Raw genomic sequence first — 44,497 nt, 5'->3', positions numbered from 1 at the left:
TGCCGCCGGCTTCCTTCAGATTCCACCTCACGATGAACACCCTTGCCTTAAGCTAACAGTTCCTACTGCCAAGCCTGTAGTGGACTTTCACCACCAAGTTATAGCCCATGCCGGGCGCACAACTAAAAACACTCGGAAATCGCAACTTCCGAGTGTTTTTTCTTTATAGCAGTAAATACGCGATCGGGGTTACGATTAGTAAGGTTAAGATCACACGTTGAATCCAAATGACAATCAATTGCGGAATTGTGAGCGGGATTTCCGTCGACACGATACACGGAACGAGTGCCGAAAAGAAGATAATCGATGATACCGACACAACCGCGATTACAAACTTAACGACTAACGCAGATTCGACGACCAACAATGCTGGCAGGAACATTTCAGCAATGCCTAACGCGGATGCTTTTGCAACTAGCATCGGCTCAGGAAGTTGCAACATCCATGTGAATGGATAGAAAATGTACCCGATCCAATCGAATACGGGTGTAAATTCAGCCAACACAAGCCCCAACAAACCAATTGATAAGATTGACGGCAAAATTGCCATTGCCATCATCAAGCCATCACGTACGTTCGTCACAATGTTTTGCGCAAACGTAGGTGCTTTGGAAACCGTGTCCATCGCTTCATTCCATGCAGTCGCAATCCGTCTCCCTTCCGGCTTCACTTCCGGTTGAGGAGTCGCCCCTTCGTAATATTCGTCTTTGAATGAACGTAACGGCCAAATGTGAACCGTGATCGCTGTAACAAGGAACGTCACGAGTAACGTCACCCAGAAGTACAAATTCCACATACTCATCAAATCCAAAGTCTTCGCTACGACGACCATGAATGTTGCCGAAACCGTCGAAAATCCAGTCGCAATAATTGCGGCTTCTTTCGCCGTGTACTTCCCTTCTTTGTACACCCGGTTTGTAATTAACAACCCAAGTGAGTAAGAACCGACAAACGAAGCAACCGCGTCAATCGCTGAACGTCCAGGCGTTCGCCATACCGGTCGCATGATGGGTTGCAAGAGCACACCGATGAATTCTAACAAGCCATAACTGACGAGCAACGCTAAAAATATCGCTCCAATTGGCACCAATAATCCGACTGGAATAACCAATTTATTTAGCAAAAATGGTCCCATACTCGGTTCAAAAAGCCATGCCGGTCCTACATTGAAGACGAGCATAATGCCAACTCCGAGTCCAACCACTTTAAATACCGAAAATACCCTATTCACCGTCGATTTTTTCCAAGCACCTGAGACGAATGGATACACCGCCCCCGCCAAGATGACAAGCAACGCATAATACGGCAACGCTCCCCCTGCGTGCGTCTGAATGAACGTAACGATATGATCGAGCATAATTGAACTTTTTTCACCGATTGTGACTGGCACGAAAAACATGAAGGCACCGATTGCACTGAACACGAAAAACTTCCACATACCTGGATTTGAACGCACTTTCACCTTTTCTCCCACTTGCTCCATACATTTCACCCCTTCTGAATGTTCCGTTAATTATCCTTTCAAAAATACCGTGAATGAAACGCAAGCTTCATTCACGGCCATTCATCACCCTACAACACGAACGCCTTTTTTCCATACTTTATCGACATGGTTGACGCCAAACAAGTATTGCAGTTCTTGATAATTGCCGATGTCCCACATGACGACATCCCCTTGCTTTCCTACTTCAAGAGATCCGACCTTCGCTTCCATCCCAATTGCGCATGCAGCATTCATTGTCGCTGCAACGAGTGCTTCCGCCGGTGTCAGACGCATGGAAATGCACGCCAAATTCATAACGAGTGGCATCGAGGTTGTTGGCGAAGATCCCGGATTACAATCTGTTGAAATTGCAACTGCGACCCCTTCATCGACCATTTTGCGTCCTTGCGCCGCTTGCTCACGTAGGAACAGTGCTGTTGCTGGTAATAAACAAGCGATGACACCTGCTTCTGCCATCTGTTGAATTCCCTCGTCAGATGCTTTTAATAAATGCTCCGCTGAAATGGCACCGACTTTTGCGGCCAACTCTGCCCCTCCATATGATTCGATTTCATCCGCATGAATTTTCGGGATCAACCCAAGCTTTTTCCCTGCTTCCAAAATCCGTTCAGATTGTTCAGGAGTGAAGACACCTACTTCGCAGAACACATCATTGAACACCGCAAGCTTCTCTTCCGCAACAATCGGCAGCATGTCATTGATGATGCTATCAATATATTCATCTTCCTTGCCCTTATATTCTAACGGAACGGCATGCGCCGCCATGAATGTCGAGACGAGGTCGATTGGATGCGTTTCATTCAATCGCTTCGCCGCCCGCAACTGTTTCAACTCCGTCTCCCAATTAAGACCGTACCCACTTTTCCCTTCAACAGTCGTCACACCATGTATGAGAAATGAATTGAGTCTCCGCGTCGACTGCTCGACCAACTCGTCTTCTGTCGCTTCTCGTGTCATCCGGCTCGTCGCATGGATGCCGCCACCCGCATTCATAATTTCCATATACGTAGCGCCTTCTAGCCGCATTTCGAATTCTCGTTCACGGCTCCCCCCATACACGACGTGCGTATGCGGATCGACAAGCCCTGGCGTTACTAACCTTCCTGAAGCGTCAATCACTTCCGCGTCAGCAGCACGGTCGCCAAATTGCTTCTGTAATTCCTCCGTCGTTCCGATCGCTTGAATGACTCCATCTTCTATCCATATACTGCCGTCTTCAATAATGCCTAGTTCAGACATCTTCTCACGTTTGCGCGGTGCATTTTCACCTGCAATCGTCGCTAATTGTGCTGCATGTTGAATCCAAACCGGTTTCAAGACCGTTCACCTTCCATCATCGGGATATTGACCCCTTTTTCTTTTGCTGTCTGAATCGCCAAGTCATAGCCTGCATCGACATGTCGTGCAATGCCCATGCCCGGATCTGTCGTCAATACACGTTCCAACCGCGCTTCCGCTTCTTTCGTTCCGTCAGCCACGATAACCATTCCCGCGTGTTGCGAATAGCCCATACCGACACCGCCACCATGATGGACAGACACCCATGTCGCCCCACCGACTGCATTGATCATCGCGTTTAAAATCGGCCAATCCGACACAACATCCGACCCATCTTTCATCGCTTCTGTCTCACGATTTGGCGACGCCACCGATCCTGAATCGAGGTGATCCCGTCCGATGACGATCGGCGCGCTTAATTCCCCACTTGCGACCATGTCGTTAATGATTTTCCCAAAACGGGCACGTTCTCCATACCCAAGCCAGCAAATTCGTGACGGCAATCCTTGGAACTGAATTTTTTCCTGCGCCATCCTGATCCAATTGCATAGATGCGTATTGTAACTAAATTCACGTAAAATCACTTCGTCCGTCTTTCGGATATCTTCCGGATCACCCGAAAGCGCTACCCAGCGGAACGGCCCTTTCCCTTCACAAAACTGTGGTCGAATATACGCAGGCACAAATCCAGGGAAATCAAATGCCCGCTCGACCCCTTCATCTTTCGCGACTTGGCGAATGTTATTCCCATAATCGAATGTGACTGCACCTTTATCCATCATGTCGATCATCGCCGAAACATGTGTCGCCATCGAAGCTCTCGACCGCTTTACGTACTCTTCCGGATTGGAATCGCGAAGCGCGGCTGCCTGTTCAAGCGTCATCCCTGAAGGTATATAGCCGTTCAACGGGTCGTGCGCTGATGTCTGATCCGTCAAGACATCTGGATTGAAGCCGCGTGCAATCATGGCAGGCAAAATATCCGCCGCATTTCCAAGTAACCCGATCGACAAAGCCTTCCCTTCCGCTTTCGCTTCTTCTGCTAAACGGATCGCTTCATCCAATGAATCCGTTTTAACATCTGTATACCGCGTCTCAATCCGGCGATTAATACGCGTTTCATCGACTTCGATGCCAATACAAACGCCTCCCGCCATCGTTACGGCCAATGGTTGCGCACCACCCATGCCGCCTAAACCAGCCGTTAACGTAATCGTTCCTTTTAAGGAGCCGCCGAAATGTTGCTTACCGAGTTCCGCAAACGTCTCGTATGTCCCTTGAACAATCCCTTGCGAACCGATATATATCCAGCTACCTGCCGTCATCTGCCCGTACATCATCAAACCCTTCTTATCGAGCTCATGAAATGTATCCCAGTTTGCATACGCAGGGACAATATTCGAGTTAGCAATCAACACTCGCGGTGCATCCGTATGCGATTTGAAGATTGCAACCGGTTTTCCTGATTGGATCAATAGCGTTTCATCATTTTCCAACGCTTTCAATGACCGAACAATCGCATCGAAACTTTCCCAGTTACGAGCCGCCTTGCCGATTCCCCCATACACAACCAATTTGTCCGGGTGCTCCGCCACATCCGGATGTAAATTGTTCATCAACATCCGAAGTGCCGCCTCTTGCTGCCACCCTTTCGTATGTAACTCCGTACCTCGATACTGAACAACCTTCTCCACTGTATCCGCTTTCATTTTCAACCAACCTCCCTTTCGTTACTATCATTCTATAAGGAAAGTTCAGTTAATAGTTTATAGATTGTTTGCTTTTTTATACTTTTTTAGCTGATTGCATAAGCGGATATAATCAAAGTTGTATTCTATAATAATATGTTTGCGTAAACAATAAGATGGTTGGGGAAAAAAAGATAGTGCATATAGTCTTCGGAAAAATCAGTATTTTTAACTCATAGTTTTTTTAAAAAAGTAAGTATATTATTTTAGAAAAGGAGGTAATTTTAATAAAAAAAATATTTTCATTTGCATTAACTATCATTCTATTGTTTGGGTTCAGTATTCAATCAGATGCTGAATCATTAAGAAGCCTTCCTGAATGTAAACCGTTCAATGACACATTATCTATTACTTCACCATTGAATGAACCAGACGATATGAATGCTTTGTGTGGAGGCATGAAAATACTTGGACCAGTCCAAATTAGAAGCACAGGAAGAACAGCCCACCAAATAAAAGCTGAATATGGTTTCTCGTCGAAACATGATTTATATCAAATAACAAAAACAAAGCAAGTTGTGATTGTCGAAAAAGCAACACTTCGAATTTCAGAGTACACCCACTATTACATTACAACGAACTAATGGAGGAGGATGTTTTTGGATCCATTTTTATTAGGTATTTCGGTAACTTCTGAAGCAAAATCTTTTCATAGTAATTGGGGACAAGAATTCAAATTGTTTTCCAGTACAGATATTGATACGATTTTAGGAATAACTAACTCATTTCATTTTAATAGAGGAGATTTTAATTTTTTTAGCCAACATGGGGAGGCAGCTTATGCCTATTGGAGCCGGTTTGTTCGACTATCAGACAATCAAACATCGGCTTGTGCATATGATCACGATGAAGCAGTATTACAATTGTTTAAGAACCTAGAAGTTCTGCTCGGAAATCCAAAAGACTTTAGAAATCGTCTCGATATCATTATGAAGGAATACGATTGTACTTGTCTGATCGAGCTTATTTTTCCAGAAGGGTTAAGTGGGGCGTTATATAAAATTCCTCATAGTCATATAGAATGGCTTGCAAAACTGGAAGTACCTTTTCAATTTCGAATGATTCGTGCAGATATGATGCAGGAGCTATTAGATAGGTGTTGACAAAGAAAGAATCTAGCTTCTTTGACATGTATTCAATTCGTTAATATGCATAATCTCATAATGACCAGGATAGTATTTTAGGATTGGATGTATTTTCAAAGCCAAATACTAAATCCTGGTCAGTACCCTATGCAAATACAACAATAAGTGTAAATCCATCTTTTTTCATCCTCGTAACTCAGCCCACTCTAAACTGATAAGGCGTCCGACCCGTCTCCTCTTTAAACCGCTTACTGAAATAGGTCGCGTGTGTGAATCCGGTCGATTGCGAAACATCTGCGATTGCCAAGTCTGTCTCTCTCAACAATCGTTTGGCCTCAGAGATGCGAATCTCCAATAACGAATTGCTGAAGGACTTCCCTGCTTCACTCGCATACTTTCGGCTTAATGTGCTTTTATGGATATTCAATTCCTCTGCACATGCCGCCAAGCTCCACGTCGCATCCCAGTAATTCGCTTGCATGCGCTCTTGCACTTTATCGACCAAGCTCCCCTCCCGTCGCATCACCCCTTCAGACGTTTGCAGTAAATCGGCAATGAACGCAAGGAACGATTGGATAATTTGGTACATGACTGGCTCTCGAATGACCGTTTCGAATACTGTTCTATAGGCTTGCTCGACAGTTTGTGATTTCACGGAATGTGCGGTCATATACCTCCGCACTTGTGCAAGAATACTCGTCAGTCGGACGCGGACCATTTCGGGATCAGGAAATGGAGCTTCCACCGTTAAAAAGTCTTGTTCCATCCATTCCCGTATGGCTATCATTTGCCGTTTTTCAAGCATCTCCACCCATTTCCGTTGCTCGAGCGGTGACAGAAAAGGATCCATCTCCCGCCAATGAAGCTCTTCTTGTTCCAAAGACAATACATCATAACCGTCATAGAAAATACGTTCATGGAGACGACGCATTCTTTTATACAGTGAACGATACGTTGTACGGCTTTCATCTGTATGTAAATAGATGGTCAGTATTGCATCCGATTGCAGCTTCCATTGCGAATAAAAGATCGTATACGCTTCTTGAAGGGTGTTGAGATCTATTAACCGATGGATGACGAGCACAAAATCAGAAAACGGGAAGATGTCATATGTAGTCGGGAAATCATGCATCTCGAGTTCGCGGACGAGATGGTCGACCTCTTCAATATGTGATGGCGCGATTAAACTCAACAGCACTGGGGTTTGCACCTCGGTTTCGCCGATGAGCAGGTGTTCATACGTTATGACATCGGTGCGTTGTTGGACGGGTCGGTTACGTTGCGCTAATTCGTTCCGCCAACGGAAGCGAATTTGTTGAATGTGTCGGATGAGCCTGTCCGGTTGAAATGGGCGGAATAGGACATCTTCCGCCTTTAAGGATAGGGCTTTGTAGACAGTCTGGAATGTCCGTTCAGATGAAATGCCGAGCCAGACGGCATGTGGCGGGACTTCGAAATCTGCGTCGAGCAATGTCATGTCGATAATATAAAGGTAAGCGTCTGTGGTCGGGTTGTGAACGTCGGCAATTTCCACCTGCACGTCGGTCCATTGTGAAGTGAGGAGCCATTTTAATCCTTGTGCTTCGAGCGGGTCTTTCATGAGCAACACGATGTTCATACGATCACCTTTCTATAAATCGATTGTTGGAATAATCATAATCTAGCGATATACTGTTGGCAAGGAGTCTCCTTTAGAAAGGGATGGTATTGTGAGTGAAACGATTTGGACGGGGAGAATTGATGATACGGAGGACTTTACGGCTTTCCGTTATCATCAAGTAGTGGAAGAACTTGACGTTCGCGAAGCAGTGGATGTTTGTGCGGTTGTCGGATTTGAATGTGAGGAAGGAGTCCGGCGCAATAAGGGGCGGCTCGGTGCAGCGCAAGCTCCTAATGCCATACGGAGTGAACTTGCGAAGTTGCCATGGCGTTTCCAAGAGCATAAACGGTTTGTCGATGTCGGCAATATTACGTGTCGCGGTGAGGAAATGGAAGCTGCACAGCAACAATTAGGTGACATTGTGAAGACATTGCTTGCGAATGGGTCGACGCCGATCATTATCGGTGGCGGTCATGAAACACTTTACGGCCATTATGTAGGGGTACGTGAATTTCTCGGAAAAGGCGCTTCTCTTGGCATTGTCAATATCGACGCCCATTTCGATTTGCGTCCGTACGATGAACAGACTTCCTCCGGCACGATGTTTAGACAAATTTTAGAACACGATGCACATGTAGCTTATTTTGTGGCGGGGATCCAAAGATACGGTAATACTGAGGAGCTATTTAACCGAGCTGATGCTCTTGGTGTCACATACGTTCATGAAGATGAAATGATGCCAGGACAACTGGGGCAGTTAATGAATGCACTGGATGCGTTCATGGACAAGCATGATGCCGTTCTGCTTACGCTATGCACGGATGTCTTGAATGCAGCATATGCCCCTGGTGTCAGTGCTCCGTCCCCATTTGGATTGGAACCAACGACCGTCCGCGAAATCATCCGGAAAGTTGTGGGGCACGAGAAGACGTGCTCATTTGATATTTGTGAAGTGAATCCTTCATTGGATGAAAACAACCGGACGGTTAAGCTCGGTGCGCATTTTGTGAATGAAGCGGTTGCGGGGTTTATGAGAAAGCAGTAGCGAGAAATACAATACGCCCACCGAAAAATTGAATCAAAAAAGGCCTCTTAGATTAAGCGTTCTAAGAAGGCCTTTTTTATCATGTCAATTGTTCACTGAACACCGCCAAGTCTTCAAAACTCGTAATGTCTCTTTGCAATAACGGAACATATAGAATTTCTTGCTCGTTAAACGACTGCTCGATCATCTCCAAATATTTTTGTTCATGCGCTTTCCGTTCATTCCAAAATGCACCTTCAACGTGTTCAGGGAGGACTTTATTGACGACGATTGATTTCACTTCGAGCGAATGCCGGTGTAACAAGTCGATCGCTTTTTCTGTTTCCAAAATTGGTAGACGCTCGGGGTTTAAAACGAACAGGAACCCTGTTGTCTGGCAATCCATTAATAGTTCCCGTACACGGATAAACCGCTGTTGCCTCTCCGCTAATACATCGTAAATAGGATCTTCCATAGGTTCCCCATCATTGAGCAGGCGTGAATAGTTTTCATTTGTCTTCTTTCGCTTTTCCAATAAACCGTGAATCCACACACCCATTAGTTCAGGCAGCGACAACAAGCGAATTGTATGACCAGTTGGCGCTGTATCGAACACGATTTTGTCAAACGACTTTCGTTCTTCCAAAATGATTGTAATTAATTTATCGAACAAAGCCGCTTCGTCCGCTCCCGGAGAAGCTTTCGCTGTATCCAATTGACGATGCACTTCCTCCATCAAGCTTGAATGGACGACACCTTTAATATTGTCTTTCACGCCTGCGATGTATCGTTCCGTTTCAAGCTGTGGATCAATTTCCAGCGCGACAAGCCGCTCCGCCACCTCCACTGGCTTTCCGCCGATCGTTCGTCCGAAAAGATCTCCGACATTGTGAGCCGGATCCGTTGAAACTAACAGTGTGCGGTGTCCTGCTGTGGATAGGCGGTGTGCGATGGCCGCAGCCGTTGTCGATTTGCCCACTCCACCTTTCCCACCGACAAAAATGATATGTTTCGTTAATACATCCATCATTTCCCCTCATTTCAGCAACAGCGGATGCCATGCATCGGAGATTTCTCCATGCCCATGCGCAAGTGCCATTCATGAAATTTTTCAATCATATACGGATACAGTTCCAATGTGTAATAATACGCCGGATTCGGAATGCCAATCATTTCGGAATACAGGAGGAGGAAAAACAGGTCTTCCTCATCCCGCAATTCTGCGGCAATCTCCCGGCGATGCGGCAAACTAATGACTTCTTCGTAGTACAACATCAATCTTTTCAGGGAATCAATCATGGAAACACCTCAATTACTCTTCGTCCACTGAAATCTTTTGATTGCTCGACAAAGCGGAAATCGCCGTCAAAATGATCCAAATTGCAAAGACGAAGATGATGGCACCGAAAATGAATAGAAGCCAATTGGAATTGGACCCGAACCAAGACCACTCAAAGAGGACTTGCTTGAACATAGCGAGTAACGTCATGAATAACAGGAAAATCATCGGAATAATCGCCACTAAATAATTTCTGCCCAATCGTTTCAGCCAAACCGCTATGAGCAGTAAACTGATTCCCGCTAAAAGCTGATTTGCCGTACCGAACAATGGCCAGAGCAAATAGCCTCCAGAACCAAATCCATTTGGACCTTGTGGAAGAAGGACAAGCGCAGCACTGGATAGGACCGCAACTGATGTCGCAACATGCTTCTTCGCAAGTTTCGGCATTTTGTATTCCATCCCTAGTTCCGCAATGATATAGCGCATTAGACGGACTGATGTATCCAATGTCGTCGCTGCAAAGCTGATGACGATGATCGACACGATTGTTGTCGCGATGTCTGCAGGAATGTGTAAGCTCGTCGCTAATTTACTCGCACCTTGTACGAATACTGTCAAACCAGAGCCATTCGCTGCCCCGAAGCTGCTGTACGTTGCAAGGAATGCATCTTTATTCGGGAAGAATGTGATGACTGCGACGATGGAAACGAGTGCTAAAATCCCTTCTCCGACTGCACCAAGATAGCCAACGAATCGTGCGTCCGTTTCTTTATTCAACTGCTTGGATGAAGTACCGGAAGACACAAGGCCATGGAAGCCTGAAATGGCACCGCACGCGATGGTAATGAATAATAACGGGAACCACGAAACATCTGAAGTCGCATTTGTCATTGGAGCAGTAATCGTTGGATTCGCGAACAACAAGCCTAAGTAGAGAATACCCAATCCGACGACGAGCTGATGGGAGTTGATAAAATCACGTGGTTGCAACAAGCGCCAAACAGGCAATGTAGAAGCAAAGTAGACATACACCATCAAGATGATAATCCAGATAAAGAACGCTGATGAAACGGCACCAAGACCGAACAGGCCAGCCCCTTCCGCCCCACCCATGTACTTCACAAGGTCAATTTGCAAGAAGCTCACTTTGCTCGAAACAACAGCCGCAATATACATGACTGCCAAAGCAACTAACGAAGGAACGAGCATCTTCTTCTGGCGTTTGTATACAGCCGTCCCGATCCAAATGGCTAGTGGAATTTGAATGAAAACCGGAAAAACGCTTGCCGGGAATTTAATGAACAAGTTGGAAATGACCCAAGCAAACACCGCATTCACCATTAACACTAAAATAAGGATAATGAACAAGAACAAAATCTTTGCCCGCTGGCCGATCAATTTGTTCGCAAGCGTGCCTACCGATTGACCTTTATTTCTCACTGATAATACGAGTGTTCCAAAGTCGTGGACACCTGCAGCAAAAACGGTACCTAGAACAACCCACAATAAAGCGGGCAGCCATCCCCAATAGACCGCAATGGCCGGCCCTAAAATCGGTGCCGCCCCTGCAACAGACGTGAAATGATGCCCCCACAGGACAAATTTGTTCGTCGGCACAAAGTCAACGCCATCTTTGTACCGATGCGCCGGCGTCACATAATTCGGGTCAAGCCTAAAAATCTTTTCAGCGACAAATTTGGAATAAAAACGGTACCCTAATGCAAAAACAACCATCCCCGCCAATGCAACAATAATTGCACTCACTTTCCCTTTCCTCCATTCCCTCTCAATTTGCACTTCATTCGGAAAAGCCCAAACGAAGGTTTTTCCCGCTTCTGTACTATTACAATCTATTAAGCGGGACAACTACTTATGCCTTGAATTGGAGATTGTGGCGGGAATTAATTGCTAGTTGGAGAGATGGGTCTATGGGCGAGGTGGGGAAAGGTTTAGTAGGAAAATGGTTTACTACACAATGGCGAAATTTTTCAATCAGACATCTGGATCTATTATTTCAAATTCTAAGGAAGCAGCCTTCATATGAAATTCTGTTAGCGGATAATTAAGTAAAATATTAACTTCGAAAAAGGATGCGTCCCCGGATACTTCATCATACAGCCACTTTGCTCCTTTTATATTTTCATCTACTGAGAGCTCTTTTACATTTGTAAAAGTCAACTTTACTTTAATAGATTTTCCATTCTTATAGTGCTCCAAAATCATATAACACTTCTGTTCTTCAGGTTTACACTCAAAACTAATTACTTCTGCGTCATGTAAAGCTTCTTCATGTAAATGAACAACGCTTGTAGAGAGTTCATTTTTTATCGACTCATACCTCTCAATCGAGGCATGTTTTACACACTCCGCCTTTGTATTAAAAGATTCACGCCACTGATTAATTATTTTTAAATTTTCACTTGAAGGATAATCAGTAACTATAGTCTTATCATGGATTAATTTATATAAGGACGTAGGAAGGTACTTCAACAAATCTTCTTTCATAACCTCTAAATGCAGTATCCTGTTATCTATATAGTCCTTTTTGTCCTCTTTTAAGGAATCCATAAACACATTCCACTCTTCCCTCGAAGGCGGAAATGTTATAAATGCAGCTACTTGCATTTCCTCATAAAATTCTTTGGTATAAAATTTCATTTTTTCATCTCCCTTCGACCTAATCATTATTACTTTTATAGAAGTTAATTCATTTATGACCAATTGAATAAAGTACTACAATTAAATACTGCAAAACAATTAGGCTGCGCATTAAGACAATTACTGCACAGCCTGTGAGAGAAACAGATTTAAAGTTGTAACTGATTATGTTAAGCGAGATTACTATAAACAACACGCTGAATAGTTAACATGTTCATTGCTAATAGACTGAATAAATTACTTAGCTTCTTGCTACTTTCGATTACAATATTAGCAGTTGACCTCTACAATCAAACCCAGTTCTTTTAATCGTCCCTTCCATTAAACAACGCGGTGCTTCGGATTTTTCCCTTCCAACACATCCGTAATCGCTTGCATACTGACACGCATCATCTCCATTCTCGTTCTTACAGATGCACTGCCGATATGCGGAACTGCCGTAACGTTCGGCAACGACAATAATGGATGGTTGCTTGGCACCGGCTCTGTTGCATAAACATCTAGCCCAGCTGCCCAAATGGTCCCCTTTTTCAGCGCATCGTACAAAGCATCTTCATCCACAATGCCACCTCGTGAAGCACTAATGAAAGTGGCGGTCGGCTTCATCAATGCCAATTCTCGCGCTCCAATCATGCCAGCCGTCTCGTCCGTGTACGGCGCTAACATGACGACGTGGTCTGACTCAGCTAGCAATTCGTCCAATTCTTTGCGCAGCGCTCCAAGCATTTCTTCCGCCTCGGCATTTCGGCTACGGTTGCAATACAGCACTTCCATGCCAAATCCTTTCGCACGTCGCGCAACCGCTTCCCCGATCCTTCCCATGCCAATAATACCAATTGTTGTTCCCCACACATCCTGTCCTGTAAAACCGAGCGGTGACCAAGATGTCCATTCTCCATCCCGCAAAGCTCGTTCAGCAGACGTCATCCGGCGAGCTGCCGCCATTACCAAAGCGAACGTCAAATCCGCCGTCGTCTCCGTTAGCACGTCCGGCGTGTTCGTCACGACGATACCCCTTTGCTTTGCCGCTTCCGTGTCGATATTATTAAAACCCACTGCCAAGTTGGATATGACTTTCAAGTTTTTCGCTACGCCCATCAATTCTGCATCAATCGAATCAGAAATCATTGTCAACAAAGCATCCGCTCGTTCGCTTTCTTGTAATAAAACATCTCGTGGTACCGCGACTTCTTCTGATTCCCACATACGTACCGTAAATTTCTCTAGTAACGGTTGTAGCACTTCGTCTGGCAACTTTCTGGTAATATACACACTCAGCTTCATTATTGCTCCCCCCAACGGATTTTCCCTCAGTTTATCATGCGGTGAGTGGAAGATGAAGACTTATCAGGTAAATCAGAAGAATAATAGAGGGGGTTATCAGTCGAGTTCACAACGTATTCGATTGAATACAGAAAGTTATCAATTGAATAGCCGAAGTTATCGATCATATAATGAAAGTTATCACCATTTCATGACCTTCGAACTATGATGTACAAGCTGCACAGACCCTTTATTTGTCAAAGGCTTTCTGCGAGAGCTGCTTATTGCCTGGCCTTCCAATACTCCGCGGAACGCGTCATCGAATATCAATTTTTTATCCCATCGCGCCACATGCACTTGACCAATTAGTATTTTCTTCTCCGAGCAATTCCCCTATCAATCACTTTCCATCTTCTATCAATCACTTTCACATTTCTAATGAACATTTCATAACTTACTACCTACCGCCACACCAACAAAAAAAGCGCTTCGCCGACTTTTTCCAAGCCGCAAAGCACTTCCTTCATCCACCAATATAACTCATATTAATCTTCTTCCGATTTTTCACGGTCTGTTCTGTCCGTTCGTCAGAATACCGATCCGCCCGACGTTCCCAAACGCCAATCAGCTGATCCATCACTTCTTCATCCGACAAACCACTTCGAATTAATGCCCGCACATCAAATCCATCCGAAGCGAATAAACATGTGTACAATTTTCCTTCAGACGATAGTCTCGCGCGCGTACACGTTGAACAAAACGACTCCGACACCGACGTAATGAAACCAACTTCCGCCCCATTGTCGACATAGCGATATCGCTTCGCCACTTCACCAAAATACGCTTCTTCTGCAGGCTCCATCTCATATTTCGCAGCAAGCCGCTCATAGATCTCCTTCTTCGTGACAACACTGTCAAAACTCCAGCCATTGTCATTACCGACATCCATGAACTCAATATAGCGGAGCGTAATACCACGCTCTTTAAAATAAGCAGCCATCGGAAGAATTTCGCTTTCATTGACACCTTTTTTCACAACCATATTCACTTTCATTGTGAAACCGATGTCCTTTGCACGATCGATATTACGTAGAATAAGGTCCGGTTTAATCCCACGGCCGTTCATTTCACCAAAAATATCCGGATCCAACGCATCGAGACTCATATTCAAGCGCCGCAAACCTACGTCGTACAACGCTTGCGCCTGTTGCCCCAACAACACGCCATTTGTCGTCAACCCAATATCTTCAATCCCGTCAATCTTCGTCAGCTTCGCAATTAACGTTGCAATATCCCGCCGCATAAGCGGTTCCCCACCCGTCAAACGAAGCTTCTTCACGCCAAGCAAAGCAAAAATGCGTGCCAACCGCTCGATTTCCTCAAAGGAAAGCAGCTCACTTTTCGGCAAAAACACATAATCATCACCAAACACTTCTTTCGGCATGCAGTAAGAGCACCGGAAATTACAGCGGTCCGTCACCGAGATGCGCAAGTCACGGATCGGTCGACCTAATTTATCGACAATCGTTTGCATAACCGTCCACTCCCTTCAAACGATCTGGCGTATTCACATTCATGAACTCCGAAGCATTTTCCGTCAAACATGCTCCTTGAACCCAACGCACGCCAACTTTTTCTTGCACGGTCATCACCCGTCGCTGCCCTTCCAGCAACGCACTTTTTAACACTGATTGCGCATCTCGATCCCACACCGATACGAGTGGATGATGCTTCCCTTCTGAAATGACTGCTGTGACACCGGACACATGACATGCAACTAACCGGCCAATCGTTTCAGCACTCAACAACGGCATATCGCACGGCAGCACAATGTATCGTTCCGCCTCGATAGCTTCCATTCCAGATAAAATCCCAGCAACCGGCCCTTGCCCCGCAAACGCATCCACATCTGTAATTACAGAAAGCCCACTTGGAAATGCATCCACTAATTCCGACCGCGTCACGATCACTATCTCGTCACATAACGGGCTCAATGCACGCAGGGACAACTCATAAAACGAAGCGCCATTCCATTTTGCAAAAGCTTTCGGCGACCCAAACCGTCTTGATAAACCACCCGCCAGGAGGATACCGACCGTTTTCATCAGCCACCACTCACCGGCGGAATAAACGCGCACACATCACCTGAATGGATGACATCCTCTTTCAACGCATACTCTTCATTCACCGCCACTTGAATCGTGTCTGCACCAAATCCAGGATACGTCGCCTCCGCCCAGTCCAACAGTTCACTGACTGTCATTGAATCGCGATGGAGTGTCTCCTGTCCTTTACCGGTCAATTCCCGCAGTCTCGCGAAATAATGCACTTGAATCATGCTTGCTCCACCCCCTTTTCCGGATACTTCTTTTGTGCCCCAATCCATTCTTCTCCGTCTTCCCAAATTTCCTTTTTCCAAATCGGAACAATTTCTTTAATCCGGTCAATCGCATATTCATTCGCTTCATATGCCGCCTTACGGTGAGGGGACGAGACCGCGATGACGACCGCGATATCTGAAATTTGCAGTTCACCGATCCGATGAGCAATGGCCACGCGAATGCCCGGCCATTTCACTTCCATCTCCGCCCCGATTTGTGCAAGCTTCTTTTCCGCCATTGGTATATACGCTTCATACGAAAGGTACAACGTTTTTACGCCATGCGTCCACTCTCTCACGTTACCTGTGAAGATTGTGACGGCACCTGCTGAAGGATGCAATACATAATCAGAATACTTCTGGATATCAATCGGTGTTTCGACAATTTCAAACGGTTTCATCGCCATTCCCCTTTCCGATCCACTCTATGAACCAGTCATCGATTTGTTCAACGTGCTCACGTGAATGAATATGTATGCAATCAACGTTCATTGGTGCATAGCCGATGACAAGTTGCCGACCTTGCACAAGCCGCAACGTTTCCCATTCCGCTTCATCACGTACAAAGACGACTTTTTCACCCACTTCCGCTTTATACCCTTCAATCAATAACACGTCGGGCGTTCCGTAACGAGCCAACTGCTTTAATTGCACAAAATCCGGCTCTTCATTCCAAACAAACTGCACGGCCCCGCCGCCCGCAACGAGCGTAGCGTCAGCACCATTCGCCATAAATTGCATCGTGTCCGTTTTTCGATCCGGCATATCGGGTTTTCCACCATGTCCGTGATGCTTCAAAACAGCAACTGTAAACCCTTTTTCCTTCAATATACGGACCCATCGACTCATAAGCGTCGTCTTCCCGCTGTTTTTGTAGCCGACGACATGGAGCGTTTTCATAACGTCCACTCACGAACGCCTTGTTCACTGCCAAGTAGGAGAATATCGACGACATCTCCGGCTTCATAACCACGCGTTCCGCTCGGCAATACAATGAGGCAATTCCCTCGCGCAATCGAAGAAACGGCGTTTGATTTATTGAAACCCGCAGGTACTGCCACAACCCCATCCGGCGTGTATGCCCAACTCGCACGAATGAACCGCGTAAACGGATTCGGTTTCGTGAAATCTTCGCCTAATGTCGCGGTCATCCTCGGCATATAAGGGGCTGTATCACCCATCATCTGAAGAATAGCAGGTCTCGTAAACAGCTCGAACCCCGTAAAGCACGCAGACGGATTGCCTGAAAGTCCGAACAGCAATTTCCCGTCCAACACCGCGACAGTCGTTACACTCCCTGGACGCATCGCGACTTTATTGAATAACACTTTCGCTCCGAGCCGCTCATAAATGGCAGGCAAGTAGTCGTAATCCCCGACAGATACCCCGCCTGTCGTAATGAGGAAATCCGTCTCTTCCAGCGCCTTCTTCACGACTGTTGTGCAATGATCGAGCTCATCCGCCGCCATCCCGTAAGAACGGTACGCGATGCCCATCCGATCGAGCTGAGCACGAATCATCGGGCCATTGGAATTGCGGATTTTCCCCGGTACAAGTGCATCCGACACATCTAATAATTCCGTTCCTGTCGATAAAATACCAGCAATCGGTCGTCGCGCCACTTTCACTTGTGCATAGCCGAAAGTGGCAAGCAAAGCAATTGTTCCTGGATGAATAAGCGTTCCTGCTTCAATCAGTTGTTCACCTTTCTTACAGTCTTCACCTTGATAGGAGATGTTTTCACCTGGTTCAAACGGCTTCCGCAACGTGAATCCAGTAGCTGTTTCCACCGTCTGCTCCAACATGACAACAGCGTCCGCGTTTTCTGGCATTTGCGCACCTGTCATAATCCGATATGCTTCCTTTTCACCGATCGGCCGCTCTCCAACAAAACCGGCACCAATTTCACCGACAACGTTGAAAGCGATTCTAGAATCGCCCGTCGCTCCAGCAGAATCAATCGCACGAATTGCAAATCCATCATAAGGCGATCGATCAAAAGGCGGTACATCATGTTTGGCGATAATGGGTTCAGCTAAAACGCGGCCATACGCATCTTCCAAATCAATTACTTCCGTACCAATAGACACCACTTCATTCATGACACGCTTCACAGCTTCTGCAACACGTATCGGCTTTCTCATTTCCACCATACGATTCGTCCCCCTTCTCTGCTATACTACGAATAGATTCAATGTATAAGATTATGTATGATTTTATTTACAACCCTCACGAAAGGAATGAACAACATGTCCGAACTCACACATTTCAACGAACAAGGTCGGGCCAAAATGGTCGACGTATCCGACAAAGCAGTCACAACACGAACAGCCATCGCCACTTCTTCCATCCGTGTAAATGCAGCAATCCATGTGCAAATAACAGATGGGACGAATAAAAAAGGAGATGTCTTTGCCGTCGCACAAGTTGCCGCGATCATGGCAGCTAAAAACACGGCATCACTCATTCCGATGTGCCACCCAATCCCATTAACGGGTGTAAATGTTCACTTCGACTGGCACATCAACGAAGCCGACAACCTTTACGAAATCCACATTCAAGCAGAAGTGAAGACGAAAGGTGTCACCGGTGTCGAGATGGAAGCCCTCACCGCCGCATCCGCAGCCGCATTGACCATATACGACATGTGCAAAGCAGCCGGAAAAGAAATGGTCATCGGGCCCACGATGTTAATGAAAAAAACCGGCGGCAAAAATGGCGACTTTGAGCGAACGACTGAATAATTTATCGGGTTCAAGCTGGAAAATAATTATTTCTATCATCGAAGCTTGGTCACTCACAATTCGAGAGTTGTCGCCTACCATGGAATCAAAGCCAAAAGCCCTTTACGGAGTCTTTTACGTGCAACCTACCGAGCATTTTCGACGGGCAAGTCTTTATCTCAAATGCTTTGTCAACTCGTGAACGATATGGTGCAATTCAGGGAGGATCAACTTATCCATCGCCAATTCTACCGCTTTGGAAGAACCCGGCAACGCAAATAACACCTTTTCCTCTATTGCACCCGCGGTCGCACGGCTTAACAGCGCTTTGGATCCGACATCTTCCGTATAACTTAAAAATCGGAACAATTCTCCGAATCCATCAATTATTTTGGAGAATAAAGGTGTCACCGCTTCAATCGTAATATCACGCTTGCCGATTCCAGATCCGCCTGTAATGATAATTACTTCAATTGTAGCATTTTTCGACCATTTTTTCACGATGTCTGTAATCTCTTCCTTTTCATCAACACAAATCTTGTAATCTTCAATCTGATGTCCAGCCGCCTCCGCCTTTTGAATAATCGTTCCACCACTTTTATCTGTTTCCTTCGTCCGCGTATCACTAACTGTCAACACAGCGATGCCAATCGAGCTTTTCTTATCCATTTCATGCAGATGTGACAATGATTTCACTCCTTTATCCAAACAATTGATGGTACAGCTTTCTTCCTTCATTTCGATCTCTTAATCCGTGAATTAATAAACGGCCGTTTTCAAATAACACACATCGATACCCTTCTGCGTGGAATTCAATGAAATACTTCGTTGTTCTATAGGTAGAACCAAGCCGTTTTGCCACACGTTCTCCATCTTGAATGGACAATCGTCGATTGCTAGCAGGAATGACTTGGACCGTCTCTCTTCCGCAAAGCACCGCATAGTTTGTCCCTTCCGTTTGATGAATCGATGGATAAGTTGGTGCCGCGCCACACGTTTCGCACTGCTCATTTTGCAACCGAGCGATGCCTGCTTCCACTTGTGTATTATGCCAAACATCAAAATGGAGAAGCTTTGTCATCATCGCATCTTCATTGCCCGTCAACCATTTCAACGCTTCTGCAGTCTGTCTTGCCGCCACTGTTTGTACAGCTGGCGCAATGATACCCGCCGTATCACACGTTTCATTCACAGCCGGAAGAACTGGAAGTAAACAACGAAAACAAGCAGTCTTACCAGGAATAAACGGAAAAACCGTCCCCGAACTGCCGACGCATGCCCCATAAATCCAAGGAATTCCACGCTTCCAAGCGACATCATTCATGAGCAGACGCGTTTCAAAATTGTCCGTCGCATCCATAATAATAGCTGCATCCTTGACGTGTTCTTCAAGAAGCGATCCATCAACGTGATCTAACACAGGACGAATCTCGCAATCTTGGCGGATCTCCTTCAGTTTTCTTGCTGCAGCAACTACTTTAGGCACTCCGTCCAACGCATCCTGTTCTGTAAACAGTTGCTGTCGTTGCAAATTGGACATCTCTACATAGTCACGATCTGCAATGGTCAGCTTTCCAATTCCAGCACGTACAAGCATTTCTGCAATCGGTGAACCTAATGCGCCACAGCCGATGACAACAACATGCGCTCGTTTTAACCGTTGTTGCCCCTCCTGCCCAATCGGTTTGAACAACGTCTGACGTGAATATCGATTTTCCATGTCCCCTTCACCCCCATATTCTCACTATTATCCAGCAATCGCACAGCTTTGTTAATTGAATCATTCCCCGAATAAACCCTTAGTTTGTCAAAGGCATTTAGCGCGAGAGGAAACTCCAGCTACAATAAATTCCCCGCGCTACTAAGATCAGCACATATCCAGCCAATCGCGGCATAAATCAATGGAACTCCGCATTAACTCGCCAATCGAGGCATACTTGACTAAAACGGCGCATATTCCAACGAAACGCGGCATAATTCTCAAAATCGCCGCATAATCCAGGCCGCCCTCTATAAGTAAAACCCTTAGTTTGTCGAAGGCATTTAGCGCGACAGAGGAAACTCCACCAACAATAATTCCCCGCGCTACTAAGATCAGCAGCACATATCTAGCCAATCGCGGTATAAATCAATGGAACTCCGCATTAACTCGCCAATCGAGGCATACTTGACTAAAACGGCGCATATTCCACCAAAACGCCGCATACTTCTCAAAATCGCCGCATAATCTAGCTAAACGCCGCATATCCAGGCCGCCCTCTATAAGTAAACCCTTAGCTTGTCAAAGGCATTTAGCGCGAGAGGAAAGTCCAGCTACAATAAATTCCCGCGCTACTACTATCAGCACATATCCAGCTAATCGCGGCATAAATCAATGGAACTCCGCATTAACTCGCCAATCGCGGCATACTTGACTAAAACGGCGCATATTCCACCGAAACGCCGCATACTTTTCAAAATCGCCGCATAACTAATCAGCCAACACTATGTAAAATCCCTTCACCATTCAAAAAGTCAAAAACTTCTTGCGCAAGGCATATTCAACTAGCTCTGGCCGACTTTTCAACTGAAGCTTTTCCATCAATTTCGCCTTATGCGCTTCCACTGTTTTCACGGATACATACAACATTTCAGCGATTTCTTTATTGCCATAGCCTTTGGCGACGAGCGGCAAAATTTCAATTTCCCGTTTCGACAAAATCTTATACGGATCCGTTTCTCCATCCTGCTCTCGATTGTCAAGTCGTGTAACGAACGAATTAGCCATTGATTGCTGGATGTATTGTCCACCTTGATATACCGTACGAATTGCATGAAGCAACTCTTCGTCAGGCGCATTCTTCAACACGTAGCCCGACGCCCCGTTCTTCATGACGTGATGCAAGTATTCTTCATCGTCATACATCGTCAATATGACGATTTTTGTTTCAGGAAAATTTTCTTTTATTTTCCCCGTGGCAATTAACCCACTTTCCCCGGGCGGCATGCTCAAATCCATCAACAAGATGTCCGGCTGGTGTTTTGCCACTACATCATACGCTTCCAAGCCATCCGCCGCTGTCGCTACAACTTCCATATCTTTTTGGAAATTAAGGATATGCATGAAGCCACTGCGCACGACCGCATGATCATCTGCAATGACGATTTTCATGTTTCATCTCCCCCTTTTAAAGGCACTTTCAGCAAGACGACAGTACCTTTCCCTACTTCTGACCGGATCTTGAATTCCCCATTCACAAGATCCGCCCTTTCTTGCATGCTATAAATGCCAAGGCCCGTACCTTTCGGAGACATCTCTTGCATCCGGAACCCCTTCCCTTCATCCGCGACGAATAAATGAAGGTAACCTGCTTCCTCATGCAAACGAACGACAACTTCATCCACTTCCGCATACTTCAATGCATTAAAGACAGCCTCCTGGCAAACGCGGTAAACAACCGTTTCAATTTCATTTTCATAACGCTTCGTCTCTAAAGTCGCTTGAAAATTCACGTGAAGTCCATAATTCTTCTCAATCCACTTGAAATGCGTTCGGAACGCGGCCTCTAATCCTAAATCATCCAAAGTTGCCGGCCTTAACTCGACAGACAAATGACGGATATCGTCCAACAAACGCATTAGCGACCCTTCCGTCTGTTTCACTTTCTGCAACACATCTTCTTCGATTGTCATATATTTCAACACACGCAAGTCGACTAACGAACTGAGCATCTCCTGCGCTACGCCGTCATGTAGCTCACGCGACAACCGTTTCCGCTCATCTTCCTGCGCTTTAATGACCCGCTTCATCATCATTTTTCGGTTTAATTCGTCTTGTGTTCGATACTGATCCGTCAAATCACGCAACATGAACACCCGTACTCCAGTCGCTTCATCGATCGTCTGAATACTCGCCGAATAAGGGATGACACCCCTTCCCTTTGTCTCAAAATACACTTGGAACGAGCCAATATCCTGATGTGGTTCGGACATATAACACGCATGGCAAGTCTGCACTTCATCCGCACTCATATACCCTTTACACGTCCGACAAATCGCCTTCGTGCTCCCCGCCACCATTTGCTCATATACATCTTTCTCCAAAATCTTTTCTGCTGCCGCATTCATCGACAACACCTTCCCCTGCCGATCAAAAAAGAAAATCGCCTCATCCGACTTCCCATACAGCTGCAAAAGCAAATTGGCCAACTGCTCATTCGACGCATCCATCATTCAAAAACCCCTTTGATTTTGGCACTCATTCTTAACGCACCCGAAAAATCGTCCTTCTATACAGAATATACCGCCTATAAATATTATTCAATGGCTTGAGTTGGAATCGTAACTACTAACGATGTAGTCGTTGCTGTAACAACGTGAGAAGTTCGAGATTCTCCGTTATCACCGTTTTGAACGAGTTTACCACCGATACTCAAGCCGTTATCACCGTTTCCAAACACTTTACCACCGATTCTCGAGCCGTTACCACCGTTTCTAAGCACTTTACCACCGATTCTCGAGCCGTTACCACCGTTTCCAAGCACTTTACCACCGATTCTCAAGCCGTTATCACCGTTTCCAAGCACTTTACCACCGTCTCCACGAGTTAACCTCTGTTTTGAAACGTCACTCTCTCCTTCCCTATCAAATATCCTCTTATTCCCCTAAGAAATTTCGTAACAATACAAAAACTGTTATACTGAATAGAAAATAGAGATTTTTGTAGAAATGAGGAATGTTCCGTGTCACTCCAATTTATTAACGCGGAAAAAAGAATTCATGATGCAATCATTTTCCCTGCATTTGATTTATCAGTCGTACCTGGGAAAACGGTGGCGATTTATTCAAGTGTAAATGTGCGTGAGCAACTGATGAACCTTTTACTTGATAAAACAAGATTATCTACAGGGGAAATCCGTGTCGATGAGCAGACAATCTCCAACCATAAACGACGAATTGGTTACTTCTTTTTACATGCCGGACTTTATGAACGATTATCAATAGAAGAAATGATACGATTTACTAAGCGTATATATGAGACTTCAATATGTATTGACGATGTAATTGAATTGACGCATTTGGAAACGAAGCGGAACATAAAAATTAAGCACTTATCCCATTCAGAGAGAAAGCGTGTCCAACTCGCCTGTCTTCTCATCCAAGATCCATCTATTTATGTGCTGGAAGAGCCTGACCAAAATCTTGATTTGGAATCAAAACGGATCTTATTATCAACGATTGAACGGCTCAAACAACAAAACTTAACAACTTTCATCATTACAGGAAATATGGAGAGCGCCGTGACGATGGCGGATGAAATTTTCCGATTAGACGAAAATGGGCTTCATGCCATTCCTACGAAACTTGCTATAAATGATGAGGTATCCTTGGATCGTGAAGAAACAATACAGGAATCAATCATTCCAGTTCGTCTCGAAAAAATTCCGACGAAGGTGAATGACAAAATCGTTCTATTTGATCCACCGGAAATTGATTATATTGAAAGTAATGATGGACAATCCTTCTTACATATTAAGGGAGAATCGTTTCCTTCCGTGTCGACATTAAACGATTTGGAGACAAGATTGTTGCCATTTGGTTTCTTTCGATGCCATCGATCCTATATCGTAAACTTACAAAAAGTACGTGAAGTCATTACGTGGACTAGAAATAGCTATAGTCTTGTGCTAGATGATAAAGACAAATCGACAATTCCTCTATCAAAAACCAAGATGATTGAGCTAAAAGAGATGCTTGGACTCTAAACCTGTTGGAAATTGTATTATTTCCTCGGAAATAATACGACAATTCCCACGCATTAAACCCAAATTTTTCATCGCTAAACAGAGCATTGAAGAGACCACTTTCAAGGGTTCTGTTTAGTGCTTTACTAGTTGCCAAAGTAAATGCTTTATTGCTTATTTGGTTAAGTACCGTAATCCAATCCTACAAATACGGTACCCATTCATCACATGACGTAACCTATCATCGTTCCCAGCTTTTCAAGCAAAGGATAAGCTATGTGATATGAAACAACCATTTACAGTCACAACTCAACTGTGGAAATAGAGTTTTTCACTCTAAATGTGGCTAGACATATAAAAATCCTATTCTATTATCCGTTCATTCAACTCTTTTTATGCTCCATTCAACTTCACGTGTGCTCTTTTCACCTGAATTCAAATGCACTTCCTCTTGTCTTTGCTTATGCTAAGAGTACGAAATGAATTGCGTAAGCGATTCACTTAGGAGGATGAAAATGGACAACATAATTGAAGTAAGCGGTTTAGCGAAAGTATTTGGTAATCAAACAGCTATTGAAAGTGTCGACTTTCATGTGAAGAGAGGAGAAATATTTGGCTTCCTTGGGTCGAGCGGATCAGGAAAAACAACGACGATTAAAATATTGACCGGGCAACTTACTCCTACAAATGGAGCTGCAACCGTTTTTGGCGATCCTGTTGCTCAGATGAAGAAACCACAATACAAGAAACGCTTTGGTGTACTGACAGATAACAGTGGCTTGTATGGAAGATTGTCAATCCATGATAACCTAAAGCTCTATTGTGATTTATATGACCTGCCCCATTCAAAGATTGATGAAGTACTCGATACTGTGAATCTAAGAGAGGCAAAACAGAAAAAGGTTTCTACCTTATCGAAAGGGATGGCACAGCGTGTGACGTTAGCACGGGCACTCATACACGAGCCGGAACTCCTCTTTCTTGACGAGCCAACATCTGCACTTGATCCGACAAACTCCTTGCATATCCACGAAGGTTTGCGAGCGCTTAATGCGAAGGGAACCACCATTTTTCTCACAACGCACGACATGCAAGAGGCAGAGACATTGTGTGACCGTGTTGCCTTTTTAAATAAGGGCAAGATTCAGCTGTTGGATCAACCAGATAAACTTAGAAAAATGTACTCTGATTCGACACTCACTGTCGAATTAGTAAATGAGGAGAAAGTAATCTTACCTGCAGGAGCTGAAGGTGCACAGCAACTCTTCGACTATATGAAGAACAACCAAGTTGTAACCATACACTCAAACGAACCGACGCTTGGTCAAATTTTTGTAGAAGTGACAGGGAGGAAATTGGCATGAACATTTCATTAAAACGTGTTAACGCAATCTTTCAAAAGGATTTCAAGGATTTTTCACGAAACTGGGCGGTTTCTTCCGTGTTATTCGTTCCGATTGGCTTAGGCTTTATGTATGGACGTGCAGGTGTCGAAGATCTCACCTCTCATTATTTATTAATCAACTTAGCAATGGCAATGGTAGCAACTTTCGTCCAATGTTGTTTAATCGCTGAAGAAAAAGAAAAGAACACATTGCGCGGACTGATGCTATCGCCAGCTAGTACAATGGAGATTATTGGTGGAAAAAGTTTGCTTAGTTTCATTCTGACGTTGGGCGTCATTGTGCTAACTTCGTATTTATCCGGATACCAACCGGCTGATACAGCAGTCATCGTTGTTGCTGTCGTGTTATCTTCTTTATTTTACATCGCGATCGGAACCATTCTAGGTCTCTATTCAAAATCGGTAATGGAAGCTTCTTTAATTGTCATGCCTGTCATTCTCATCTTTTCGCTTGGATCGTTTATTACACAATTAGCGGATAGTTATCCTATATTAAAAGTCGCTTTGTACTTGCCGAACATCCAACTCATTGAATTAGCGACAAAAGTGGAAGCTGGCGGTAGTTTCGGTGATGTACTTGTTGAATTAGGAATCATCGCTGCATGGGTCGTTGTGTCTTTCATTGCAACCAATATCATTTACAGAAAAAGGATGATAGATTAAGATGAAACAAGTTATAAAGCTATTCATAAGCTTTTGCATCGCTGTTCTTCTCGTGTTCATTTACAAAACAGTTTTCAACTAATCTGAGGTGTTTATTTTGAAAAATTTGTCGGCCTTTTTGGTTGGTGGATTGATTGGATTTTTGGCAGTCCTTTACTACATCATCTACCCAGAACCGTGGTCCATCCGATCAGCAGCAGTCATCATCGTAAGTCTTTTTGCCAGCATCTTTCTTGGCATTTTATTGCACGAATTGGGACACTTCATCGCAGGGCGTGGCCAAGGGATGCAGTTACTCAATCTAAGTGTTGGCCCATTCGTCGTTGAACGGCATAAAGGAAAGTTGTATTTCCATTTCGTCCCCTCGGTTCTTGGGTACTTAGGCAGAGCCATGATGGTATTTCCTGAACAGTTGGATAAGCACATTATGCGTAAAAAACTCATTCGTTATGTCTATGGGGGACCTATCACAAACATTGTGCTAGGTGCCCTTTCACTCGCGCTTGCTTTCTTCACGTGGCACGAGCCATTCTTTCTTATCTTTGGTCTACTAAACATTCTGTTAGGCACAATGAACTTAAAGCCTGCTATGGCAAGCAGCGTCATGACGGATGGGTTGGTCTTACAAAAGCTGAAAACAAAGCAAGATACCGTCATGCTTACGGGGTATGCCATGGCGACGAAAAGTTTGCAAGTGGAAGACGTGAAGGAGTGGTCACCAGCATTCATTCAGAAACTAGAATTACTCGTTCAATCCGACGACCCTATGAGTAAAATCTACTTGCAAACGATCGGGTATTACTATTTTCCGAATGAAGCAAGCCGCGTAACCGCCCTTGCACAATCGGTTATTGACAATCTAGCCGCCAACAAACCTGACTATTATGCTGATATGGCTGCAATTACTTTTGCGACAGCTTTGTTGTTCGAAGGAAAGCTGACAAGTCATCCAGGAGTCGAAGCACTTCTCCAATCAATCAGTAAAGTCGACAAAGTGATCGACTTCAAACGACAGGCGCTACAGTTGTATCGACAAGGTGATGCTGACGGGGCAATCCAAAAACTGCACGAGGCGCATAACGCACTCGGAAAATGGCATCCACTGTATTTACGTGGAGAGATGGAAAAACGGTTACTGTTAAATCTAATCAAGATGTTGGAAAATCGTCCAAACGAAGCTACCTATTTCAATTAATCATTTCCTTCAATCATCAAATCGCGTGAAAAATAGCCTCTTATATCCATTTCACGCGGTTTGCTGTTCTCCTTCCTTATACTTCGACATTTATCGACATTACATGTCGTCTTCTTCATACGACGAACGATACGAGCTCATTTGTCTTCTTCTAGTCGTTTTACCTGATTCCTCAGTGCAATCATTTCCCTTCTAATGGCTTGCATTTGCTTAGACGTATCAATGCCTATTCGAACAGCATACGTAATGACAAAAAACACTGCCATGAGTGCAATTGCCCCTAAAAAGTAAATTTCCATCTCTCTTCCTCCTAATTGTTGGTATTGATAGTTTATCATATAGATCCATTTCCTGTTAAATGAGATTCGTACTTTGAAGTCATCATTAACTAGCCTCAATTTGCACACAAAAAAGAAGGACACCTTCCCACATCGAAAAGGTGTCCTTCCCTACTAGTCACTATACTCGATCTTACAAATCATCAAACCCGTTCAAATCGCTTGTCTTCACATACTGTCTCGATGTTTGCTCAAAGAAATCGGTTTTTGTATCGTCAAAACTATCAACATACGCGCGAATCCACTTCATTGGATTGTCCGTATAAGCTGGATAGATTTCGCTTAGACCAAGCATACGCAACATTTTGTTTGCACGGTATTTGACGTAGCCAGCCATTTCGTCCAAGTCGATCCCTTCGATTCCGCCAAGTACATAGTTGCTCCAGATGATTTCCTGTTCAACGGAGTGACGGAATTGGTCGTAAATCCATTCCGTAAATTCTTCTGTATTGTAGGCAGGATTTTCGGCAAGGGTTGCGCGGAAAATGTCACTAATTGCTTTTCCGTGCTGTAACTCGTCGCGATTAATATACGAAATCATTGTAGACGTTCCGACCATCTTCTGGTGTCGTGCAAGATTGTAGAAAAACGCAAAGCCACTATAGAAGAATAGGCCTTCCAATAGCGTCGTATACACCATCGCCTTCAACACGGTTTCAATTGTCGGATTCTCTGCAAATTCGTTGTAGATATCAACAATCCGTTCGTTCCGCTTCATGAGCACTTCATCACTGCGGCCCATTTCAAATGAAGCCATCTGCTTGTCCAATGTCGTGACGGATGATAACACGTAAGCATAGCTATGGTTATGCTCACTTTCCTGGTCGGCAATTGTCGCCAGTATTGATTTCACCGAAGGATCGGTTGCAAAGTCAGCAATTTTCATCGCAATGACCGTTTGCGGACCGTCAAGTGTCGCCAGCAAACCGATAATTTTCAAAAATGCTTCCTGCTCAGCTTTCGATAAGTTGCCGAACTGCTTAACATCTTGTGTCATATCGACTTCATTCGCCGTCCAAAATAGTGAACGGATTTTTTGTCGTAATGTATAGAAATGTGGATGTGCAAGGTCATTCCAATTCAGGATGCCGCTCGCTTTTCCACCAAAAATCGCTGTTGATTTATTTGGATTTGCTGGATTCAGCACTTTAACGCGTGTGAGTGTTTCCATTGTTGTAAAACTCCTTTCGCCCAGTCAATGACGGTCTGTTCTTGCGCGCCACGTGGACTTTGTTCAATTTTCAAGGGAGCCATGCGTGACGCGTAAAACTTCGCGAGCTTCACTGCAGCATTGCAAAACAGCTCGTCTCCGCCAAACTGCGTATCACCCGTTCCAAATACGTATACATTGTCCGGCTTATATCCGACGTCCAAGACAAAATCTTTCACTTCGTCCGGCGTCGCCCCTTTATCCCATGTGAATGAACCGACGATCATCGCATCGAATTGGCGGGGATCTGGTACAGGCCCTAAACCAATCCGATGCACAGTCACATCCATACCTTCACGCAGCAGCGTTTCCTCTACTAGTTCCGCCACTTCTTGCGTATTGCCGCTCCACGAAGCATACGCAATTAGGAATGACACCATTCGCACTCCTCAATGTCGGAAGCCGTCGAACGTGTATAATAGGTCGTTTTCATGCCGGACTTCCAAGCTTGCATATGCAAATCGAGCAAGACGGACGCACGGATGTTGTTCGGCACGTACACGTTAAACGAAATGGATTGGTCGACATGACGTTGTCGAGCCGCATTTTGCTTAATCGACCAACGTTGGTCCACAATATACGCGGAGCGGCGGTACACATCGTACGTGTTGTGGTCCAAATCAGGTGCAATGACCGGTAACTTGTAATCCTTTTTCTCCTCGTGATAAAACGGCTTGAAAATCGGATCGATGGAAGCTGTTGAACCTGCGATGACCGAAGTTGAGCTATTCGGCGCAACCGCCATCAGATAGCCGTTTCGAATCCCGTTTGCTGCGACATTCGCACGTAGCTCCTGCCATTCTTCCGATTGGTAATCGCGTCTCTCGAAATAAGAACCAGTGTGCCAATCAGAGCCCTCAAACAATGGATAAGCCCCTTTTTCACTCGCCAATTCCATTGAAGCTTTAATCGTCAAGAAGGCAATTTTTTCATAGAGTTCATCCGCGTACGCCACTGCTTCATCAGATTCCCATTGAATATTTTTCAATGCTAACAAATGGTGCCAACCGAATGTTCCAAGTCCGATTCCACGGTAACGGGAATTCGTCCGTTGCGCTTGGACAACCGGGATTTTATTCATATCAATGACATTATCAAGCATGCGCACTTGAATCGTGATCAATCTTTTCAAAACGTCAGCCGGTACAGCACGACCAAGGTTAACTGAAGACAAGTTACAAACTACGAAATCGCCTGGTTTTGAACGTGTGACGACAATATCATCTTCGAGCGTTACGGACTCAAATTGCGTCGCACTCATATTTTGCATGATTTCTGAACAAAGGTTACTCGAGTACACCATACCTTCGTGTTTGTTTGGATTCGCCCGGTTTACTTCATCACGATAAAACATGAATGGCGTCCCTGTTTCCAGTTGGCTACGCATGATGCGCTTCATAATTTCAATCGCAGGAACTGTCTCTTTTGTTAATGAAGGATGGTTGACACATTCCTCATATTTCTCGCGGAAACTGCCTTGCCCTTTTGACTCGTCATAGAAATCTTCGAGCGAATACCCCATCACTGTACGAACTTCGTGCGGATCAAACAAATGCCACTCGCCACGCGCTTCCACTTGCTCCATGAAAATATCCGGCATACAGACGCCTGTAAAAATATCATGCGCACGCAGACGGTCATCCCCGTTGTTCAGTTTCAGGTCAAGGAACGTGAAAATGTCTTTATGCCACACGTCAAGATACACTGCGATCGCACCTTGGCGTTGGCCAAGCTGATCGACACTAACTGCAGTATTGTTCAGTTGTTTAATCCATGGAAGCACACCACTGGATGCTCCTTTGAACCCACGGATAGAGGACCCACGTGAACGGACTTTCCCCATATATACACCAATTCCACCGCCATATTTCGACAAATTGGCAATGTCCGTATTGCTGTCATAAATACCTTGTAAGGAATCATCAACCGTGTCGATGAAACAGCTTGATAGCTGACCATGTGGCTTCCCTGCATTCGACAAAGTAGGTGTTGCAACGGTCATGTACAAATTGCTCATCGCCCAGTATGCTTCAGCAATTTTCCCTAGACGATTGTCCGTTTCGTTTTGCATTAGCGTCATGGCAATGATCATCCAACGTTCTTGTGGCAACTCGACCGGTTGTTTATCAAAATTCACTGCCGCATAGCGATCCATCAGTGTCTTTAGCCCGATATATGTAAATAGCTTGTCCCGCTCCGGTTCAAGGAAACGACCGAGCTCATTCAACTCATCATGTGAATATTTTTCTGTCAGTACAGGTGTGTACAAACCTTGTTGCACCAGTTTTTCGACATTTTTCGCGAAATCTGTATACACTTCGACACCACGCGCTTGTGTTTGGCGTGCATACACATCATCTAAATAAATGCGTGCCGCGACGAATGTCCAATAAGAAGACGCCTCATCAATATTGCTCAAGCACTCCAGAATCATCGCTTTCGCCCATTCCGAACGGCTCGCTTCCGGATGACGCTCGTTCCAACGATCGCTCGCTAGCAGTAATGGTTGTAATTTCTCCGTTCCGAATTCGGCTTGCAGCTTGTCCAGCAGATCAGCTCCGCTTGTCTGTTCACGCATGATTGTCAAAATAATCCCGCTCCTTCTATACTAGTTACCGGCGTTGCCGGGAATTAAAGAATTTAAGTGTTAATTAAAAATAAAAAAAGCCATGAGTCAACCTTCCCTAGGAGTCATCGCTTTGTTGTAAGTTGTAGAAACAAATCGGAACAATGCTTACATATAAGCATTACACGGATTCACTTCCACTTCTCAACCCCCGAAGAAAGTGTCGCTCGACGATGAATGGCAGGTCTACTGGCTGACGTTTCATCCTTCCGTCTCCCCTTCCCGCAACGTGCTTGTCACAGTGGTCATGAGGCGGTCGTCTACGTTCACAGTTGCGGGGACAGCTCCGACTAGCGGATTCCCTATTAAACCGAACTTGGTACCATTTCATCGCAAATACTATATATAGTGTTCTTTTCTCTTTAACTACCCTAACATGTTGTGTTCTAATCGTAAATAGCTAAAAAGTTATAATTGAATTTCAAACTTTCAAAAGGGCAGTAGGATTTTAGGGAAGATGATTAATGGAAACAGAAATTGTAAATGAGGAATAGTCGTAACGAATCGATTCATAAGGGGAACGTATATTTTTTGTTGAATTTTGTAGAAGTTACTTTTGAAGCAAAGAACATGTATGAAAATAATAAGGTGGATTTGGCCTATTTTTTTGGTGGAGATTTGGGAGTTTTATTATGGGTAAATGGTCGGCTCGGAAATTGTCGAGCGGAGGTGGGATTAAAGGAGATTGTGCTTAATAATAGGGAGTTTTCCCGTTATCACCAGTTCATGAGCAGTTACCACCGATTCGGACGGGTTTACCACCGGTTCTAAGCACTTTACCACCGATACTCCAGTAGTTACCACCGATTCTAAGCACTTTACCACCGATTCGCCTGTTTTCAGTTGAAATCCAACTTCAACATCCTGCCCAGAAACAACCTTTTTCCCGTTATCACCGGTTCGAACGAGTTTATCACCGATTCGGAGCGTGTTATCACCGATTCTAACGGCGTTATCACCGATTCTCGAGCTGTTATCACCGATTCCAACCACTTTATCACCGATTCGCCTGTTTTCAGTTGAAATCCAACTTCAACATCCTGCCCAGAAACAACCTTTTTCCCGTTATCACCGGTCCAATTGGATTTATCACCGCTCATCGTCACTTTATCACCGCTTGTAGATCGTTTATCACCGCTCAAACTCTCTTTATCACCACTCGCCAAATTATTAGGAGACGTTCTTATCCAAAACAAACAACCGCTCCTGAAACAGAGCGGTTGCAACTTGGGAACTTATCTACTTAGTGATCCTTTATCTCCATCAGTACCTTTTCTTCATCTTGTAGCGTATCTACTACCCATTTGTTTTCTGCACGGTCAAAAGCAATGCCTTTGATCGTCAAATAATCGCTGATAGATTTCCCACCATCATATTGTTCAATTGCTTTCGCAACAACTTGTGATTCAGATAATATTGCACCTACAGGCTTGTAATCCGGCATTACCTCCACAAACTTTGCCTCTCCTTTTGCCGGTAAAGACAGTTTAAGGCCACCTGAAGGTTCCACTTTTACGCGTTGACCAACTTTCAGCTGGTCCGCTTCAGGAAATTCGTAAATCACTTCACCCTGATTTCCACCGACGACAAATATTTTTCCTTTGTCAATCGAAAATATGAATCCCCCATCATCTACTGGCATCTCAGTCGATACTTGCTTTGGCCAAATGATGCTTGACTCTCCAGGTTCAGCAACCATTGAACCGTTTTGTTCGAAATAGATTGTTGTATCGGAAAAGATTTTACGCAGCTCCTCTTGATGTTCCGCTTTCAAATGATCATGGCGGATGGTAAATTCACCTGTGATGATATCAACAGCAACTGCCGAAAAACCCCTATCTATTCTCATACCGTTTACTACTCTCGCCACTTCGTCTTGCAAATCATGCAGTTCTTTTTCAGTATGCGGACTACGGAAAATATAGATGGGTTCAGCGATGATTTCCCCGGCATCCACTTTCGGTTGTAGGATTGAAAGCAATTCATTCATCCGCTCATCGGGATTTTTCACGCCAACCCAAATACCTGGTTGTTCCTTTCCACCATCACCATAGAAAATGACGCCTTCATGTCGAAAGCCATTTTCACCGTAGATTTCGTCCAAAGCTTGGATGACAGTTGGACCTTCATTGGCCTGTATCGACTTCACCCGTTCTGTTACTTCTACCGTTTGTTCCAATTCAGCGATAATTTCGTGACCACTTACGGTCTTTACTGTCTTCCATTCATGCTCTTCTGCTGCAGCGTTCTTTAGCGATTCGTCCGTGGATGAAGTTCCGCAACCCCCTAGCAATAACGCTACACTCAAAATTACCGCACTTACTTTAACCCTCATTGCATCATAGCCTCCTACATACTTAATCCGTGGCACATTCCATTGTTGATTAACTACTTCTCCAAATGCTACTGACAACTTGCTACATCAATCTTCTATTTCAATCACTAAGTTCTCGTCTTCTAGGAAAGTTTCCACGATCCACTTTTTCTTTTTTTCATCAAATGAAAGTGTCTTGATTACTAAGAAACCTACCTCTGCATGCTTGTTAAATTATTTAATTGCGAGCGGGACTACTTGTGATTCAGAGAGCCTTGCACCTGCAGGCTTGTAATCTGGCATTACCTCAACGAATTTAGCTGATCCTTTTCCCGGATAGGATTCCAACATGGGGCCGGATGCTCACTTTCTTCAGGGTTTGCCATTCATTCTCTTCAACAGTCCCATTCGTTAAAGCATCATCCTTTTCCACAGTCCCACAACTACCTAGCAATAAAAAAACTCCAACCATTGCTGCAGTTAGTTTATTTCTCATTCAATAGCCCCTCCCACTTGATGTCTAATGAGTTAGACGGGCGGGGGTAATTAAAGGAGATTTTTAAAATGAGCTATAAGGTTTTTTTGTTAATGGTATCCTTATTCCTCCTTCTTTTCGGATGCTCACCCAATGACGAAGGCGAAGCAAAATTGCCTGGAGATACAGAGCAGACACTCAGTGAAACGTTAGAAAGACCTGAGATTTTTGTCGGTATTAAAGATCCAGAGGAAGAGGGTGGGGTCACTTATGCAATACGTGATAAATCTTGTTGGGAAGAGGAAGGAATGGAATGTAATAACCTCCAACCTCATGATCCAGAAGAGTTAGTGAAAGGCTATCCTACGATGATTGTTCATCAAGAGGATGAAATATCAATAAGTAAGTTAAATTCCGATTTTAACACCCCTGATGCAATTTGGGATATAGATGAACTGGAGATTATCCAACATTTTAAAGGCGAAGAAACAACAGTTGAAACCGTGGATGAGAACAATGGCCGTCACACTTTCAAAGCTCCTCAGGAACCGGGGAGATACTTTTTTTCCGCTATCCTTCGATGGAATGGAGAGATTAAGGGAGAAGCAATCTTCGCATTTTCTTTTTTCGTAAAGGAATAATTTTCATTGGAATCCATCTACTCGCAGTGCCTATTGACATCGCACTTCCATTTTGGTACATTCAGATACAATATCGATGATGAAGAGAGTAACGGTCTTTTATTTCTGTAGCGAGCTGGGGGTGGTGGGAGCCTGGTGAAGGGAGATCGTGAAGCGCACTTCGAAGATGCTTTTCTGAGTTCAGTAGGAGAAGCCGGTGTCTCGCCGTTAGGAGAAAGGGGCCTGGATTGCAGGCAATTTGAGTGGTACCGCGGAACAAGCTTTCGTCTCAATCGTTTGAGATGGAGGCTTTTTATTATGCCTAAAAAGGAGTTTAGGAAATGAAAAATGTGATTTTGGAAATTTTACAGTCTGTCAGTCCGATCCCGTTGGAAGAGCATGCGTTGGAGCGTCCTGCTTATGCACATCTAGGTGACTTTGCCTTGCCTTGCTTCCCATTTGCAAAGATCCTTCGAAAATCACCTGCAATAATTGCAGAAGAAATCGCTGCTTCTATACAGCACCCTTCCATTCGCAAAGCAGAAGCCGTGAATGGGTATGTAAATATATTTTTGGACCGAAATGGTGTTTCAAACGATATTTTGCATACGATTGTCACGCAAGGTTCCACTTTCGGATCTTCGACGGAAGGCAATGACGGCGTCGTAACAATCGATCTTTCTTCACCAAATATCGCGAAGCCTTTTTCCATGGGGCATTTACGGTCTACGGTCATAGGGAATTCCATTGCTTTATTGCTGGAGAAAAGCGGGTTTAAACCTGTAAAGATCAACTATATCGGTGACTGGGGTACCCAATTTGGAAAGTTGCTAACGGCTTATCGGAAATGGGGCAATGAGCAAGACGTCCGCCAGGCCCCTATTGAAACATTATTAAAATTGTACATCCAGTTCCATGAAGAAGCGGAGCAGGACGCTTCTTTGAATGACGAAGGTCGTGCTGCTTTTAAAGCATTGGAAGATGGCGATGCCGATGCGCTTGCTTTATGGAAATGGTTCAAAACGGAATCGCTGAAGGAATTCCAACGCATTTATGACTTGCTAGGTGTGGAGTTCGATTCGTATAACGGAGAAGCGTACTACAATGATAAAATGCTACCTGTCGTAGAAGAACTCGAAGAAAAGGGTTTATTAGTTGAATCTGACGGTGCGCAAGTTGTCGATCTCGGTGAGACGATGCCGCCTTGTTTAATCAAAAAATCAGACGGGGCTACGTTGTACGCCACACGCGACTTGGCTGCAGCAATCGACCGTAAAAACACGTATGATTTCGTCAAATCCATATACGTCGTGGGGAATGAACAAAGTTTGCATTTCACTCAAGTGAAGCACGTGCTCAGTAAGATGGGCTATGCATGGGGAGAAGAGATGCACCATGTACCGTTCGGGCTTATTTTACAAGGTGGAAAGAAAATGTCCACGCGTAAAGGAAAAATTGTTTTGCTAGAACAAGTACTGACAGAAGCGATTGAGTTGGCGCAACGGACGATTGAAGAGAAGAATCCGACACTTGCCAATCAATCCGATGTGGCAGAAGCTGTCGGGGTCGGGGCAATTTTATTCAGCGACTTGAAACAACACCGCAAACACGATATCGAATTCAACTTGGAGTCGATGTTGCAAGTCGAAGGTGAAACCGGACCGTATATTCAATATACGAATGCCCGCGCGCACTCCGTTTTGCGAAAAGCAGGTATGGTTGATTCATTCGAAGTGACTGAAGTGAATGACTACGAATGGGAAACGATTAAGTTGCTTGAGCAATTCCCGCAAGTCGTCAAGCGTGCAACGGACGAATTAGATCCCTCCATTATTGCAAAATATGCCGTCGATCTTGCACAAGCATTCAATTCGTTCTACGGAAATGTAAAAGTGCTTTCAGATACGACACAACTTCCTTATCGTACTGCACTCATCCATAGTGTGACCATTGTGCTGACGGAAGCAATGCGACTGTTAGGCATGCAAGCACCTCAAGAAATGTAAAAAGGAAAAACCGATCGTCCCGTCTTTGGTAGAGGGAGCGATCGGTTTTATTTGCGTCACAGTTCGTGTTTATCTTCCCAACAGTCCGCGCCTTTTAACCCAGGCACTGAACTTGCTTTAAATACGGGATCCTTCCCTTGATTGCGTTGTGTTGAAAAATCATCCAACACTTTAAAAGCGACTTTCCCAAGCAACAGAATGACAACTAAGTTTAAAATCGCCATTATGCCCATGAATAAATCCGCCATACTCCATACAATATCCACTTTCGCCAATGCACCAAACATGACCATGCCGAGAACCGCTACTCGGTACACTACCATCCACGACTTATGCGCATTGATGAATTCAATATTTGTTTCACCATAATAATAGTTTCCAATAATGGAGCTAAATGCAAAAAACATAATAGCGATCGCAATGAAGTACGGCGCCCAAGATCCGACATGCACTTCCATAGAAGCTTGTGTCAAAATGATGCCACTTTCTTCACCTTTATCGTAAAGACCTGCAAGAATAATAATGAAGGCAGTCGCAGAACAAACGATAATCGTATCAAAGAACACGCCTAAGCTTTGCACAAGTCCCTGCTTCGCCGGGTGTGAAACGTTTGCAGTTGCCGCTGCGTTCGGCACACTACCCATCCCTGCTTCATTGGAAAATAAACCACGACGGACACCTTGCATTAACGCTGCTCCGACACCGCCACCTGCCATTTCCTTAATCCCAAATGCATGCTCAAAAATTAATGCAATCATCGCAGGGATTTCACTAATATTCATAATGACAATGAAGAGCGCTACTAAAATATAAAACGTCGCCATAATTGGAACAATCGATTGTGTCACTTTCACAATCCGCTTAACGCCACCAAAAATAATGACAGCCGTCAACAGAACGAGCGCCAATCCAACAGCCCAAAAAGGAAGATTAAACACATCATGAAACGACTGACTAATCGTATTCGACTGCACAGCGTTAAAGATGAATCCAAAACAAAGCGTCAATAAGATAGCGAAAACAATACCTAACTTGCGGAAACCTAACGCCTTTTCCATATAATAGGCAGGACCCCCACGGAATGTGTCGCCATCCTTCACTTTATACACTTGCGCAAGCGTACTCTCTACAAACGCAGTCGCCATACCAATCAACGCTATGACCCACATCCAAAAGACAGCGCCAGGACCACCAATTCCGATTGCCAACGCAACCCCCGTCACGTTTCCGGTTCCTACCCGAGACGCCGCACTAATCGTGAATGCCTGGAACGCAGATACGCCATCATCGCTCCCCTTCTTCTCCACGATAAGCCGGAACATTTCCCGGAACAGACGAAATTGCACAAACTTCGTTCGGAACGTAAAATACAAACCGCCCGCTAATAAAAGCCCGATCAATATGTACGTCCACAAAAAATCATTGGCCGGTCCAACGAGCCATTCCAACACTTTCATTCGTCATCACTCCTTAAGAAAATAATTTATCACATCTCCTTCGTCTTTACCCTATCTACATAAAAAATACCTTTTTTCAAATAAAAGCCTAAAACGCCGAGTCACACGGACACGACGTTTTGAGATGATTTCTATATATTGTGCGTGAACGAGGAGTTGTCGTTATCGCGGGTTGGAGTTAACAGATAGTTTCCTTTTACGATAGGTTGCATGGTAGTAGCTGTATTCCTCCGTTATCACCGATTTGGAGGTGGTTATCACCGGTTCGGAGCACTTTATCACCGGTTCTCGAGCAGTTATCACCGATTCTCGGCACTTTATCACCGATTCGCACTTTTCCAGTCAGTTTCTCTCTAAGTAATACAGCATGGTGAAGGCATATTCCCGTTACCACCGATTCAAGCGACTTTACCACCGATTCGCACTTTTCAGTGGGTTCCTCTTGAAGTAATACAGCATGGTGAAGGCATATTCCCGTTACCACCGATTCGCTGGTAATTACCACCGTTTCTCAGCACATTACCACCGATTTGAGCCATGTTACCACCGATTCTAGACACTTTACCACCGATTCGCGTGCTTTCAGGGAATTTCCTACAAATCTCGTTGGGCTCAATCGGCTTTTTGCCGTTATCACCGATTTGAGCCTCGTTATCACCGATTCGGAGCACTTTATCACCGATTCTCGGTACTTTATCACCGATTCTCTTGTTTTCAGGAAATTTCCTACAATCCTCTTTTCACCCATCTAGTTTTTCAGGTTACATGGATTCCAGCCACTCTCCCCTATCGTCGCAAGAAACCTTATCACCGCCCCCAAATCATTCCAGCCCTCAAAAAACAGCTTTCACTGTTTTACGGTAATAACCTACTGTCAAAAAGCAGAACGTGATGTAAATGAGTGCGTAAATACTCATTGCAATCGACGCGGGCACAGTAATATCGGACATGAACATGAAAGATGCTGCCTTAATCGCAAAGATAGAGTGTAGCAGTCCAATCAGTAACGGTACTCCGAAGACAAATAGTTGTTTGCGAATAATGCCACCCATAATGTCTTGTACCGTGAAGCCTAACTGGCGCAACGTCGCATAACTTCTCTTCTCCTGGTCGGCTTCTGTCATTTGTTTGAAATACAAGATGCTACCTGTTGAAACGAGGAAAACGAGACCTAGAAAACCCGCAATGAAGATCAGCAACCCCGAAGTTTGCATCGTTAAGACATATGCCGAGTAATAATCAAATGTGATACGGTCATCAGCATCCATAAGATCATGATAAATTGCAGAAGCTTCAGCTTGCTCATCACTATCCAAAATCGTAATGGCATTAAAGTTGCTAATACGGTGTTCCTCTTCTTCATTTATAAACCGGTCTTTCATTTCATGATAAAACGCGTCATCGACGACGAGTTGCGTTTCCGCAAAAGGTAGATTAATGACATTTCCTTCTCGCACCTTTGTAACAGTTACGTCCAGCTCATTTTGTTCTGTCCTCAATTGCACAGTAAAAGGGACGTCCTCCGTTTTCATCATCCAATAGACAGACGCATCATAGAAATAAGCTGTTTGCGCATCAGGGGAGTCAACATCGATACCGGCTTGCTGGAGTTGTTTTACACTGATAATGTTTGCATATAAGTTTTCTCCTAACCACTTGGTCGACGAAGTTTCCTCAAGGAATTTCCCATCCAAATTCAAAGCTTCAATCGGCGTATACTGATACGAAATCCCTTGCCGATCAAGTTCATCCGTAAATTGCTTCTCTACCGCCTCATCCTGCTCTCCATAGCCTCCAAACATGAAATCATGTGGATAAACAGAACGAGTCTCCTTCTCTGTCGAATAATAAAGCGAGTACGCCCCCGCCAACATGGCTAACGTCATAGCCGACAACACGGTAATAATTGTGAGTGAATTTGCATTTCCTTTCATACGATGCATGAGCGGTGCAATGGACAGACTTCCTTTTAAGCCTAAATGCCCTTGTTTACGTCTCCGTACTTGATAAAACAACCAGCTGATTGTCACTCTAAATAACAGATAGGTGCCTGAAATCGTTGTCGCTAACACAACAAGCATATTAATAAGCAGAAAAGCATTGATCATACGCCCCGACAGCCAATAGCCAAATCCGATTAAGACCATTCCCAAAAGGGCAAGAAATGCCGAACGGAAAGCTTTCGGCTTTTTCGGATGTTCGCCTTGCTTTTCCGCATTAAAAAGGCCAAGCAATGTTGTACGACGCACTGCGATAAGCATTTGTATGGAAGTTAGGATGATGATTGCAATGAACACAATAACCGTCTGCAAAACTGCCGTGTTCGAAAACGTCAGCTCAATAAATCCATCAAACCCAACTAATTTCATGAGCAACAATAAAAATACACGTGACACGAGGATTCCAGCACCGATTCCAATTGCCAACGCCCCTGCACTAAGCAGCGTATTTTCCAAAATTAACAGTCGTGCAACTGCACCTTTTGTTAGCCCGATCAACTGGTACAGCCCGATTTCTCGGCTTCTTCTTTTTAGAAAAATTGAATTCGCATAAACGACGAAAATCCCTGCAATAAATAACAACAAAATCCCTGCAACCTTGAACGCAGAACCCATGCTGCCACCTGACCGTGCGACAACCGCCGGATCATGCTGTAACGTAGCAAATACAAAATACAACACAACACTAAAAATGAGCGCAAAAAAATACAAATAGTAGTGCTTGATATTCTTTCGCATACTGCGGATGACAAGATCAAAGAGCGTCAACGCTGTCACCCCCGAGCACACCTTGCACTTTCAGGATTTCCTGGAAGAACGCTTGTCTCGTTTTATCACCCCGGTATAATTCGGAATAAATATTTCCGTCTTTCAGGAAGACGACACGGCTACAGTAGCTTGACGCAACAGGATCATGGGTCACCATCATAATTGTGACGCCACGTTGTTTATTCACATCTTCCAATGTTCCAAGCAGTGACGAAGCTGATTTCGAATCCAGCGCGCCTGTCGGTTCATCCGCAAATACCATGGATGGCTTATTGATGAGCGCACGTGCTGCAGACGTCCTCTGCTTCTGACCACCAGAGATTTCATGTGGGTATTTATTCGCCAACTCTTTAATACCTAACAAATCCGCAATGGTATTGAACTGATCCTCCGCCACGCGCTTCTTCATCTTCCCAAGCGATACGGGCAATAAAATATTCTCTTTCACAGTCAACGTATCGAGCAAATTATAATCTTGGAAGATGAATCCCAGCTGATCTCGTCTGAACGCGGATAGCTCACGATCTTTCATTTTGGAAATATCCGAATTCCCAATGAGAATCGATCCTTCCGTCGTGCGGTCAATTGTCGCAAGGACGTTCAAAAGTGTCGTCTTCCCGGCACCTGACGCCCCCATGATGCCAACAAATTCACCTTCCATCACACGTAAGTCGATACCTTTCAAGACGTGTTGCACATTCCCCCGTGACCCGAATGACTTCCGAACATTTTGTGCATGCAATACCGTTTTATATGGTTCCATTCCGTTTACCTCCCTGTTTGCTATACCTTAATCTTACGTATCGTTTGGCATACAGTCGTTTGATTCAGATGACAAACAGGTCGGTCAACGTTACAATGTTGTCACTTTCGTGTAGCATCGAATTCATTTTCCAGCGGGAATGTCATTTGCACCGTCGTTCCTTTGCCAATTTCAGACTTAATTGTGAGAAGTATACCGATTTTCATTGCCACTTGTTGGGCTAAATAAAGGCCAAGTCCCGTCGCTGCATTATGCAATCTTCCCGTATTTCCTGTAAATCCCTTATCAAACACCCTCGGCAAATCGTGTGCAGGAATTCCAGGTCCTTCATCAGTAATGCATAACACCCGATGACCACTCGGTTTTTGATTTGTAGTAATCGAAATTGCGCCACCAGTTGGACTGTATTTAATGGCGTTGGTTAGCAACTGGCGAATGATAAAACGACACCATTTACTATCCGTAACAACTGCCAGCTCCTTTTCATCCAACTCAATCCCAATATTCTTTTCCAGACACCATGGCGTCAAATCACGTAATTCCGCTGTCACCAATCGACCAATCTCGGTGAGCGTGAGCACATAATCTGTTTCAAGCGATGGCATCCGTGACATGTACAATTGCCTGTCAATGAGCAAATGCACCCGTAGCCATTCCGCTTCAATTTTTCGCATCGGTGGAAACTCACGGTTCGCATCAATCGTCATCTTCATCGCAGTTAACGGCGCTTTGACTTCATGCACCCATGCCGCCGTGTAATCACTTTCGATGAGGTTTGCTGCTTTGATTTCAGATAGATTATTCAGCTGGTCTGTTGCAATTTGTCCAAGAAATTCATTGGTTAGTTGATCGCGGTTAAACACTGGTTCCGGCAACGCTTCCTGCCAATGCACATCATTTTCAGCTACAATATGTATCAGCTCCTTCATATAGGAAGTTTCTCTGTTATAACGCCAAATGAGAAAAGTGACAAAAACCGCAACGAGCAAACCATTTAAATACAGGAGAGAACTCAACTCCATCGACAGCCCTTTATCCATCCAGATGAGCACATCCGTAAAGATAAGCGCACCGCCAAACAGCAAAATCCAACTTTTCATGTCACCTACATAAGTCAAGAATTCCCTCACAACGTCACCGCCATATAACCCATTCCTTTTTTTGTGACAATCGCGTCACCGAGTCCGACTTCTGCGAGTTTCTGCCGCAATCGTGTAACATTCACGGTTAACGTATTATCGTTCACAAATCGCTCATCGTCCCACAACCTCCGAATCAATTCATCCCGCGAAACAATCTCGTCTTTACATTGAACAAGCACAGTCAATATGAAAAATTCGTTCTTCGTCAATTCCAAATCGATGCCGTCTTTCCGAATGACGCCCCGCTTCATATCAATAACAGCACCATTCCACTCCAATACATCAACCGACTCCTCCGCATACGCATACGTCCGACGAAGCGTCGCCTGAATTTTCGCAAGCAACACATCCGTATGAAACGGTTTCTGGATATAATCATCCGCCCCCATATTCATCGCCATCACCATATCCATCGGATGATCACGCGACGACAAAAAGATGATTGGCACTTTTGAAACCGCCCGAATCTCCCGGCACCAATGAAACCCATCATAGGCCGGAAGCTGAATATCCATAATGACAAGATGCGGTTTTGCCTCAATAAAAGCCTCCATCACCTGATGAAAATTCTCAGGCCCCACCACACGAAACGACCATTGGCCTAGTCGCTCTTGCAATGAGGTAAAAATCGCCTCATCATCCTCCACAATGAAAATCGTCATATCCATCCTTCGCACACACCCTCTCTTACTTGCATTATAAAGATGTTTAAGGGAAAATTCGCTCTGAAAGGTGGAGTGTTAAATAAATTTTACCCCTAAATAACCTTTAACCGGCTACTTCAAGTAGATTCTCCTCTTTATAGAGCTACATATTTAAGTAATTTCCACTTACCACCGATATAGTTTTTTTCAGCGGTAATCTGTCAAAGTAATAAGGGATTGTGAAGGCATATTCCCGTTACCACCGTTTCGTTGGCGATTACCACCGTTTCTCAGCACTTTACCACCGGTTTGGTCCACGTTACCACCGATTCAAACGACTTTACCACCGTTTCCCCATCTCCCAGCATATTTTCTTCTACTTGAATAGGTAAAATGAGAAAACTGTGCAAGACTTTATGATTTCCAATGAAAAAGCACACATTACTGTGCGCTTTTTCTCACTCTTTTAATTGATAAGGATGATACTCTGTCAAGAAATTGGACACATTGAATTGAGTTTCATAGCTAATTGTATATTCAAGCTAACGCGCTTTGCTTGTTCGCCTTGTCATAAGCGAACAGAGTTTCACTCTATTCACTTAC

General features: G+C 44.5%; 44 protein-coding genes, 1 riboswitch and 1 other annotated feature. Of the genes, 10 read left to right on the top strand and 34 right to left on the bottom strand.

All coding sequences use genetic code 11. The features are described 5' to 3' along the window. Positions 1–163: 163 nt before the first annotated feature. The 3 genes from QT711_RS17580 to hutU form a co-directional block, all read right to left on the bottom strand. Entirely contained in the window at positions 164–1,483 is a 1,320-nt protein-coding gene (locus QT711_RS17580) for a YjiH family protein (RefSeq protein ID WP_317946414.1), read from the bottom strand. A gap of 84 nt (positions 1,484–1,567) precedes the next feature. Then, positions 1,568–2,821: an imidazolonepropionase gene (gene hutI / locus QT711_RS17575; protein ID WP_317946412.1), complete on the bottom strand. Its 1,254-nt coding sequence runs from the start codon at positions 2,819–2,821 to the stop codon at positions 1,568–1,570. Beyond that, positions 2,818–4,491 (bottom strand): urocanate hydratase, encoded by a 1,674-nt coding sequence (hutU, locus tag QT711_RS17570; protein ID WP_317946411.1) that lies wholly within the window; start codon positions 4,489–4,491, stop codon positions 2,818–2,820. The genes hutI and hutU overlap by 4 nt, the downstream gene beginning before the upstream one ends. Positions 4,492–4,796: 305 nt before the next feature. Here hutU and QT711_RS17565 point away from each other — a divergent pair, with 305 nt between their 5' ends. Then, positions 4,797–5,114: a hypothetical protein gene (locus QT711_RS17565; RefSeq protein WP_317946409.1), complete on the top strand. Its 318-nt coding sequence runs from the start codon at positions 4,797–4,799 to the stop codon at positions 5,112–5,114. Between the two features lie 15 nt (positions 5,115–5,129). Next, positions 5,130–5,633, top strand: coding sequence for a hypothetical protein (locus QT711_RS17560; protein WP_317946407.1), 504 nt, complete (start codon positions 5,130–5,132; stop codon positions 5,631–5,633). Between the two features lie 178 nt (positions 5,634–5,811). Here the strand turns inward: QT711_RS17560 and QT711_RS17555 are convergent, their stop codons facing one another. After that, on the bottom strand, positions 5,812–7,233 hold the full coding sequence (locus QT711_RS17555) for a helix-turn-helix transcriptional regulator (RefSeq protein WP_317946405.1): 1,422 nt from the start codon (positions 7,231–7,233) through the stop codon (positions 5,812–5,814). An 88-nt stretch (positions 7,234–7,321) separates the two neighbouring features. On the opposite strand from QT711_RS17555, the gene hutG reads away from it, so the two are divergent. Beyond that, complete coding sequence (gene hutG, locus QT711_RS17550) at positions 7,322–8,260, top strand: formimidoylglutamase (protein ID WP_317946420.1); 939 nt, start codon at positions 7,322–7,324, stop codon at positions 8,258–8,260. A 79-nt stretch (positions 8,261–8,339) separates the two neighbouring features. On the opposite strand, the gene QT711_RS17545 is transcribed toward hutG, so the two are convergent. From QT711_RS17545 to QT711_RS17495, 11 genes are all read right to left on the bottom strand, one after another. Further along, positions 8,340–9,266 carry an ArsA family ATPase gene (locus QT711_RS17545; RefSeq protein WP_317946403.1) on the bottom strand — a complete coding sequence of 309 codons (927 nt, stop codon included), beginning with the start codon at positions 9,264–9,266 and terminating at the stop codon, positions 8,340–8,342. Positions 9,267–9,280: 14 nt separating this feature from the next. Next, positions 9,281–9,538, bottom strand: a complete 258-nt coding sequence (locus QT711_RS17540) for a cory-CC-star protein (protein ID WP_317946401.1) — start codon at positions 9,536–9,538, stop codon at positions 9,281–9,283. A gap of 13 nt (positions 9,539–9,551) precedes the next feature. Next, positions 9,552–11,285, bottom strand: a complete 1,734-nt coding sequence (locus QT711_RS17535; protein ID WP_317946400.1) for a carbon starvation CstA family protein — start codon at positions 11,283–11,285, stop codon at positions 9,552–9,554. A gap of 228 nt (positions 11,286–11,513) precedes the next feature. After that, positions 11,514–12,179 (bottom strand): DUF4085 family protein, encoded by a 666-nt coding sequence (locus QT711_RS17530; protein WP_317946399.1) that lies wholly within the window; start codon positions 12,177–12,179, stop codon positions 11,514–11,516. A gap of 321 nt (positions 12,180–12,500) precedes the next feature. Then, on the bottom strand, positions 12,501–13,463 hold the full coding sequence (locus QT711_RS17525) for a 2-hydroxyacid dehydrogenase (protein ID WP_317946397.1): 963 nt from the start codon (positions 13,461–13,463) through the stop codon (positions 12,501–12,503). A 502-nt stretch (positions 13,464–13,965) separates the two neighbouring features. After that, positions 13,966–14,976, bottom strand: coding sequence for a GTP 3',8-cyclase MoaA (moaA, locus tag QT711_RS17520; protein WP_317946395.1), 1,011 nt, complete (start codon positions 14,974–14,976; stop codon positions 13,966–13,968). After that, positions 14,957–15,547 carry a molybdenum cofactor guanylyltransferase gene (gene mobA / locus QT711_RS17515; RefSeq protein ID WP_317946394.1) on the bottom strand — a complete coding sequence of 197 codons (591 nt, stop codon included), beginning with the start codon at positions 15,545–15,547 and terminating at the stop codon, positions 14,957–14,959. The genes moaA and mobA overlap by 20 nt, the downstream gene beginning before the upstream one ends. Further along, complete coding sequence (gene moaD, locus QT711_RS17510) at positions 15,547–15,780, bottom strand: molybdopterin converting factor subunit 1 (RefSeq protein WP_317946392.1); 234 nt, start codon at positions 15,778–15,780, stop codon at positions 15,547–15,549. The genes mobA and moaD overlap by 1 nt, the downstream gene beginning before the upstream one ends. Further along, positions 15,777–16,223, bottom strand: a complete 447-nt coding sequence (locus tag QT711_RS17505; protein WP_317946391.1) for a molybdenum cofactor biosynthesis protein MoaE — start codon at positions 16,221–16,223, stop codon at positions 15,777–15,779. Before QT711_RS17505 ends, moaD begins: the two co-directional genes overlap by 4 nt. Further along, the gene (gene mobB, locus QT711_RS17500; RefSeq protein ID WP_317946418.1) at positions 16,210–16,722 is read right to left on the bottom strand and encodes a molybdopterin-guanine dinucleotide biosynthesis protein B; all 513 of its coding nucleotides are present in this window, start codon (positions 16,720–16,722) and stop codon (positions 16,210–16,212) included. Before mobB ends, QT711_RS17505 begins: the two co-directional genes overlap by 14 nt. Next, positions 16,719–17,975: a molybdopterin molybdotransferase MoeA gene (locus tag QT711_RS17495; protein WP_317946390.1), complete on the bottom strand. Its 1,257-nt coding sequence runs from the start codon at positions 17,973–17,975 to the stop codon at positions 16,719–16,721. Before QT711_RS17495 ends, mobB begins: the two co-directional genes overlap by 4 nt. Before the next feature lie 96 nt (positions 17,976–18,071). Here QT711_RS17495 and moaC point away from each other — a divergent pair, with 96 nt between their 5' ends. After that, the gene (moaC, locus tag QT711_RS17490; RefSeq protein ID WP_317946389.1) at positions 18,072–18,566 is read left to right on the top strand and encodes a cyclic pyranopterin monophosphate synthase MoaC; all 495 of its coding nucleotides are present in this window, start codon (positions 18,072–18,074) and stop codon (positions 18,564–18,566) included. A 153-nt stretch (positions 18,567–18,719) separates the two neighbouring features. Here moaC and QT711_RS17485 read toward each other — a convergent pair whose 3' ends face one another. The 6 genes from QT711_RS17485 to QT711_RS17460 form a co-directional block, all read right to left on the bottom strand. Then, entirely contained in the window at positions 18,720–19,214 is a 495-nt protein-coding gene (locus QT711_RS17485; RefSeq protein WP_317946417.1) for a MogA/MoaB family molybdenum cofactor biosynthesis protein, read from the bottom strand. Between the two features lie 31 nt (positions 19,215–19,245). Then, positions 19,246–20,265, bottom strand: a complete 1,020-nt coding sequence (locus QT711_RS17480; protein ID WP_317946387.1) for a ThiF family adenylyltransferase — start codon at positions 20,263–20,265, stop codon at positions 19,246–19,248. Between the two features lie 147 nt (positions 20,266–20,412). Next, the gene (locus QT711_RS17475) at positions 20,413–20,661 is read right to left on the bottom strand and encodes a hypothetical protein (RefSeq protein WP_317946385.1); all 249 of its coding nucleotides are present in this window, start codon (positions 20,659–20,661) and stop codon (positions 20,413–20,415) included. 390 nt (positions 20,662–21,051) lie between these two features. Next, positions 21,052–21,696: a response regulator transcription factor gene (locus QT711_RS17470; RefSeq protein WP_317946383.1), complete on the bottom strand. Its 645-nt coding sequence runs from the start codon at positions 21,694–21,696 to the stop codon at positions 21,052–21,054. Beyond that, positions 21,693–22,754, bottom strand: coding sequence for a sensor histidine kinase (locus tag QT711_RS17465; RefSeq protein ID WP_317946381.1), 1,062 nt, complete (start codon positions 22,752–22,754; stop codon positions 21,693–21,695). Before QT711_RS17465 ends, QT711_RS17470 begins: the two co-directional genes overlap by 4 nt. Before the next feature lie 86 nt (positions 22,755–22,840). After that, positions 22,841–23,110 carry a hypothetical protein gene (locus QT711_RS17460; RefSeq protein ID WP_317946379.1) on the bottom strand — a complete coding sequence of 90 codons (270 nt, stop codon included), beginning with the start codon at positions 23,108–23,110 and terminating at the stop codon, positions 22,841–22,843. A 156-nt stretch (positions 23,111–23,266) separates the two neighbouring features. Here QT711_RS17460 and QT711_RS17455 point away from each other — a divergent pair, with 156 nt between their 5' ends. The 4 genes from QT711_RS17455 (at position 23,267) to QT711_RS17440 (ending at position 27,531) form a co-directional block, all read left to right on the top strand. Then, positions 23,267–24,289: a LytTR family transcriptional regulator DNA-binding domain-containing protein gene (locus tag QT711_RS17455; RefSeq protein WP_317946377.1), complete on the top strand. Its 1,023-nt coding sequence runs from the start codon at positions 23,267–23,269 to the stop codon at positions 24,287–24,289. A gap of 494 nt (positions 24,290–24,783) precedes the next feature. Next, on the top strand, positions 24,784–25,632 hold the full coding sequence (locus QT711_RS17450; RefSeq protein ID WP_317946375.1) for an ABC transporter ATP-binding protein: 849 nt from the start codon (positions 24,784–24,786) through the stop codon (positions 25,630–25,632). After that, positions 25,629–26,336, top strand: a complete 708-nt coding sequence (locus QT711_RS17445; protein WP_317946373.1) for an ABC transporter permease — start codon at positions 25,629–25,631, stop codon at positions 26,334–26,336. The genes QT711_RS17450 and QT711_RS17445 overlap by 4 nt, the downstream gene beginning before the upstream one ends. Positions 26,337–26,433: 97 nt before the next feature. Next, positions 26,434–27,531 carry a M50 family metallopeptidase gene (locus tag QT711_RS17440; RefSeq protein ID WP_317946371.1) on the top strand — a complete coding sequence of 366 codons (1,098 nt, stop codon included), beginning with the start codon at positions 26,434–26,436 and terminating at the stop codon, positions 27,529–27,531. 137 nt (positions 27,532–27,668) lie between these two features. Here the strand turns inward: QT711_RS17440 and QT711_RS17435 are convergent, their stop codons facing one another. From QT711_RS17435 to QT711_RS17405, 7 genes are all read right to left on the bottom strand, one after another. Then, the gene (locus QT711_RS17435) at positions 27,669–27,830 is read right to left on the bottom strand and encodes a hypothetical protein (RefSeq protein WP_317946369.1); all 162 of its coding nucleotides are present in this window, start codon (positions 27,828–27,830) and stop codon (positions 27,669–27,671) included. A gap of 172 nt (positions 27,831–28,002) precedes the next feature. Next, positions 28,003–29,040, bottom strand: coding sequence for a ribonucleotide-diphosphate reductase subunit beta (locus tag QT711_RS17430; RefSeq protein ID WP_317946367.1), 1,038 nt, complete (start codon positions 29,038–29,040; stop codon positions 28,003–28,005). After that, a complete protein-coding gene (locus QT711_RS17425) occupies positions 29,010–29,459 on the bottom strand; it encodes a flavodoxin (RefSeq protein WP_317946365.1) in 450 nt (149 codons plus the stop codon). The genes QT711_RS17430 and QT711_RS17425 overlap by 31 nt, the downstream gene beginning before the upstream one ends. Further along, on the bottom strand, positions 29,444–31,657 hold the full coding sequence (locus tag QT711_RS17420; RefSeq protein ID WP_317946415.1) for a ribonucleoside-diphosphate reductase subunit alpha: 2,214 nt from the start codon (positions 31,655–31,657) through the stop codon (positions 29,444–29,446). The genes QT711_RS17425 and QT711_RS17420 overlap by 16 nt, the downstream gene beginning before the upstream one ends. Before the next feature lie 210 nt (positions 31,658–31,867). Next, positions 31,868–32,047: riboswitch (cobalamin riboswitch) on the bottom strand. Positions 32,048–32,544: 497 nt separating this feature from the next. Then, positions 32,545–32,901: a hypothetical protein gene (locus QT711_RS17415; protein WP_317946363.1), complete on the bottom strand. Its 357-nt coding sequence runs from the start codon at positions 32,899–32,901 to the stop codon at positions 32,545–32,547. A 47-nt stretch (positions 32,902–32,948) separates the two neighbouring features. Further along, complete coding sequence (locus tag QT711_RS17410; RefSeq protein ID WP_317946361.1) at positions 32,949–34,040, bottom strand: DUF3221 domain-containing protein; 1,092 nt, start codon at positions 34,038–34,040, stop codon at positions 32,949–32,951. A 295-nt stretch (positions 34,041–34,335) separates the two neighbouring features. Next, positions 34,336–34,515, bottom strand: coding sequence for a hypothetical protein (locus QT711_RS17405; RefSeq protein WP_317946360.1), 180 nt, complete (start codon positions 34,513–34,515; stop codon positions 34,336–34,338). A gap of 68 nt (positions 34,516–34,583) precedes the next feature. Here QT711_RS17405 and QT711_RS17400 point away from each other — a divergent pair, with 68 nt between their 5' ends. Continuing rightward, positions 34,584–35,135, top strand: coding sequence for a hypothetical protein (locus QT711_RS17400; protein WP_317946358.1), 552 nt, complete (start codon positions 34,584–34,586; stop codon positions 35,133–35,135). Positions 35,136–35,202: 67 nt separating this feature from the next. Next, positions 35,203–35,409 (top strand) — a binding site (T-box leader). 46 nt (positions 35,410–35,455) lie between these two features. Then, positions 35,456–37,120: an arginine--tRNA ligase gene (gene argS / locus QT711_RS17395; RefSeq protein WP_317946356.1), complete on the top strand. Its 1,665-nt coding sequence runs from the start codon at positions 35,456–35,458 to the stop codon at positions 37,118–37,120. A gap of 56 nt (positions 37,121–37,176) precedes the next feature. On the opposite strand, the gene QT711_RS17390 is transcribed toward argS, so the two are convergent. The 6 genes from QT711_RS17390 to QT711_RS17365 all read right to left on the bottom strand — a co-directional run bounded on the left by QT711_RS17390 (position 37,177) and on the right by QT711_RS17365 (position 43,918). Then, on the bottom strand, positions 37,177–38,577 hold the full coding sequence (locus tag QT711_RS17390) for an alanine/glycine:cation symporter family protein (protein WP_317946355.1): 1,401 nt from the start codon (positions 38,575–38,577) through the stop codon (positions 37,177–37,179). 428 nt (positions 38,578–39,005) lie between these two features. Further along, complete coding sequence (locus QT711_RS17385) at positions 39,006–39,248, bottom strand: hypothetical protein (RefSeq protein WP_317946354.1); 243 nt, start codon at positions 39,246–39,248, stop codon at positions 39,006–39,008. Positions 39,249–39,410: 162 nt separating this feature from the next. Continuing rightward, positions 39,411–41,354, bottom strand: coding sequence for an ABC transporter permease (locus QT711_RS17380; RefSeq protein WP_317946353.1), 1,944 nt, complete (start codon positions 41,352–41,354; stop codon positions 39,411–39,413). Beyond that, positions 41,332–42,108 carry an ABC transporter ATP-binding protein gene (locus QT711_RS17375; protein ID WP_317946351.1) on the bottom strand — a complete coding sequence of 259 codons (777 nt, stop codon included), beginning with the start codon at positions 42,106–42,108 and terminating at the stop codon, positions 41,332–41,334. Before QT711_RS17375 ends, QT711_RS17380 begins: the two co-directional genes overlap by 23 nt. Positions 42,109–42,209: 101 nt before the next feature. Next, positions 42,210–43,208: a sensor histidine kinase gene (locus tag QT711_RS17370; protein WP_317946350.1), complete on the bottom strand. Its 999-nt coding sequence runs from the start codon at positions 43,206–43,208 to the stop codon at positions 42,210–42,212. A 26-nt stretch (positions 43,209–43,234) separates the two neighbouring features. Continuing rightward, the gene (locus QT711_RS17365; protein WP_317946349.1) at positions 43,235–43,918 is read right to left on the bottom strand and encodes a response regulator transcription factor; all 684 of its coding nucleotides are present in this window, start codon (positions 43,916–43,918) and stop codon (positions 43,235–43,237) included. Positions 43,919–44,497: the final 579 nt, after the last annotated feature.

It is taken from the genome of Sporosarcina saromensis (assembly GCF_033253735.1).
Lineage (GTDB): Bacteria > Bacillota > Bacilli > Bacillales_A > Planococcaceae > Sporosarcina > Sporosarcina saromensis.
The sequence above is the reverse complement of the archived record's forward strand: the minus strand, read 5'-3'. Positions and strand labels throughout refer to the sequence as shown.

Excerpts from the sequence above, each read along its gene's own strand:
- moaD (WP_317946392.1), bottom strand. The coding sequence starts at position 15,780 with ATGATTCAAGTGCATTATTTCGCGAGACTGCGGGAATTGACCGGTAAA.
- QT711_RS17370 (WP_317946350.1), bottom strand. The coding sequence starts at position 43,208 with ATGAAAAGTTGGATTTTGCTGTTTGGCGGTGCGCTTATCTTTACGGAT.
- QT711_RS17530 (WP_317946399.1), bottom strand. The coding sequence starts at position 12,179 with ATGAAATTTTATACCAAAGAATTTTATGAGGAAATGCAAGTAGCTGCA.
- QT711_RS17430 (WP_317946367.1), bottom strand. The coding sequence starts at position 29,040 with ATGGAAACACTCACACGCGTTAAAGTGCTGAATCCAGCAAATCCAAAT.
- hutU (WP_317946411.1), bottom strand. The coding sequence starts at position 4,491 with ATGAAAGCGGATACAGTGGAGAAGGTTGTTCAGTATCGAGGTACGGAG.
- QT711_RS17480 (WP_317946387.1), bottom strand. The coding sequence starts at position 20,265 with ATGGAAAATCGATATTCACGTCAGACGTTGTTCAAACCGATTGGGCAG.
- QT711_RS17505 (WP_317946391.1), bottom strand. The coding sequence starts at position 16,223 with ATGAAACCGTTTGAAATTGTCGAAACACCGATTGATATCCAGAAGTAT.
- QT711_RS17410 (WP_317946361.1), bottom strand. The coding sequence starts at position 34,040 with ATGAGGGTTAAAGTAAGTGCGGTAATTTTGAGTGTAGCGTTATTGCTA.
- argS (WP_317946356.1), top strand. The coding sequence starts at position 35,456 with ATGAAAAATGTGATTTTGGAAATTTTACAGTCTGTCAGTCCGATCCCG.
- QT711_RS17555 (WP_317946405.1), bottom strand. The coding sequence starts at position 7,233 with ATGAACATCGTGTTGCTCATGAAAGACCCGCTCGAAGCACAAGGATTA.
- QT711_RS17420 (WP_317946415.1), bottom strand. The coding sequence starts at position 31,657 with ATGCGTGAACAGACAAGCGGAGCTGATCTGCTGGACAAGCTGCAAGCC.
- moaC (WP_317946389.1), top strand. The coding sequence starts at position 18,072 with ATGTCCGAACTCACACATTTCAACGAACAAGGTCGGGCCAAAATGGTC.
- moaA (WP_317946395.1), bottom strand. The coding sequence starts at position 14,976 with ATGCAAACGATTGTCGATAAATTAGGTCGACCGATCCGTGACTTGCGC.
- QT711_RS17465 (WP_317946381.1), bottom strand. The coding sequence starts at position 22,754 with ATGGATGCGTCGAATGAGCAGTTGGCCAATTTGCTTTTGCAGCTGTAT.
- QT711_RS17470 (WP_317946383.1), bottom strand. The coding sequence starts at position 21,696 with ATGAAAATCGTCATTGCAGATGATCATGCGGTCGTGCGCAGTGGCTTC.
- QT711_RS17545 (WP_317946403.1), bottom strand. The coding sequence starts at position 9,266 with ATGGATGTATTAACGAAACATATCATTTTTGTCGGTGGGAAAGGTGGA.
- mobA (WP_317946394.1), bottom strand. The coding sequence starts at position 15,547 with ATGAAAACGGTCGGTATCCTCCTGGCGGGTGGTTTATCAAGACGGTTT.
- QT711_RS17525 (WP_317946397.1), bottom strand. The coding sequence starts at position 13,463 with ATGAAGCTGAGTGTGTATATTACCAGAAAGTTGCCAGACGAAGTGCTA.
- QT711_RS17400 (WP_317946358.1), top strand. The coding sequence starts at position 34,584 with ATGAGCTATAAGGTTTTTTTGTTAATGGTATCCTTATTCCTCCTTCTT.
- QT711_RS17375 (WP_317946351.1), bottom strand. The coding sequence starts at position 42,108 with ATGGAACCATATAAAACGGTATTGCATGCACAAAATGTTCGGAAGTCA.
- QT711_RS17445 (WP_317946373.1), top strand. The coding sequence starts at position 25,629 with ATGAACATTTCATTAAAACGTGTTAACGCAATCTTTCAAAAGGATTTC.
- QT711_RS17495 (WP_317946390.1), bottom strand. The coding sequence starts at position 17,975 with ATGGTGGAAATGAGAAAGCCGATACGTGTTGCAGAAGCTGTGAAGCGT.
- mobB (WP_317946418.1), bottom strand. The coding sequence starts at position 16,722 with ATGAAAACGCTCCATGTCGTCGGCTACAAAAACAGCGGGAAGACGACG.
- QT711_RS17365 (WP_317946349.1), bottom strand. The coding sequence starts at position 43,918 with ATGGATATGACGATTTTCATTGTGGAGGATGATGAGGCGATTTTTACC.
- QT711_RS17485 (WP_317946417.1), bottom strand. The coding sequence starts at position 19,214 with ATGGATAAGAAAAGCTCGATTGGCATCGCTGTGTTGACAGTTAGTGAT.
- QT711_RS17425 (WP_317946365.1), bottom strand. The coding sequence starts at position 29,459 with ATGGTGTCATTCCTAATTGCGTATGCTTCGTGGAGCGGCAATACGCAA.
- QT711_RS17580 (WP_317946414.1), bottom strand. The coding sequence starts at position 1,483 with ATGGAGCAAGTGGGAGAAAAGGTGAAAGTGCGTTCAAATCCAGGTATG.
- QT711_RS17450 (WP_317946375.1), top strand. The coding sequence starts at position 24,784 with ATGGACAACATAATTGAAGTAAGCGGTTTAGCGAAAGTATTTGGTAAT.
- QT711_RS17435 (WP_317946369.1), bottom strand. The coding sequence starts at position 27,830 with ATGGAAATTTACTTTTTAGGGGCAATTGCACTCATGGCAGTGTTTTTT.
- QT711_RS17405 (WP_317946360.1), bottom strand. The coding sequence starts at position 34,515 with ATGAGAAATAAACTAACTGCAGCAATGGTTGGAGTTTTTTTATTGCTA.
- QT711_RS17390 (WP_317946355.1), bottom strand. The coding sequence starts at position 38,577 with ATGAAAGTGTTGGAATGGCTCGTTGGACCGGCCAATGATTTTTTGTGG.
- QT711_RS17540 (WP_317946401.1), bottom strand. The coding sequence starts at position 9,538 with ATGATTGATTCCCTGAAAAGATTGATGTTGTACTACGAAGAAGTCATT.